Source organism: Enterobacter sp. WCHEn045836, assembly GCF_003965585.1.
In the GTDB taxonomy this organism is placed as follows: domain Bacteria; phylum Pseudomonadota; class Gammaproteobacteria; order Enterobacterales; family Enterobacteriaceae; genus Enterobacter; species Enterobacter dissolvens.
The window spans coordinates 1-57,671 of the sequence record NZ_RXPT01000015.1 but is presented as its reverse complement, the minus strand read 5'-3'; the positions used below and the strand labels follow the sequence as shown (position 1 = coordinate 57,671).

45 protein-coding genes (1 of these 45 running past the window's edge) are annotated in these 57,671 nt (G+C 54.3%); 15 read left to right on the top strand and 30 right to left on the bottom strand.

All coding sequences use genetic code 11. From position 1 onward, the window contains the following. The 3 genes in view from pqiA to rlmKL are tightly spaced (at most 13 nt apart) and all read right to left on the bottom strand, a layout consistent with a single transcriptional unit that may run on beyond the window. A protein-coding gene (pqiA, locus tag EKN38_RS19115; protein ID WP_043951593.1) for a membrane integrity-associated transporter subunit PqiA crosses the window boundary here: on the bottom strand, positions 1–1,100 show its 5' portion. The gene continues 154 nt to the left of window position 1, outside the view; 1,100 of the gene's 1,254 nt are visible here — the first part of the coding sequence; it begins with the start codon at positions 1,098–1,100; the stop codon falls past the left edge of the window. A gap of 13 nt (positions 1,101–1,113) precedes the next feature. Beyond that, entirely contained in the window at positions 1,114–3,021 is a 1,908-nt protein-coding gene (locus EKN38_RS19110) for an ABC transporter ATP-binding protein (protein WP_014831311.1), read from the bottom strand. A 12-nt stretch (positions 3,022–3,033) separates the two neighbouring features. Beyond that, positions 3,034–5,142, bottom strand: a complete 2,109-nt coding sequence (gene rlmKL, locus EKN38_RS19105; protein WP_014831310.1) for a bifunctional 23S rRNA (guanine(2069)-N(7))-methyltransferase RlmK/23S rRNA (guanine(2445)-N(2))-methyltransferase RlmL — start codon at positions 5,140–5,142, stop codon at positions 3,034–3,036. A 100-nt stretch (positions 5,143–5,242) separates the two neighbouring features. On the opposite strand from rlmKL, the gene EKN38_RS19100 reads away from it, so the two are divergent. Further along, positions 5,243–6,352: a YcbX family protein gene (locus tag EKN38_RS19100; RefSeq protein ID WP_014831309.1), complete on the top strand. Its 1,110-nt coding sequence runs from the start codon at positions 5,243–5,245 to the stop codon at positions 6,350–6,352. Here the strand turns inward: EKN38_RS19100 and zapC are convergent. Together zapC and pyrD are read right to left on the bottom strand one after the other, a co-directional pair. Next, positions 6,349–6,891: a cell division protein ZapC gene (gene zapC / locus EKN38_RS19095; protein WP_014831308.1), complete on the bottom strand. Its 543-nt coding sequence runs from the start codon at positions 6,889–6,891 to the stop codon at positions 6,349–6,351. The genes EKN38_RS19100 and zapC overlap by 4 nt on opposite strands. Positions 6,892–7,056: 165 nt before the next feature. After that, the gene (gene pyrD / locus EKN38_RS19090; RefSeq protein ID WP_014831307.1) at positions 7,057–8,067 is read right to left on the bottom strand and encodes a quinone-dependent dihydroorotate dehydrogenase; all 1,011 of its coding nucleotides are present in this window, start codon (positions 8,065–8,067) and stop codon (positions 7,057–7,059) included. A gap of 249 nt (positions 8,068–8,316) precedes the next feature. Between pyrD and ssuE the strand changes: the two genes are divergently transcribed. The 5 genes from ssuE to ssuB are packed head-to-tail and all read left to right on the top strand — an operon-like array spanning position 8,317 to position 12,557. Next, on the top strand, positions 8,317–8,892 hold the full coding sequence (gene ssuE, locus EKN38_RS19080; RefSeq protein WP_014831306.1) for an NADPH-dependent FMN reductase: 576 nt from the start codon (positions 8,317–8,319) through the stop codon (positions 8,890–8,892). Next, positions 8,885–9,847, top strand: coding sequence for a sulfonate ABC transporter substrate-binding protein (locus EKN38_RS19075; RefSeq protein WP_014831305.1), 963 nt, complete (start codon positions 8,885–8,887; stop codon positions 9,845–9,847). Before ssuE ends, EKN38_RS19075 begins: the two co-directional genes overlap by 8 nt. After that, positions 9,844–10,989: an FMNH2-dependent alkanesulfonate monooxygenase gene (gene ssuD, locus EKN38_RS19070; RefSeq protein WP_014831304.1), complete on the top strand. Its 1,146-nt coding sequence runs from the start codon at positions 9,844–9,846 to the stop codon at positions 10,987–10,989. The genes EKN38_RS19075 and ssuD overlap by 4 nt, the downstream gene beginning before the upstream one ends. 9 nt (positions 10,990–10,998) lie before the next feature. Next, a complete protein-coding gene (gene ssuC, locus EKN38_RS19065; protein ID WP_014831303.1) occupies positions 10,999–11,790 on the top strand; it encodes an aliphatic sulfonate ABC transporter permease SsuC in 792 nt (263 codons plus the stop codon). Continuing rightward, positions 11,787–12,557: an aliphatic sulfonates ABC transporter ATP-binding protein gene (gene ssuB, locus EKN38_RS19060; protein WP_014831302.1), complete on the top strand. Its 771-nt coding sequence runs from the start codon at positions 11,787–11,789 to the stop codon at positions 12,555–12,557. The genes ssuC and ssuB overlap by 4 nt, the downstream gene beginning before the upstream one ends. A gap of 51 nt (positions 12,558–12,608) precedes the next feature. On the opposite strand, the gene pepN is transcribed toward ssuB, so the two are convergent. Then, positions 12,609–15,221, bottom strand: coding sequence for an aminopeptidase N (gene pepN, locus EKN38_RS19055; protein ID WP_014831301.1), 2,613 nt, complete (start codon positions 15,219–15,221; stop codon positions 12,609–12,611). Between the two features lie 255 nt (positions 15,222–15,476). Here pepN and pncB point away from each other — a divergent pair, with 255 nt between their 5' ends. The 4 genes from pncB (at position 15,477) to EKN38_RS19035 (ending at position 21,281) form a co-directional block, all read left to right on the top strand. After that, positions 15,477–16,679, top strand: a complete 1,203-nt coding sequence (pncB, locus tag EKN38_RS19050; RefSeq protein ID WP_014831300.1) for a nicotinate phosphoribosyltransferase — start codon at positions 15,477–15,479, stop codon at positions 16,677–16,679. Between the two features lie 165 nt (positions 16,680–16,844). Further along, on the top strand, positions 16,845–18,245 hold the full coding sequence (gene asnS / locus EKN38_RS19045; protein ID WP_014831299.1) for an asparagine--tRNA ligase: 1,401 nt from the start codon (positions 16,845–16,847) through the stop codon (positions 18,243–18,245). A gap of 605 nt (positions 18,246–18,850) precedes the next feature. Next, positions 18,851–19,906 carry a porin OmpF gene (gene ompF, locus EKN38_RS19040; protein WP_014831298.1) on the top strand — a complete coding sequence of 352 codons (1,056 nt, stop codon included), beginning with the start codon at positions 18,851–18,853 and terminating at the stop codon, positions 19,904–19,906. Between the two features lie 184 nt (positions 19,907–20,090). After that, positions 20,091–21,281, top strand: a complete 1,191-nt coding sequence (locus tag EKN38_RS19035) for an amino acid aminotransferase (RefSeq protein ID WP_014831297.1) — start codon at positions 20,091–20,093, stop codon at positions 21,279–21,281. Positions 21,282–21,339: 58 nt separating this feature from the next. Here EKN38_RS19035 and EKN38_RS19030 read toward each other — a convergent pair whose 3' ends face one another. From EKN38_RS19030 to cmoM, 7 genes are all read right to left on the bottom strand, one after another. Beyond that, positions 21,340–21,987: an MBL fold metallo-hydrolase gene (locus tag EKN38_RS19030; RefSeq protein WP_013097289.1), complete on the bottom strand. Its 648-nt coding sequence runs from the start codon at positions 21,985–21,987 to the stop codon at positions 21,340–21,342. Between the two features lie 20 nt (positions 21,988–22,007). Further along, positions 22,008–22,559, bottom strand: coding sequence for a YcbK family protein (locus EKN38_RS19025; RefSeq protein WP_013097290.1), 552 nt, complete (start codon positions 22,557–22,559; stop codon positions 22,008–22,010). 174 nt (positions 22,560–22,733) lie between these two features. Further along, the gene (gene ldtD / locus EKN38_RS19020; RefSeq protein WP_014831296.1) at positions 22,734–24,557 is read right to left on the bottom strand and encodes a L,D-transpeptidase; all 1,824 of its coding nucleotides are present in this window, start codon (positions 24,555–24,557) and stop codon (positions 22,734–22,736) included. Between the two features lie 180 nt (positions 24,558–24,737). Further along, positions 24,738–29,186 carry a chromosome partition protein MukB gene (gene mukB / locus EKN38_RS19015; protein WP_014831295.1) on the bottom strand — a complete coding sequence of 1,483 codons (4,449 nt, stop codon included), beginning with the start codon at positions 29,184–29,186 and terminating at the stop codon, positions 24,738–24,740. Next, entirely contained in the window at positions 29,186–29,890 is a 705-nt protein-coding gene (mukE, locus tag EKN38_RS19010; RefSeq protein ID WP_013097294.1) for a chromosome partition protein MukE, read from the bottom strand. The genes mukB and mukE overlap by 1 nt, the downstream gene beginning before the upstream one ends. Beyond that, entirely contained in the window at positions 29,871–31,193 is a 1,323-nt protein-coding gene (gene mukF, locus EKN38_RS19005; protein ID WP_013097295.1) for a chromosome partition protein MukF, read from the bottom strand. Before mukF ends, mukE begins: the two co-directional genes overlap by 20 nt. Positions 31,194–31,196: 3 nt before the next feature. Next, positions 31,197–31,976, bottom strand: a complete 780-nt coding sequence (gene cmoM / locus EKN38_RS19000) for a tRNA uridine 5-oxyacetic acid(34) methyltransferase CmoM (RefSeq protein ID WP_014831294.1) — start codon at positions 31,974–31,976, stop codon at positions 31,197–31,199. A 124-nt stretch (positions 31,977–32,100) separates the two neighbouring features. On the opposite strand from cmoM, the gene elyC reads away from it, so the two are divergent. Further along, complete coding sequence (elyC, locus tag EKN38_RS18995; protein WP_014831293.1) at positions 32,101–32,880, top strand: envelope biogenesis factor ElyC; 780 nt, start codon at positions 32,101–32,103, stop codon at positions 32,878–32,880. Here the strand turns inward: elyC and EKN38_RS18990 are convergent. The 13 genes from EKN38_RS18990 to EKN38_RS18930 form a co-directional block, all read right to left on the bottom strand. After that, a complete protein-coding gene (locus tag EKN38_RS18990; protein ID WP_126522525.1) occupies positions 32,857–33,750 on the bottom strand; it encodes a YcbJ family phosphotransferase in 894 nt (297 codons plus the stop codon). The two genes, elyC and EKN38_RS18990, sit on opposite strands and share 24 nt — an antisense overlap. Positions 33,751–33,891: 141 nt before the next feature. Then, positions 33,892–34,638 carry a 3-deoxy-manno-octulosonate cytidylyltransferase gene (kdsB, locus tag EKN38_RS18985; RefSeq protein ID WP_014831291.1) on the bottom strand — a complete coding sequence of 249 codons (747 nt, stop codon included), beginning with the start codon at positions 34,636–34,638 and terminating at the stop codon, positions 33,892–33,894. Then, positions 34,635–34,817 carry a protein YcaR gene (gene ycaR / locus EKN38_RS18980; protein WP_013097300.1) on the bottom strand — a complete coding sequence of 61 codons (183 nt, stop codon included), beginning with the start codon at positions 34,815–34,817 and terminating at the stop codon, positions 34,635–34,637. The genes kdsB and ycaR overlap by 4 nt, the downstream gene beginning before the upstream one ends. 45 nt (positions 34,818–34,862) lie before the next feature. Further along, positions 34,863–36,092, bottom strand: a complete 1,230-nt coding sequence (locus EKN38_RS18975) for a winged helix-turn-helix domain-containing protein (RefSeq protein WP_014831290.1) — start codon at positions 36,090–36,092, stop codon at positions 34,863–34,865. Between the two features lie 44 nt (positions 36,093–36,136). After that, positions 36,137–37,114, bottom strand: a complete 978-nt coding sequence (gene lpxK, locus EKN38_RS18970) for a tetraacyldisaccharide 4'-kinase (RefSeq protein ID WP_014831289.1) — start codon at positions 37,112–37,114, stop codon at positions 36,137–36,139. Continuing rightward, entirely contained in the window at positions 37,111–38,859 is a 1,749-nt protein-coding gene (msbA, locus tag EKN38_RS18965) for a lipid A ABC transporter ATP-binding protein/permease MsbA (protein ID WP_014831288.1), read from the bottom strand. Before msbA ends, lpxK begins: the two co-directional genes overlap by 4 nt. 36 nt (positions 38,860–38,895) lie before the next feature. Continuing rightward, entirely contained in the window at positions 38,896–41,160 is a 2,265-nt protein-coding gene (locus EKN38_RS18960; protein ID WP_043951592.1) for a ComEC family protein, read from the bottom strand. 214 nt (positions 41,161–41,374) lie between these two features. Further along, the gene (ihfB, locus tag EKN38_RS18955; RefSeq protein ID WP_003858233.1) at positions 41,375–41,662 is read right to left on the bottom strand and encodes an integration host factor subunit beta; all 288 of its coding nucleotides are present in this window, start codon (positions 41,660–41,662) and stop codon (positions 41,375–41,377) included. 170 nt (positions 41,663–41,832) lie between these two features. After that, positions 41,833–43,506, bottom strand: coding sequence for a 30S ribosomal protein S1 (gene rpsA / locus EKN38_RS18950; protein WP_008499966.1), 1,674 nt, complete (start codon positions 43,504–43,506; stop codon positions 41,833–41,835). Between the two features lie 111 nt (positions 43,507–43,617). Continuing rightward, complete coding sequence (gene cmk, locus EKN38_RS18945; protein WP_013097305.1) at positions 43,618–44,301, bottom strand: (d)CMP kinase; 684 nt, start codon at positions 44,299–44,301, stop codon at positions 43,618–43,620. A 185-nt stretch (positions 44,302–44,486) separates the two neighbouring features. Next, positions 44,487–45,770: a 3-phosphoshikimate 1-carboxyvinyltransferase gene (gene aroA, locus EKN38_RS18940; RefSeq protein ID WP_014831286.1), complete on the bottom strand. Its 1,284-nt coding sequence runs from the start codon at positions 45,768–45,770 to the stop codon at positions 44,487–44,489. A gap of 68 nt (positions 45,771–45,838) precedes the next feature. After that, positions 45,839–46,927 carry a 3-phosphoserine/phosphohydroxythreonine transaminase gene (serC, locus tag EKN38_RS18935; RefSeq protein WP_014831285.1) on the bottom strand — a complete coding sequence of 363 codons (1,089 nt, stop codon included), beginning with the start codon at positions 46,925–46,927 and terminating at the stop codon, positions 45,839–45,841. A gap of 162 nt (positions 46,928–47,089) precedes the next feature. Then, positions 47,090–47,782 (bottom strand): DUF421 domain-containing protein, encoded by a 693-nt coding sequence (locus tag EKN38_RS18930; protein WP_014831284.1) that lies wholly within the window; start codon positions 47,780–47,782, stop codon positions 47,090–47,092. A 127-nt stretch (positions 47,783–47,909) separates the two neighbouring features. Between EKN38_RS18930 and ycaO the strand changes: the two genes are divergently transcribed. From ycaO to pflA, 4 genes are all read left to right on the top strand, one after another. Next, positions 47,910–49,670 (top strand): 30S ribosomal protein S12 methylthiotransferase accessory factor YcaO, encoded by a 1,761-nt coding sequence (ycaO, locus tag EKN38_RS18925; protein ID WP_126522522.1) that lies wholly within the window; start codon positions 47,910–47,912, stop codon positions 49,668–49,670. Positions 49,671–50,076: 406 nt separating this feature from the next. Beyond that, positions 50,077–50,934: a formate transporter FocA gene (gene focA, locus EKN38_RS18920; RefSeq protein WP_013097310.1), complete on the top strand. Its 858-nt coding sequence runs from the start codon at positions 50,077–50,079 to the stop codon at positions 50,932–50,934. Positions 50,935–50,985: 51 nt separating this feature from the next. Beyond that, positions 50,986–53,268, top strand: a complete 2,283-nt coding sequence (pflB, locus tag EKN38_RS18915; protein WP_014831282.1) for a formate C-acetyltransferase — start codon at positions 50,986–50,988, stop codon at positions 53,266–53,268. Positions 53,269–53,466: 198 nt separating this feature from the next. After that, positions 53,467–54,207 (top strand): pyruvate formate lyase 1-activating protein, encoded by a 741-nt coding sequence (gene pflA / locus EKN38_RS18910; RefSeq protein ID WP_014831281.1) that lies wholly within the window; start codon positions 53,467–53,469, stop codon positions 54,205–54,207. A gap of 35 nt (positions 54,208–54,242) precedes the next feature. Here the strand turns inward: pflA and EKN38_RS18905 are convergent, their stop codons facing one another. The 4 genes from EKN38_RS18905 to EKN38_RS18885 form a co-directional block, all read right to left on the bottom strand. Next, positions 54,243–54,770: an anti-virulence regulator CigR family protein gene (locus tag EKN38_RS18905; RefSeq protein WP_043951591.1), complete on the bottom strand. Its 528-nt coding sequence runs from the start codon at positions 54,768–54,770 to the stop codon at positions 54,243–54,245. A gap of 123 nt (positions 54,771–54,893) precedes the next feature. Continuing rightward, entirely contained in the window at positions 54,894–56,042 is a 1,149-nt protein-coding gene (locus tag EKN38_RS18900; RefSeq protein ID WP_014831279.1) for an MFS transporter, read from the bottom strand. Between the two features lie 274 nt (positions 56,043–56,316). Next, positions 56,317–57,180 (bottom strand): dimethyl sulfoxide reductase anchor subunit family protein, encoded by an 864-nt coding sequence (locus tag EKN38_RS18890; RefSeq protein WP_014831278.1) that lies wholly within the window; start codon positions 57,178–57,180, stop codon positions 56,317–56,319. Between the two features lies 1 nt (position 57,181). After that, positions 57,182–57,671: 4Fe-4S dicluster domain-containing protein (locus EKN38_RS18885; protein ID WP_126522520.1), on the bottom strand; the 490-nt coding region annotated here is incomplete at its 5' end.

Sequence of the window (57,671 nt, the reverse complement as noted above, 5' to 3'; positions counted from 1 at the left end):
GCGGAGAGAACGGCAATAACAAACACGTCAATCATTGACCAGCGTCCCACAAACTCGACGACTTCATAAATCAGGTGCATGCGTTCGCTGTCGCGTTTACCGTGCCCTTTTGCATCCCAACAGAGCCAGGCAATCGCGATCATTTTTAAGGTTGGCACCATAATACTGGCGATGAAAATCACGCCAGCCACAGGATAGGAACCTTCCCCCCACAGCAAAATCACCCCGGCGAGGATCGTCGAGGGCATTTTGTCGCCAAGCAAATCGGTGATCATAATTGGCAATATATTTGCCGGGAGATACAGCATGACAGAGGTCACCAGCAGCGCCATCGTCCACTGCAGGCTGTTTTTACGTCGCACATGGCCTTTCGTCCCACAGCGCGGGCAGACGTCCAGATCGGCGGGCAACACCGCAGTACAGCAGGAGCAAGAGCGTAGCCCCTGACGGATCCCCGGTACGCCGACCTTAACCGTCTGCTCAAGCGTGGGGGCCGGAGCGATATCATCCCATGCCCAACGCCTGTCAACGCACTGGAATGCACGCAGTTGCAGTACGCAGTACAGACACCATGGGATAAAGCTGCTGCCAATCCCCACGTCACCGTAGGCCATCAGCTTTACGAAGCTGACCAGAATACCCGCCAGAAAAATCTCGGCCATTCCCCAGCTTTTAAGCTGGAACAGGATACGCGCCAGTTTGATTTTCAGGGCTGCGGGCATTTTTACCCGGTTGACCAGCAAAAGGATGACCACCAGACAAAAGGCCGGGACGATCTGCACAAACAGAAGGAAGAAGGTGCCGAGGCTGGCGTAATCTTCCGAGAACATGACACCCGGGATCTCAAGTAAATCCACCTGGCTTGTGATCCCTCCCACCTTCATATAGATGAAGGGGAAGAGATTGGAGAGCAGCAGCATGAATAACGCTGCCAGTGCATATGCAGTGGGACGCTGTCTTGGCGCATCCCACTCGGTTGTTAACGTTGCGCCACAACGCGGGCACAGGGCTTTATGTCCGTGACCAAGCTCTGGCAACGCCACGAGCATATCGCATTGCGAGCATAATATATGCCTGTCGGCATGGTGCTGGTCACACATATGTTATCCCTGTTTATGCGCCGTTTTTCAGAGACTCAAGGTACTCCCAGCGCTCAAATGCTTCTTCCAGAGCTTTTTCAGCCTCGGACAGTTCAGCCAATACTTTTTGAGTATAGTCGTGCGATTGTGTGAAGAATGACGCATCGGCAACCTGCGTTTGCAATGCCTCCAGTGCGGCCTCCAGCTCTTCAAGACGCTGAGGAAGCCCCTCCAGTTCGCGCTGCAGGTTATAGCTTAGTTTAGCCGAGGTTTTCTTGACAGTTTCTGCTTTTGTTACAGCAGGTTCAGTGCTTGTTTTAGGCTTTGCCTGTTTTTGCGCCAGCGACTGTGCCTGCTGCCCTTTCGCGTCGTGATAGCCACCCACATATTGACCAATCCGCCCTTCGCCTTCGAAGATCCAGCACTCGGTCACGGTGTTGTCAACGAACTGACGGTCGTGGCTCACCAGCATCACGGTGCCCTGATAACCATCGATCAGCTCTTCCAGCAGTTCGAGCGTTTCGACATCCAGGTCGTTGGTTGGTTCATCGAGAATCAACAGGTTGCTTGGTTTCAGGAATAACCGCGCCAGCAGAAGACGGTTTCGCTCACCGCCAGACAGCGCACGCACCGGGGTCATCGCCCGTTTAGGATGGAACAGGAAGTCCTGCAGATAGCCCAGCACATGGCGCGGCTTACCGTTTACCATGACCTCTTGCTTACCTTCGGCCAGGTTATCCATCACCGTTCTGTCCGGATCCAGCTCCGCACGGTGCTGGTCAAAGTAAGCCACTTCCAGTTTGGTGCCGCAGTGAATTCGGCCGCTATCCGCCTGCAACTGACCCAGCATCAGCTTCAGCAGCGTGGTTTTACCGCAGCCATTCGGACCAATCAGGGCAATTTTGTCTCCGCGCTGGACCTGGGCGGAGAAGTCTTTCACCAGCACTTTGCCATCAACCTGATAGTTGACGTTTTCCATCTCGAAGACGATCTTGCCTGAACGGGAAGCCTCTTCCACCTGCATTTTGGCGCTGCCCATCACTTCGCGACGTTCGCTGCGTTCACGACGCATCGCTTTCAGGGCGCGAACGCGGCCTTCGTTGCGGGTACGGCGGGCTTTGATCCCCTGACGGATCCACACCTCTTCCTGGGCCAGTTTGCGGTCGAACTCGGCGTTTTGCAGCTCTTCCACGCGCAGGTTTTCTTCTTTTTCCAGCAGATAGGTATCGTAATCGCCGGGATAGGTGACCAGCTTGCCACGATCGAGATCGACAATCCGCGTCGCCATGTTGCGAATGAAGGAACGGTCGTGAGAGATGAAGATGATGGTGCCGCTGAAGGTTTTCAGGAACCCTTCCAGCCAGTCAATCGCTTCAATATCCAGGTGGTTCGTCGGTTCATCCAGCAGCAGCACCTTCGGCCCGCTGACCAGCGCGCGGCCCAGTGCCGCCTTACGCAACCAGCCCCCTGAAAGCGCAGACAGCTCCATGTCCGGCTCCAGGCCGAGCTGAGCCAGCACCTCGTTAATACGGTTCTCCAGCTGCCACAGGCCGTGGTGATCGAGCATCTCCTGGACTTTTGCCAGTTCGTTAAGGTTCTTGTCGCTCGGGTCCGTCATCACCAGATGAGAGATCTCGTGATAGCGCTTCAGGTATTCAGCCTGCTCCGAGATACCTTCCGCAACGAAATCGTACACGCTGCCGGTGACATGACGCGGCGGATCCTGCTGCAGACGGGAAACAATCAGATCCTGCTCGTAGACAATACGCCCGTCATCCAGACCCTGCTCACGGTTGAGGATTTTCATCAGCGTGGATTTACCCGCACCATTGCGACCCACCAGACAGACGCGTTCGTTGTCTTCGATGTGCAGTTCAGCATTATCGAGAAGCGGTGAGTCGCTGAAGGAGAGCCACGCACCGTGCATACTAATTAAAGACATTTATTTTTCCTTTCAGGCCGCGGTGATAAGCCAGCAGTTATGGATCTGACGGTTACGGGCAAAGTCCTGAGACAGCGTTTTTTGGCTGATTTCTTGTGCTTTCAGTCCCAGCGCGGCCAGGCCGTCGTGATCCATGCGGAAACCGCGTTTGTTGTTCGAGAACATAATCGTGCCGCCTTTACGCAGGAGACGCTTAAGATCGGTCATCAGGCGCAGGTGATCGCGTTGAACATCAAAGCTATCTTCCATACGCTTGGAGTTGGAGAACGTTGGTGGATCGATGAAGATCAGATCAAACTGTTCATCGGTGTCACGCAGCCAGCCCAGGACATCAGCCTGCATCAGACGATGCTGGCGTCCGGTCAGGCCGTTGAGACGCAGGTTGCGCTCCGCCCACTCCAGATAGGTACGCGACATATCCACCGTGGTGGTGCTGCGCGCGCCGCCCAGGCCCGCGTGCACGCTGGCGCTGCCGGTGTAAGAGAACAGGTTAAGGAAGTCCTTACCTTTGCTCATCTGGCCCAGCATACGACGGGCAATGCGGTGGTCGAGGAACAGCCCGGTATCGAGGTAATCCGTCAGGTTAACCCACAGGCGAGCGTTGTATTCGCCCACTTCGATAAAGTCGCCCTTCTCCCCCATCTTCTGATACTGGTTTTTCCCTTTCTGACGCTCGCGGGTTTTCAGCACCAGCTTGTTTGGCGCAATGCCAAGCACGGCAATGGTCGCAGCAATGACGTCCAGCATGCGCTGGCGCGCTTTTTGCGCATCAATGGTTTTTGGTGGAGCATATTCCTGAATCACCACCCAGTCGGCATAGCGGTCAACCGCCACGTTGTACTCCGGCAGATCGGCGTCATACAGGCGATAGCATTCAATACCTTCCTGTTTAGCCCATTTTTCAAATTTCTTCAGGTTCTTGCGCAGACGGTTGGCGTAATCTTCTGCCACACCCGACGGTTTGCTGTCCGCCGCTTTCTCCGCCAGATGGTAGTTTTTCTGCACGCAATCCAGCGGGCCATTCTTCGCTTTAAACTGGCGATCTGCGCGCAGCTGCAGGCAGCTCAGCAGTTCTGGTGAAGCGCTAAACAGGGAGAGATTCCAGCCGCCAAAGTAGTCTTTCATATTACGACCCAGCAGGCTGTGCAGCGCAATCAGCGCCGGTTCGCTGTCCAGACGTTCACCGTATGGCGGGTTGCTAATAACCGTACCGTACGGGCCTTTCGGCAGCGGGTTGGTCAGGTTCGCGACATCTTTCACATCAAAGGTCACCAGCTCACCGATACCCGCGCGACGGGCATTGCTGCGCGCACGTTCAATCACGCGCGGGTCGCTGTCAGAGCCATAGAAATGGGAGGTGTACTCGGCCAGACCTTTACGCGCACGGGCCTGTGCTTCAGCTTTGACTTCTTTCCAGAGGGCTTCATCGTGCTGCGCCCAGCCGCTAAAGCCCCAGTGGCCACGATGCAGGCCGGGAGCGCGGTCAGTAGCCAGCATGGCGGCTTCAATCAGCAGCGTGCCGGAACCACACATGGGGTCGAGCAGTGGCGTTCCCGGCTGCCAGCCGGAGCGCATCACGATGGCGGCGGCCAGGGTTTCTTTAATGGGCGCCATACCGGTGCGATCGCGGTAGCCACGCAGATGCAGACCCGCCCCGCTCAGATCCAGAGAGATACTGGCGGTATCGCCATTGAGCCAGACGTTAATGCGCAGATCCGGGTTTTCACGATCGACGTTTGGTCGTTCTTTATTTTTACGCGTAAAACAGTCCACGATGGCGTCTTTCACACGCAGCGCGCCGTACTGGCTGTTGCGGATCTCATCGTTTACGCCGTTAAAATGCACCGCGAAGGTGGCATCTGGCGTGAAGATCTCTGTCCAGTCGATCATCTGTACGCCGGTATAGAGGTCAAGATCGCTGTAGACCTTGCACTCTTTCATCGGCAGCATGATGCGCGACGCCAGACGGCTCCACATCAGGCTCTGGTAAATAAGCCGTGTGTCGCCCTCAAAATGGACACCACCCTGAACCACCTGGCACTCTTGCGCGCCCAGGGTTTCCAGTTCAGTTTTTAACAGCTCTTCCAGCCCACGGGCCGTACTGGCAAACAGAGAATTCATATCGTCACTTTTACTCTAAGAAAATTGTCGCGCATTATAGCTAATATGACGTGTATGTCATAAAGTTGAAGGCTTATTTTCATTCGAGGGACTGTGCACAGTGGCGACGTTATCCAGGCTTTTTATTCATCCGGTGAAATCCATGCGCGGTATCGGCGTTTCTCACGCGCTGGCTGACATAAGCGGATTTGCCTTCGATCGTATTTTTATGGTCACCGAGCCTGACGGTACATTCATTACCGCACGCCAGTTCCCGCAGATGGTTCGCTTTACGCCTTCACCGCTTCACGACGGTCTGCACCTCACCGCGCCGGATGACTCCAGTGTAGTGATTCGCTTTGCTGATTTTGCGCCTGTCGATGCGCCAACGGAAGTGTGGGGCAATCATTTTACCGCTCGCATTGCCCCGGACGAAATTAACCGCTGGCTGAGCGGCTTCTTCTCCCGCGAGGTACAGCTGCGCTGGGTGGGTCCGGCGCTGACACGACGCGTCAAGCGTCACGAAGCGGTTCCCCTTTCGTTCGCCGATGGCTTTCCGTTCCTGTTAACCAACGAAGCGTCACTGCGTGACCTGCAGCGCCGCTGTAAGGCCAGCGTACAGATGGAGCAATTTCGACCGAATCTGGTGGTGACCGGCACTGAAGCCTGGGAAGAAGACACCTGGAAAGTGATCCGCATCGGCAGCGTGATTTTTGATGTCGTGAAGCCGTGCAGCCGCTGTATCTTCACAACCGTGAGCCCGGAGAAAGGCCAGAAACACCCTTCCGGCGAGCCGCTGAAAACCCTGCAGTCGTTCCGCACTGCGCAGGACAATGGCGATGTGGATTTCGGCCAGAATCTTATTCCACGCTCCAGCGGGGTAATCCGCGTGGGCGACGAGGTGGAAATTCTCGCCCGTGGGCCAGCACGCGTATACGGCGCAGGTCAGGAAGAAGAGTTTGTCGACGTTGAGATGCAAACCAGTTCGGCGGTGGATATTCACTGGCAGGGCCGCGTTATTCGGGGAAACAATCAGCAGGTTTTACTTGAGCAACTGGAGCAAGCCGGGATCCGCATCCCGTATTCCTGTCGGGCGGGTATCTGTGGATGCTGTCGTATCAAGCTGGTCGGGGGTGAAGTGAGTGCGCTGAAGAAATCAGCAATGGGTGATGACGGGACGATCCTGTGCTGCAGCTGTATTCCTAAAACGTCAGTACAGCTGGAAGCTTAAACCGCCTGTTCCAGGCTGAACGAATCTACGCGAAGCTGCGGTTTCAGCCTGTCATTCATCACTTTAATAGCATCCCCGAGCTGCATCGTCCGCCCGGCAATGGTCACACCGGGCTGGGCCAGCAGACAAAGCGCAGCATTTTCGCCAGGTTCCACTACCAGCAAACTCACCTCTTCTGCGGTATCGCTCAGATTGACGCTGGCCGCGTCGCCCGTGGCTGGCGTCCAGTTCATGTCGTGCGGCAGAAAATGCCAGCTTTTTGGCATTTGCGGCTTCAGGAAACGAATCGCCACCAGCGCGTTTAATACCAGTTCGGCACGCTGTTCTTTTGAGAGTTGCAGGTCACGGCATTTCTCTTCAAAAGAGAAATAAAGCGCAGCGTCGTCGACACAAAAACCAGACGGGGAGAAAGCGTCCGGGGTTAACATGCGACGGGCAAAACGAGAGCGGAACAACATACCATTGGCTAAATCGAGCATCATACGGTCATGCTCGTCACAAAAATACCAGCGCCAGTTATCGTCAGGTTTAATTCGCATGTTTCTCTCCCGTCCCCAAACGTCCTGTACTAAAAATGTCCTGATTGTCGCTTCGTTTATAACACCATTAATAAAAGACTATAATGTCTAAATAAGCAACAGTGACGGAATATAAAACAACCAGGGCTGGAAATAAAGCCCTGGTTGTCTGATTAAGAGAAAAGATTAGATATGAGTAACGATTTCTTTAATCAGTGGCGGTCCTTTAAAAATAAAGCCGGAATAGATTTGCACCAGTGAGGCTCCCGCAGCCATCTTCTCGCGCGCAGCAATCACCGAATCGATACCACCGACACCGATAATGGGCAGACGACCTTTTAATTCGGCGGAGAGTGCGCGAATAATTTCCGTACTTTTTAATTGTACCGGACGTCCACTTAACCCACCCGCTTCGTCACAGTTTTTCATTCCCTGAACGAGGGAGCGATCGAGCGTCGTATTGGTTGCAATCACACCATCAATATTATGACGAACTAAACTGTCGGCAACCTGGATCAATTCTTCAGCAGAAAGATCCGGTGCGATCTTAACCGCCACCGGGACATATTTATGGTGGATCGCCTGCAGTGCATTTTGTTTATTTTTAATGGCGCTCAGAAGATCGTCCAGCGCTTCACCATATTGCAGAGAACGTAGCCCCGGGGTATTCGGCGATGAAATATTCACGGCGATATAACCGGCATAGGCGTAGACTTTATCCATACAAATCAGATAGTCATCTTTACCCTGCTCAACCGGCGTGTCTTTATTTTTGCCAATATTGATGCCTAATACGCCATCGAAATGAGCTTTTTTGACGTTCTCTACCAGATGATCCACGCCGAGGTTATTAAAGCCCATGCGGTTGATCAGCCCCTCGGCTTCAACCAGGCGGAACAGACGCGGCTTATCATTACCTGGCTGCGGACGCGGCGTGACGGTACCGATTTCGATGGAACCAAAGCCCATCGCGCCCAGGGCATCAATGCACTCGCCATTTTTATCCAGACCGGCCGCCAGACCCAGCGGGTTTTTAAAGGTCAGACCCATGCACTGCACAGGTTTTTCCGGCACATTCTGACGCACCAGTGCGGCCAGCGGCGTACCCGTAATACGGCGTAACTGCTGGAATGTAAATTCATGAGCGCGCTCAGGGTCGAGCTGGAAAAGGGCTTTACGAACGAAGGGGTAGTACATGAACTCTCCTGGATTCCCGGTGTGCAAACCGGGAGGGGATTATGTGCGATCCTGCCCGGAAAGGGAATTGACCTGTGGCAAAAAAATGGACGTAAAACGCAAACGTTTACCTGTCAGTACACTTGTTATGCACTTTTTCGCATTTTAATTGCAGATAAATCATTTAGTGGAATAACCGCGCAGTGTCACACTCCAGAAAATTGTTATGAATGTTAGATAAAAGCAAACAATTAGTTATAAGGAGCACACATGCGCGTCATCACCCTGGCCGGAAGTCCACGATTCCCTTCTCGTTCCAGCGCCCTGCTGGAATATGCCCGCGAAAAGCTCAATGCGCTGGATGTGGAAGTGTGCCACTGGAACCTGCACAACTTTGAGCCTGAGGATCTGCTCTACGCCCGCTTTGACAGCCCGGCACTGAAAACCCTGACTGAACAACTCAAAAGTGCTGACGGGCTTATCGTGGCGACGCCGATTTATAAAGCCTCATTTTCAGGCGCACTGAAAACGTTGCTCGATCTGCTGCCTGAACGTGCACTTGACGGCAAAGTGGTGTTGCCGCTGGCAACGGGCGGCACGGTTGCTCATTTACTGGCGGTGGATTACGCCCTGAAGCCGGTACTGAACGCGTTGAAGGCGCAGGAGATCCTGCACGGCGTTTTCGCCGATGACTCGCAGGTGATCGATTACCAGCATAAACCTCATTTCACACCGAACCTGCAAACCCGCCTCGACAGCGCACTGGAAACGTTCTGGCATGCCCTGCACCGTCGCGATATTCAGGCCCCTGCGTTTGGACAGCCACAAGGAGTCGCGCATGTTTAAAACACTGAGTCGAATTAGCCTGGCTGGTCTGCTGGCACTCTCGTCACTGGCCCATGCAGCAGAGACGGCACCTGACAGTTTGCGCATTGGTTACCAGAAAGGCAGCGTCAGCATGGTGCTGGCCAAAAGCCACCAGCTTCTGGAAAAACGCTTCCCACAGACCAAATTCTCCTGGGTGGAGTTTCCTGCCGGCCCCCAGATGCTGGAGGCATTGAACGTCGGCAGCATCGATTTAGGCAGTACCGGCGATATTCCACCGATCTTTGCACAGGCGGCCGGGGCGGATCTGGTCTACGTCGGCGTTGAACCCCCGAAACCCAAAGCGGAGGTGATTCTGGTGCCTGAAAACAGCGCCATAAAAAATGTGGCCGAACTTAAGGGTCACAAAGTCGCGTTTCAGAAAGGTTCCAGCTCGCACAACCTGCTGCTCCGCGCCCTGCAGGAGGCCGGGCTAAAGTTCACCGATATTCAGCCCGTCTATCTGACTCCGGCTGATGCACGCGCCGCCTTCCAGCAAGGCAATGTTGACGCGTGGGCCATCTGGGATCCTTACTACTCCGCGGCATTATTGCAGGGTGGCGTGCGGGTGTTAAAAGATGGCACCACACTGAAACAAACCGGTTCGTTCTACCTCGCTGCCCGTCCATATGCCGAGAAAAACGGTGCCTTTGTTCAGGAGGTCCTGAATACCTTTACCGAGGCCGATACCCTGACGCAAAGCCAGCGACCGGAGAGCATCACCCTGCTGGCGAAAACCATGGGCTTACCGGAGGCGGTGATCGCCAGCTATCTCAACCACCGTCCACCCACCACCATCACCCCGGTGGACGCGCATGTCGCAGCCCTGCAGCAACAGACTGCTGACCTCTTTTATCAAAACCGCTTAGTTCCAAAACAGGTGAACATTCGCGAACGCATCTGGCAGCCCACAGCCAAAGAAGGAGCCAAATCATGAGTCTGAATCTTTTCTGGTTTTTACCTACCCACGGTGATGGACACTATCTTGGTACCGAAGAGGGTTCGCGCCCGGTTGATCACGGGTACCTGCAGCAGATTGCGCAGGCGGCAGACCGAATCGGTTTCACCGGCGTGCTGATCCCCACCGGTCGCTCGTGCGAAGACGCCTGGCTGGTCGCCGCGTCGATGATCCCGGTCACCCAGCGCCTGAAATTCCTGGTGGCATTACGCCCGAGCGTGGTTTCCCCGACCGTTGCTGCCCGTCAGGCGGCAACGCTCGACAGACTTTCCAACGGACGCGCGCTGTTTAACCTGGTCACCGGCAGCGATCCGCAGGAGCTGGCCGGTGACGGCGTGTTCCTCGATCATACGGAACGCTATGAGGCCTCCGCCGAGTTCACCCGCGTCTGGCGCCGTCTGCTTGAGGGCGAAACGGTCACCTTTGAAGGCAAACATATTCATGTACGTGACGCGAAACTTTACTTCCCGCCTGTTCAGCAGCCGCGTCCGCCACTTTACTTCGGCGGATCGTCGGATGTGGCGCAGGATCTGGCGGCAGAACAGGTCGATCTCTATCTGACCTGGGGTGAACCTCCTGAGCTGGTGAAAGAGAAAATCGCCCAGGTGCGGGCCAAAGCCGCCGCTCACGGTCGCAAGGTACGCTTTGGCATTCGCCTGCACGTGATTGTGCGTGAAACCAACGAAGAGGCCTGGCAGGCCGCAGACCGGCTGATTTCACATCTGGACGATGAGACCATCGCCAAAGCGCAGGCGGCATTTGCGAAAACCGACTCCGTAGGACAACACCGGATGGCCTCATTACATAACGGCAAACGCGAGAATCTGGAGATCAGTCCGAATCTGTGGGCGGGTGTCGGCCTGGTACGGGGTGGTGCGGGTACCGCGCTGGTGGGTGACGGTCCGACCGTGGCAGCGCGTATCAATGAATATGCTGAGCTGGGTATCGACAGTTTTATCCTGTCGGGCTATCCGCATCTTGAAGAGGCGTACAAAGTGGGTGAACTGCTGTTCCCGCATCTGGATGTCGCCATCCCGGACATTCCGCAGCACCGACAGCTGCAGCTTCAGGGCGAAGCCGTGGCCAACGAGTTTATTCCACGAAAAGTCGCGCAAAGCTAAGGAGTTGCCATGTCCGTCACCTCACACAAATGGCTGCTGCGGGCCGCCCCGTGGTTTTTACCTGTCGGCATAGTCCTTATCTGGCAACTGGCCTCCTCCACCGGCTGGCTTTCGAGCCGCATTTTGCCCTCTCCGGAGGGCGTTATCGAAGCCTTCTGGTCGCTGAGTGCCAGCGGCGAGCTGTGGCAGCACCTGGCCATTAGCTCGTGGCGCGCGTTGATTGGGTTTTCCATCGGCGGCAGCATCGGCCTGGTACTGGGGTTAATCAGTGGCCTTTCCCGTTGGGGTGAGCGTTTACTGGATACCTCTATTCAGATGCTGCGCAACGTACCGCATCTGGCGCTGATCCCACTGGTCATTTTGTGGTTTGGTATTGATGAGAGTGCCAAAATTTTCCTCGTGGCGCTGGGCACGCTGTTCCCGATTTACATCAATACCTGGCATGGGATCCGCAATATCGATCGCGGGCTGGTTGAGATGGCACGCAGCTACGGGTTATCAGGATTTGCCCTGTTTATCCATGTGCTCCTGCCAGGTGCCCTGCCCTCCATTATGGTCGGCGTTCGCTTTGCGCTCGGCCTGATGTGGCTGACGCTGATCGTCGCAGAGACCATCTCAGCCAACTCCGGTATCGGTTATCTGGCGATGAACGCCCGTGAATTCCTGCAAACGGACGTGGTGGTGGTCGCCATTATCCTTTACGCCCTGCTGGGCAAACTCGCTGACGTCAGCGCCCAGTGGCTGGAACGTAGCTGGCTGCGCTGGAACCCGGCCTATTTCTCTCAGGAGGCGAAAGCATGAATACCGCCCGACTCACACAGGGGACACCGCTGTTACTCAACGGCGTCACAAAACGCTACGGCGAAAAAACCATTCTTAACGCCCTGGATCTGCATATCCCCGCCGGGCAATTTGTGGCCGTGGTCGGTCGCAGCGGCGGCGGTAAGAGTACGCTGCTGCGCCTGTTAGCCGGGCTGGAAGCCCCGAACGGCGGGGAAATTCTGGCAGGGACAACGCCGCTTGCCAATATTCAGGATGATACCCGCATGATGTTTCAGGACGCGCGCCTGCTGCCCTGGAAAACGGTAATTGATAACGTCGGGCTGGGTCTGAATGGCCACTGGCGGGAGGAGGCGCGCCAGGCGCTGGCCGCCGTCGGGCTGGAGGATCGCGCCGGTGAATGGCCTGCGGCCCTCTCTGGCGGGCAAAAACAGCGTGTAGCACTGGCGCGGGCGTTGATACATCGTCCAGGCCTGCTGCTGCTCGATGAGCCGCTCGGGGCACTTGATGCCCTGACGAGGATTGAAATGCAGGATCTGATTGCCTCACTCTGGCAGGAGCATGGTTTTACGGTTTTGCTGGTGACGCACGACGTGAGCGAAGCCGTCGCCATGGCCGACCGGGTGTTGCTTATAGAAGAAGGGAAAATAGGTCTGGATCTGACGGTGGATATTCCACGTCCTCGACGTGTCGGTTCGGCAAGACTGGCAGAACTGGAAGCGGAGGTGCTGGAGCGGGTAATGAAGCGTGGTGTGAATGAGCGCGCGTTGATTACGGCTAATGCCTGATGCCTTCACCCGGCCCTCTCCCACGGGGAGAGGGTGGGATTAACGTTTATATTACGCCAGCGCCTTCGAAATCTTCTCGTACAGATCGCCAGAGAGATTTTCCAGCCCTTTAAGCTGCTCAAGCGCAGCTCGCATCTTCTCCTGACGCTTCGCGTCATAGCGTTTCAGGCGGATCAGCGGCTCAATCAGACGTGACGCCACCTGTGGGTTACGGCTGTTTAGCTCGGTCAGCATTTCCACCATGAACTGATAACCGCTACCGTCTTCCGCATGGAACGCTGCCGGGTTGCTGCTGGCAAACGCGCCAATCAGGGAGCGAACGCGGTTCGGGTTGCTCATGGTGAAGGAGCGGTGCTTCAGCAGGCTGCGGACTTTGCTCAGCGCATCGGCCGCCGGGCTGGTCGCCTGCAGAATGAACCACTTGTCCATCACCAGACCATCCTGGTGCCACTTGTCGTCGTACTCCTGCATAAGCGCATCGCGGCACGGCAATTCGGCAGCAACACTTGACGCCAGGGCGGCCAGCGCATCGGTCATGTTATCCGCTTCGTGATACTGTTTGCTCACCAGCGTGTTCGCCAGGTCTGTTTCACCAAAGGCAAGGTAGCGCAGGCAGGTATTGCGCAGCGAACGTTTGCCGATGTCCTCATGTTCCACGCGGTACGCATCCAGCTTGTTGGCGTTATAGATTGCCAGGAACTCGTCCGCCAGTTCGGCCGCCAGCGTGCGGGTCAGCGCTTCACGCACTGCCACGATGGCAATCGGATCGATGATATCGAACAGCTCAGCAATTTCGGTGGCTGACGGCAGTGTCAGAATTTCCGCCGCCAGAGCCGGATCGATATGCTCGTCCAGCAGGACCGCCCGGAACGCGTCAGCCACATGAACCGGCAGCGACAGCGGCTGGCCCTGCTGATGGCGATTCACGTTCAGCTTGATGTACGTCGCCAGCAGGCTTTGCGCGGCATCCCAGCGGGAGAAATCGTTGCGGGCGTGACGCATCAGGAACGTCAGCTGCTGATCGCTCCACTTGTACTCCAGTTTCACTGGCGCAGAGAATTCACACAGCAGCGCAGGCACCGGCTGGAAATAGACGTTATCGAAGATAAAGGTCTGCTCCGCCTGGGTCACGTTCAGCACATGGTGTACCGGGTGGCCGCCCTTCTGCAGCGGGATCACTTTGCCTTCGTTATCATACAGTTCAATGCTGAACGGAATGTGCAGCGGATGTTTCTCTTCCTGCTCAGCCGTTGGCGGCGTGCGCTGGCTGATGGTCAGGGTGTACTGCTCGGTCTCCGGATTGTAATCATCTTTCACGGTGACAACCGGCGTACCGGCCTGGCTGTACCAGAGACGGAAGTGAGAGAGATCCACGTTGGAGGCATCTTCCATCGCCTGCACAAAATCATCGCAGGTGGCGGCGCTGCCGTCGTGACGCTCGAAATAGAGCTGCATCCCTTTCTGGAAGTTCTCCTCACCCAGCAGGGTGTGGATCATCCGGATAATCTCCGCCCCTTTTTCATACACCGTCAGGGTGTAGAAGTTGTTCATCTCGATGACTTTGTCCGGACGAATGGGGTGCGCCATCGGGCTGGCATCTTCCGCAAACTGCAACCCACGCATGGTGCGTACGTTGTTGATGCGGTTAACCGCCCGCGAGCCCAAATCTGAGCTGAACTCCTGGTCACGGAAGACGGTCAGACCTTCTTTCAGGCTCAGCTGGAACCAGTCGCGGCAGGTAACGCGGTTACCGGTCCAGTTATGGAAATACTCGTGGCCAATAACGCGCTCGATATCGAGGTAGTCTTTATCGGTAGCGGTATCGGTACGGGCCAGCACGTATTTGGAGTTAAAGATGTTGAGACCTTTGTTCTCCATCGCCCCCATGTTGAAGAAGTCGACGGCGACGATCATATAGATGTCGAGATCGTATTCCAGACCAAAACGCTCTTCGTCCCACTTCATGGAGTTGATAAGCGAGGTCATCGCCCATGGCGCGCGATCGAGGTTGCCACGGTCAACGAACAGTTCCAACGCCACTTCGCGGCCAGAACGGGTTTTGAAGGTGTCGCGTAAGACGTCGAAATCACCCGCCACCAGCGCAAACAGGTAGCATGGTTTCGGGAACGGATCCTGCCACTGTACCCAGTGACGGCCATTTTCCAGCTCGCCCTCACCCACGCGGTTACCGTTGGAGAGCAGGAAAGGATAAAGCGTTTTGTCCGCGATGATTTTGGTGGTAAAGCGCGCCAGCACGTCCGGACGGTCGAGATACCAGGTGATGTGGCGGAAACCTTCCGCTTCACACTGGGTGCACAGCGCCACGCCAGACTGGTAAAGCCCTTCGAGCGCCGTATTGGCGGCAGGGCTGATTTCATTCACGATGCGCAGCGTAAAGCGTTCCGGCAGGTTGTCGATAACCAGCTGGTTGCCTTCTTCTTTATAGTCAGTCCAGGCGGCATCATTAATATGCAGGGAGACCAGCGTCAGGTCTTCGCCATCCAGACGCAGCGGCACTGCCGTCGCGCTGTGGCGCGTCACCTGGCTTACCGCCGTCACAACGGTTTTAGTGGCATCCAGGTCAAAAGTCAGATCGATATCGCTAATCAGGTAATCCGGCGCACGATAGTCGTGGCGGTATTTGGCTTGTGGCTGTTGTGTCATAGAAAACCTTATGCATCGTTTGTCGAATAACGAATCCAGTCTATTCCTGTTGTGTAGATCGCGCTATGCAGAATGTTCATCTTTTCAGGTACAAACACCCTTTTTGCTACATTTGTATAACACGGGGCACAAAATGCCCTCGACCATAAAGAGCGCTTATGTTGTGATCGGGGTTCAATAAATCACTAAACAAGGTATACTCCGGAGTTGTTTATTGTACTAAACGCTCCTGTGAGAGGATGCTACTGCGCACCTATGACTCGATTCGCTTCTCCTGTTCTGCATACGTTGCTGGATACCGACGCGTATAAACTGCACATGCAGCAAGCCGTTTTCCACCATTACTATGATGTTGATGTTGCGGCGGAATTCCGCTGCCGTGGCGACGACTTGCTTGGTATCTACGCAGACTCCATTCGTGAACAGGTCGATGCTATGCAGCATCTGACGTTGCAGGACGACGAATACCAGTGGCTTTCCGGCCTGCCTTTCTTTAAAGCTGACTATCTCAACTGGCTACGCGACTTCCGCTATAAGCCAGAGCAGGTCACCGTCACCAATGATAACGGCAAGCTGGATATTCGCCTTGAAGGCCCGTGGCGCGAAGTGATCATGTGGGAAGTTCCGCTGCTGGCCGTGATCAGCGAGCTGGCTCACCGCTACCGTTCGCCGGAAACCGGGGTGACTCAGGCACTGGCCGCGCTGGAAAACAAACTCACGGGGTTTGCCACCCTGACGGATGGGCTGGATATGTCCCGCTTCCGCCTGATGGACTTTGGCACGCGTCGCCGTTTCTCTCGCGACGTTCAGCAGGCCATTGTCGAGCGTCTGCAGCAGGAGCCGTGGTTCGTGGGCACCAGTAACTACGATCTGGCGCGTCGTCTGAACCTGACACCGATGGGTACCCAGGCACATGAATGGTTCCAGGCACATCAGCAGATCAGTCCAGATCTGGCCAACAGCCAACGTGCCGCACTGGCCGCGTGGCTTGACGAGTATCCGAATCAACTCGGCATCGCCCTGACCGACTGCATCACGATGGATGCGTTCCTGCGTGATTTCGGCCCTGAGTTCGCTGAGCGTTACCAGGGGTTACGCCATGACTCCGGGGATCCGGTTGAATGGGGTGAGAAGGCGATCGCCCATTATCAAAAACTCGGCATCGACCCGATGAGCAAGGTGCTGGTCTTCTCCGATAACCTCGATCTCGCGAAAGCGGTTGAACTCTATCGCCATTTCAGTACCCGAGTGAACCTGAGCTTCGGGATTGGCACCCGTTTAACCTGCGACATCCCTCAGGTTAAACCGCTAAATATCGTGATAAAACTGGTGGAATGTAACGGCAAGCCGGTGGCGAAGCTCTCCGATAGCCCGGGTAAAACCATCTGTCATGACAAAGCATTTGTCCGCGCGTTACGCAAAGCTTTCGATCTCCCTCAGGTCAAAAAAGCCAGTTAAGCGCTTAAGGGAGCCAAATGGCTCCCTACTTCTTATTTATTTCTTAATTCTTCTCTTTTGACTGCGAAATTTACTTGTCTGATAGCGGATGGCAGGTAACATAGATATCCCCCCATAAGGGTGGACAAGTGTTTATTTTTTCCGACTATTAACAGAGAGAATATTATGAGCGTTGTGCCTGTAGCCGACGTACTCCAGGGCCGTGTCGCTGTTGACCAGGAAGTCACCGTGCGCGGATGGGTGCGTACCCGCCGAGATTCTAAAGCTGGCATCTCCTTCCTTGCCGTCTATGACGGTTCCTGCTTTGATCCTGTACAGGCCGTCATTAATAATTCTCTACCCAATTACAATGATGACGTTCTGCACCTGACAACGGGTTGTTCCGTAATTGTTACCGGCGTGGTTGTTGCATCACCGGGACAGGGTCAGAGTTTTGAAATTCAGGCCACGGCCATTGAAGTGACCGGCTGGGTTGAAGATCCGGACACCTACCCGATGGCAGCAAAACGTCACAGCATCGAATATCTGCGAGAAGTGGCTCACCTGCGTCCGCGCACCAACCTGATTGGTGCGGTTGCCCGTGTCCGCCACACGCTGGCGCAGGCACTGCATCGCTTCTTCGACGAGCAGGGTTATTTCTGGGTGTCTACCCCGTTGATCACCGCCTCCGATACCGAAGGTGCTGGCGAAATGTTCCGCGTCTCGACGCTGGATCTGGAAAACCTGCCGCGCACGCCGGAAGGTAAAGTGGACTTTGACAAAGACTTCTTTGGTAAAGAAGCCTTCCTGACGGTGTCCGGCCAGCTCAACGGCGAAACCTACGCCTGTGCGCTGTCTAAAATCTACACCTTCGGCCCAACCTTCCGTGCGGAAAACTCCAACACCAGCCGTCACCTGGCGGAATTCTGGATGCTGGAGCCTGAAGTGGCTTTCGCAGACCTGAACGATGTCGCTGGCCTGGCAGAAGCCATGCTCAAGTACGTCTTCAAAGCGGTACTGGAAGAACGTGCTGATGACATGAAATTCTTCGCTGAGCGTGTCGATAACGAAGCGATTGCACGTCTGGAGCGCTTTGTTTCCTCCGACTTTGCCCAGGTGGATTACACCGATGCAGTCGCTATTCTCGAGAAATGTGGTGAGACGTTTGAGAACCCGGTTTACTGGGGCGTGGATCTCTCTTCCGAGCATGAGCGGTACCTGGCTGAGAAGCACTTCAAAGCACCGGTTGTTGTGAAAAACTATCCGAAAGACATTAAGGCGTTCTATATGCGCCTTAACGAAGACGGTAAAACCGTTGCCGCAATGGACGTACTGGCACCGGGCATTGGTGAAATTATCGGTGGTTCCCAGCGTGAAGAGCGTCTGGACGTGCTGGATGCGCGCATGCAAGAGATGGGGCTCAATCCAGCGGATTACAGCTGGTATCGCGATCTGCGCCGTTACGGTACTGTGCCACACTCAGGCTTTGGTCTGGGCTTCGAACGTCTGATCGCCTACGTCACAGGTGTTCAGAACGTACGTGACGTTATTCCGTTCCCACGTACGCCGCGTAATGCCAGCTTCTAAGTAACCAAAATCATAATGGCCAGCATTTGCTGGCCATTATTTTATTCTGCTCTGTCAATTTTCGTCAGCGAAAAGTAAGCACCTTTCAACTTTGACCCCGTCACAACCACTAGTTGTTACGTTTTGTTTCCACGAAATATCTACGAACAAAAAATAAACCCTATTCTTATTGCGATTATTTAATCCTCAAGCAATAGCACAAATTTCAACCAAAATCACAGCCATCCAGAAGCCCTTTTTGGGTCATAAGAAAAAATGAGTCGTTGAAGGTGCGCGTATACGAATTGCCTTTATCTAAATTAATTATAAGGAATTCATATATATAGGAATCCACTTGCCGTTTAATTCGCCACGGCTTTCTGAAATTTGAGGTGGTTCACAAAGTTCCGAAAAATACATATTTAGTTACATATAATTTCTTTTTGTTACTCAATCTTGAAAACTGTAGCACTTTCAGGCTAGCGAAACGGTTCTATGAATGGAAAGATGCCTGACAGATACATAAAGACACCAAACTCTCATCAATAGTTCCGGAAATATTTATTGACGGAATTTATTGGCGGCAGTGGCGAGTGTCATAAAAAAACCAATGAGGGTAATAAATAATGATGAAGCGCAATATTCTGGCAGTGGTAGTCCCTGCCCTGCTGGTAGCCGGTGCAGCTAACGCTGCAGAAATCTATAACAAAGACGGCAACAAACTGGATCTGTACGGGAAAGCAGTTGGCCTGCATTACTTCTCTGATAATGACGGCAACGATGGCGACAAAACTTATGCTCGTCTGGGCTTCAAAGGCGAAACCAAAATCAACGACCAGCTGACCGGCTATGGTCAGTGGGAATATAACTTCCAGGGTAACAACTCTGAAGGCGCTGATGCTCAGTCAGGTAACAAAACCCGTCTGGCATTCGCAGGTCTGAAATTCGGTGACGCAGGTTCCTTCGACTACGGTCGTAACTATGGCCTGGTTTATGATGCAATCGGTATCACCGATATGCTGCCTGAGTTCGGTGGTGACACCGGCGTGAGCGATAACTTCTTCTCTGGTCGTACTGGTGGTCTGGCGACTTACCGTAACAGCGGCTTCTTTGGCCTGGTTGATGGTCTGAACTTTGGCGTTCAGTACCTGGGCAAAAATGAGCGTACCGATGCATTGCGTTCCAACGGTGACGGCTGGGCAACCTCTCTGAGCTATGATTTCGATGGCTTCGGTATCGTCGGTGCTTACGGCGCGGCTGACCGCACCAATGCCCAGCAGAATCTGCAATGGGGTAAAGGCGATAAAGCTGAGCAGTGGGCAACCGGTCTGAAATATGACGCGAACAACATCTACCTGGCAGCATTGTACGGTGAAATGCGTAACGCGGCTCGTCTGGACAATGGTTTCGCTAACAAAACTCAGGACTTCTCTGTTGTAGCTCAGTATCAGTTCGACTTCGGTCTGCGTCCATCCATCGCTTACTACAAATCTAAAGCGAAAGACGTAGAAAACATCGGTGACGAAGACTACATCAACTACATCGACATCGGCGCGACTTACTACTTCAACAAAAACATGTCCACCTATGTTGACTACCAGATCAACCAGCTGAAAGACGACAACAAGCTGGGCATCAACAACGATGATACCGTTGCTGTAGGTCTGGTTTACCAGTTCTAATCAGTACACCACTTTGTTATATGCTTAATGAACAGGGCTTCGGCCCTGTTTTTTTATGCCTGACAGAAAATAATGGCGACTTTTGAAAAGCCGCACGCTTTTCGTCGCAAACGGTTGGCATTTTGTAAATCTACCGTTAACCTGATAGCGGATTTCACTTCTGTAATCACAATGGAACTTCGTCATGTTTGAGAACATTACCGCCGCTCCTGCCGACCCTATTCTGGGCCTGGCCGATCTGTTTCGTGCCGACGACCGCCCTGGCAAAATCAACCTGGGTATTGGTGTATATAAAGATGAAACCGGCAAAACCCCGGTACTGACCAGCGTAAAAAAAGCTGAGCAGTATCTGCTGGAAAATGAAACCACCAAGAACTACCTCGGTATTGATGGTATTCCTGAGTTTGGTCGTTGCACGCAGGAGCTGCTGTTCGGTAAAGGTAGTACAATTGTGAGCGACAAACGCGCGCGCACAGCACAAACGCCTGGCGGTACCGGCGCACTGCGCGTGGCGGCGGATTTCCTTGCAAAAAATACCGCTGTTAAGCGTGTCTGGGTGAGCAATCCAAGCTGGCCGAACCATAAGAGCGTCTTTAACTCTGCGGGTCTGGAAGTGCGCGAATATGCGTATTATGACGCCGCACACCACGCTCTGGACTTCGATGGCCTGCTGGCAAGCCTGAGCGAAGCACAGGCAGGTGACGTGGTACTGTTCCACGGTTGCTGCCACAACCCAACCGGTATTGATCCTACGCTTGAGCAGTGGGAACACCTGGCTAAGCTCTCCGTTGAGAAAGGCTGGCTGCCGTTGTTTGACTTCGCCTATCAGGGCTTTGCCCGTGGTCTGGAAGAAGATGCTGAAGGTCTGCGCGCATTCGCAGCTGTCCATCAGGAGCTGATCGTTGCAAGCTCCTACTCCAAGAATTTTGGCCTGTACAATGAGCGCGTAGGCGCCTGTACGCTGGTCGCGGCAAGCGAAGAGACCGCAGAGCGTGCGTTCAGCCAGATGAAATCTGTGATCCGCGCAAACTACTCTAACCCACCGGCACACGGTGCCTCTGTCGTTGCCACCATTCTGAGCAACGATGCGCTGCGTGCGATCTGGGAACAAGAGCTGAACGATATGCGTCAGCGTATTCAGCGCATGCGCCTGCTGTTTGTAAATACTCTGGCTGAGAAAGGGGCTGACCGTGACTTCAGCTTTATTATTAAGCAGAACGGGATGTTCTCTTTCAGCGGCCTGACCAAAGAGCAGGTACTGCGTCTGCGTGAAGAGTTTGGCGTGTACGCCGTGGCCTCTGGCCGCGTGAACGTTGCAGGTATGACCCCTGACAACATGGCGCCACTGTGCGAAGCGATTGTCGCCGTACTGTAATGTAATTAGCGCCCACAAAAAAGCCTGCACTATGCAGGCTTTTTTTTATTATCCGGATTTACCAGACAGGCATTTCATCCTGAAGGAAGGGGTTATGCACCCGCTCGTAGCCCAGCGTCGACATCGGGCCATGTCCAGGGATAAACGTCACGTCATCACCCAGTGGCAATAACTTCTGTTTAATCGACTGGATCAGCTGTCCGTGGTCGCCACGCGGAAAATCGCTGCGTCCTACGCCACCTTTGAAAATCACATCGCCGGAAATCAGCAGACGAGACTGGTCATCAAAGAAGACGATATGGCCTGGCGTATGCCCAGGACAATGCAACACCTGTAAAGTCACATTCCCTACGTTCACACGCTCTCCTTCGTTTAACCAGCGATCGGGCGTCAGCGGCTGACACTCATCGAGGCCAAACATGCGGCTTTGGGCTGGCAAACCCTGCAGCCAGAACTCATCTTCTTTTTCCGGACCGATCACCGGCACACCATAGTGCTGTGCCAGCTCCGCCGCTGCGCCGACATGGTCAAGGTGACCATGCGTCAGTAAAATCTGCATCAGCGTCACACCGCTTTCTGCAACTTCCTGTTTGATCTTCTCAGCGTCACCGCCGGGATCGACAAGCGCGGCCAGTTTGGTTTGCTCACACCAGATCAATGAACAATTCTGGGAGAACGCCGTAACCGGAATAATACGATAGTTCATACTGCTCCTGTGTTTCGTTATTACCAGTGCCGAACTGGACCGGTATCAATATGCACAAAGTTACTACTTGGGTAATATCCTACACCACCTGCGCGCATAGATAACGCAGCTTTGCGAATATTGGCTAACGAAACGCCTTCAATATGGAAGTCCATTGCCTGTCCCCTGGTGTGATAGCTTTTTTTCGCTACCCCACGGCTGCGGGCGCGCAATTCATTATTGGTATCAATGGAACGATAACCCGAAATGAGTTGCACCGGCTTGCTGGTACCCAGCAGGCCCTGAAGGCGGAACAACTGGTCAAATAATCCTGGATCGATGGCTTTTACTTTATTCGCGCGGAAATCACGGAAAAAATGGTTAAGTCTTGCTAATTCATCCTGAATATAGCCTCTGCCATCGAAGAACTCCGCCTTTAGCGACTCACCAGTATGCAGATTGTTGAGCGTTAAAATACGCGGACGAGGTGTCGAGAGGGTGGCAAATGCTGGCGTCGGCAGGATGGCCGCTGCGCCGAGCGCAACGCCACCTAACGCCAGCAGTTTGCGGCGATTAGCGTCAAATTTGTCCATGATAATCAGGTCTACAGGTCAAAGAAATCGTAATATGCTTAGCGCACGAAGGGCACCTTAACTGGCAAAACCGACGACGTCAAGGCACCCAACCCCAGCAAATACGCGGCTTCCAGCCATATCGCCACGTATTTACCCTAACTTACGACAACCTTTTTTCCCGAACTGCTTCATTTACCTGATTAATTGTTCAGCTTTTGGCAAAATTTGTGCGCCGGATCGCGCGGTGAGATCATAATTGTAAATATCTGTACGATACTGAGTACGCCCATCTTCGCCAACAAACGCCGTCAGATAGTAAAGATTGACCGGAATATTGTGTCGAATATTAACGTAACGCGTATCCCCTTGTTTCAGCGCATCAGAAATGCGCGTATCGTTCCAGCCCGCATCCTGCAACAGCATATTCGCCAGTTCCGATGCCTTATTCACACGAACGCAGCCTGAGCTGAGCGCGCGGGCATCTTTCTGGAACAGATTATGGTTCGGCGTATCATGCAAATAGATAGCGTCCGAACTTGGCATGTTGAATTTATAGCGCCCCAGCGAGTTATGCGCACCCGGAGCCTGCTGGAAACGGAATGGCAGGTTCGACGGCGTAATCGTTGACCAGTCAACCATCCACGGATCGATCGTCTCTTTGCTGTTCCAGCCGCGGATCACCGTATAGTTATGACGCTCCAGATAGCCAGGATCGTTCCAGACTTTAGGCAGAATATCCTTACGCGCCAGCGTCGGCGGCACGTTCCACGGCGGGTTTACCACCACGTTATTCAGGGCGCTGCTCATCATCGGCGTTTTTCGGTCAGGCCGCCCCACAATCACCCGGGAGGCCAGCACCTCGCTACCGTTCTGATAATAAACCAGCGAATATGCCGGAATATTCACCATAATCCCGGTCGACAGCGTTCCCGGCAGCAGGCGTAAACGCTGGATATTCAGCGCCAGCACCCCAGCGCGCTGAGCAGGCGAGACGTTCAGCCAGTCGCGGGTGGATGGACCGATCACCCCGTCTGCGCCCAGCCCCTGCGCGGCCTGGAACTGCTTAACCGCCGCGACCAGCTCGCGATCGTAGGCGGCGGGTTTGTTGCTCTGTGCAACGGCCTTTTTCTCTTTTACCGGGGCCGACGGGCTGACGACCGCGCTTTGCGTATCGTCGCCAGGCAGCGCAATCTTAGGGCCGCTTTCGAGAATGCCGGAGCGTTTCATAATTTCGCGGATTGCCGGGACATCGCTGCTCCACTGCCCCGGACGAAGCGTGGTTGTGCCACGCACCTGAGGCCACGGGCGGGAATCGGCAACCAGCTCAAGCAGCGACTGATGCATGGTGGCATATTGCGGATGCGCCGGCGCCAGGCTTGCGATAAAGCGCGGCAGCTCTCCGTTATCCAGCGCCAGTTGCCACTGGTTAATGACCGACAGCGCCGGCGTCGCCAGCTTGTACGGTTTTTCACTGTATAACCAGCGGTTGCCATTGACCGGAATACCCGCCACAAACTGGAGGTAGCCCATCATGGCATCAGACAGCACCACATCGCGCGCCTGACCGGTTACAGTCGGATCGGTCAGGAGCTCAACCCAGGTGGTGAATTGCGGCTGAAAACCTGCAATGGCGACTTCCGCCAGTTGCTGCTGAAAAGCCCGCACGGCGTCCCGGTTTTCCCACATCGGCTTCATATCACGTGCGGCATAAAGCAGCGCAAGCTGGTTAATGTAGGCAGGCGTATATCCGGCAGGAAGTCCGGTAAGAAGCTGCTGGCGGAGCGCGCCGGCGTCGATACCTTCGGGTAGCGGCCTGATACCCGCCATAATGGCCGTCGCCGGAGATTGATCCAGCGGTTGTGACAGCGACGTCGGCTGCGCACCCATCGTCGCGGAACTGTCTGACGGTACAACTTCAGGCTCATCGGCCTGAGCGCTTAACAGTGGAGCAAACATCACCGCCAGACACAAACTCAACGCTGACAGCTGATGACCACGATTTTTCTTTAGCAACATCCCTTGCCCCCTGTTTTCTCACGACATGCCCATCACACTGGGGCTTTTATTCATTATAGGAAGGCACAAACGCAGTTGCCTTACCTTATGTAAAGAAGTTTAAAGATAACGCAGCCGTAAGCATAAGTTAAGCGTAAAAAAAAAGCGGCGCTAGTGCGCCGCGCTTTGTAACAACACACCTCAGGAGGCGTCTGCCGTTCCCGGTAATGACTCCGGCGGCTGCGGAGCAAAGCCACGCAGGCCTACAACGTGAACGTGCTCGCTGTTCTGGAACACTTTACGCACCAGTTTGTAGGTGGTGCCTTTTTCCGGACTGATGTTTTCCGGTGCCGCAATGATGAGCTGCATATCCAGACGTTCGCAGAGCTCAAACAGCGTGGCGATGGAACGGGCGTCCAGACGCGCAGCTTCATCAAGGAACAGCAGACGGCATGGGGAAATATCCTTGCCGCGCAGACGACGCGCTTCATCTTCCCAGCTCTGCACGACCATCACCAGAATCGACATCCCGGTACCGATAGCTTCACCGGTAGACAGCGCACCCGATTCAGCACGCAACCAGCCATCTGAGCCACGGTTAACCTCAACTTCCATTTCCAGGTAGTTACGGTAATCCAGCAGCTCTTCACCGATGGTTTGCGGCGTACGTTGCCCCATATCAATCTGCGGATTCAGACGCTGATACAGTTTCGCCAGCGCTTCGGAGAAGGTCAGACGGTTGCTGTTAAACAGATCCTGATGCTGTTCATGCTGCTCAGACAACACATCCAGCAGCGTAGCGTGCGCTTCACGCACGTTTACATTCAGACGTACGCTGTTCACCTGACCAAACGATACGCTCTGCAGACCCTGGTTCAACTGGCGAATACGGTTCTGCTCGCGCTGAATGGTCTTGCGGATGATGTTCGCCACGCTGCGGGAACTGATAGCCAGCTTCTGCTCACGAGAGGTCAGCTCTTCCGTCAGGCGACCCAGTTCAATTTCCATCTGTTCAATGGCTTCAACCGGATCGTCGGTACGAATGATGTCCTGACGAATACGCTCGCGCAAGTGCTGATAAACCGCCACGAAGAACTGAATTTTACGCTCTGGACGTTTCGGATCTTCAGACATGCGCAGCACATCGCGCAGATGTTCGTTATCCGCCACCGCCAGGCGCAGCGCGCCCAGCGCCTTATCCGACATGGAGCGCAGCTCATCGGCAGAGAGGTAGGCCAGTTCACGACGATGCAGGCGGCGTTCAACATTATTGTCTTTCACCATGCGCATTACTGCGCACCAGCCTGCCTTCGCGGTCACTACCTGCTCACGCATTTCATGATAGTCGCGCTCAAGCTTGCGCAGGCGACGCGTCAGGTTATCCATCTCCGCTTCACAGAAGGTCAGCGCTTTTTCCAGCTGATTACGACGCGCACGGTTGTTGCTGAGCTGGCTATGCAGTTCATCACGACGAACACGCGCCCGCTCTTCTGCCCCACTGTCGGCACGAACGCCGATATCCTGCAGCTCTTTCTGCAGATCGTTTAACAGCTCTTTCTTGGTATCAAAGGAGCTTTTTAGCGAGGCCAGAACCTGGTTGTACTGGTTCAACTGGGCCGCGTGGCTACGCATCGCTTCACGGGCACGCGTACGTTCCACTTCAGCCTGCTCAAGGCGCTGGCGTAATTTCTCGTTCAGATCGCTGTTACCGCTCAGCATTTCCGCCGAGTCTGAATAACCGAAGTGAGCGCGACGCTGCACCACTTCCGTCAGGGCAAACGCCTGCTGGCGTGCTTCACGCTGCACCTGCTGGGACCAGGCATAATCTTCTTTTAGCTGCTCAAACTGCTCTGGATCGCTTTGAAGCACCGAAACGACCGGCTCCAGCTTCGCCAGCTGATTACCATGCTGCTGCACAAAGCGCGCGGCTTCCTGCGCTTCATCCAGACGTTCCTGGATTTCATCCACGCGGTCAGCCAGCGTATCATCCGCCAGCAGATTCAGACGCGGCAGAATACGGTTAAGGGCAGCAACGCCCTCTTTTGCCTGTTCAAACTGAACGCGACTCTGTTGATTATCACTTTCATGGCTGGCAATCGCGCGCTCGAGTTCACCACGACGGGTGGTAAGCTTGCGAATTTCCGCTTCCGGGTCAGCCTCAAAAGCCACTCCCAGATGACTACCGATAAAGCGGCTAAACGACTGATGCAGACGCTGGGTTTTCTGCACGTCAAACGACAGGGTCGCAAAACGTTCAGACAGCGTTTCACGCTCAGCGTGCAGGCTTTCAATACGGCTTTCACGCGCAGCGCGGCCAAACAGAGGAAGTTCCGGGAAGCGCGAGTAACGCCACTGACGGTCAGCGATTTTCACCACCACCGCTTTTTCCAGCTCATCAACGCTGAACACGCTGTCATCAAATGACTGCGGATCCCCTTCAATCAGATAGAGATCTTCCGGGCAATCTTCCAGCCCTTCAAGCTGATCGGCAATCAATGACAGATCCGGCACCACAATCGCGTTACGCGACGGGCCGTACAGTGCGGAGAAGTACGGCGCATCGTCCAGACCAACATCGTCATAAATTTCAGACAGCAGCACACCGCCAAAACGCTCCGCCAGCGTATTCAGGCGTGCATCTTCCGCACCGCCCGGCTGGCTTAAGCGTTCAATCTCTTCGTCAACCTCACGCTTGCGCGCGCCAACTTCATCACGCTCAACAATGGCCTCTCGCTCACGCTCCAGCAGCTGTTGCAGGTATTCCGTCACTTCCTGGCTGGATTCGAAGGTTTCGCCACACTGTTCGCTGAGCTGGTTCAGGCTGCTTTGTGCCGCCAGCCAGACGGGTGCGCGTTGCAACAGCGTCTGCGAGCGGGACTGAAGCTGCTCCAGCTCCTGACGCAGCGTCATACGCTGTTCACTGGCGCTGGATACCGTATCGGACAGTGCGGCGATACGGGCTTCCAGCTCCTGATGCAGGGCCTCAAGCTCGTCGATGTCGTAATGTTTACCCTGACGCTTGCAGAACTCAGCCAGCAGACGCTCGGCCTCCTGCTGCTCGCGCAGACGCTGTTCCAGCTCGTTCAGACGCATACGCAGCGGCTGGACCTGCTCGGCCAGATGACGCTGGTTTACACCATCGCGCAGCAACTCACGGGCAACATCCCACGCTTCATTTCGCGTCAGCGGGCCGTTAATCGCCACCACCAGCTGATAAGCTTGTTCAAACTGGCTGTGCGCGGTCTGCGCGACGCTCATTTTCTGTTCGAGAGAGAGCAGTTTTTCCGTGGCTTCCTGTTCTTTCGCCTGGAAAGTATCCAGCCACTCGTCAGCGCTGTCCGGCGTCAGGTCAGGCAGATGGCACAACTCTTTCGCACGCTGCAAAGCCTGCAGGGCCTGGTTGTACTGAATCGCTCGCGTCTGCTGCACGTCCAGCGCCTGCTGGTAATCGGCGAGCTGGCTTTTCAGCTCATCCACTTCCAGCTCGGCGGCTTCGGCACGCGCTTCGTTCTCTTCCTGCATGTCGGCGGCTTCGGCCACCACTTCATTTTGCTCTTCGAGACGAATTTGCAGCTCATCGAGATCGGCTTCGTAGCGCTCGATTTTTTCCTGCTGGCGCAGCGCGGTCTGAACCAGGTTCAGGTGATCGCTGGCGGCCTGATAATCGGCTTCCAGATCGCCCTCAGCCCCGTTGTGTTCACCCAATTCACGGGCCATTTCAACGTGCTTATACTGCTCGGCCACCAGCTGTTTACGGGAGGTGAACAGCTCGCGGCGGTACTCTAATGCCTGATCGAGATGCACGCGACGCTCGTTGGCGTGGCGCATATAGTCCGCTGCCACATAGTTAGTGGCTTCACTGATCAGGTGTTTAAACAGATCGCGGTCAGACTGGGTAACGCGAATTGCTTCCAGCGTCATGCGGTTTTCACGCAGCGCGGCTTCCATGTCCTGGAAGGCCTTACGCACGCCGCTGTTTTCCGGCAACAGGTAGTCACGCAGGGAGCGGGTAATGGCGCTGGAGATCCCGCCGTACAGGGAGGCCTCAATCAGACGGTAGTATTTGCTGCGGTCGGATGCGGTGCGCAGACGACGCGCCACCACGCCCAGATCGAACATCAGGGAGTGGTAATCGGTTATCGAGTTAAACTGCTTGAACTGCACGCCTTCGATGGCTTCGAGCTTATCTTTTAGCTCCTGCAGCGTCAGTACCCGCGCCTGACGCTCATTGAGCGTTTCCGTCAGCAGCGCCGTTGGCTGCATAGACGTTGGCAGCCCCTGGATCGCGAACGGTTTGATATCTACCTTTCGGTCGCGACCGGCGACCTGCTGCAGACGCACGCCCACCACCACACGCTGGTGACGGGAGTTGATCACATCCAGCACCGAATAACAGACGCCAGCTTTGAGCTTACCGTGCAGGCCTTTATCGCGGGAGCCGCTTGTTGCACCCGCTTCGGTGGTGTTACGGAAGTGCAGCAGCGTCAAATCAGGGATCAGCGCCGTCACAAAGGCCGCCATGGTGGTGGATTTACCCGCACCGTTACCGCCGGAGAGCGTTGTCACCAGCTCATCGAGATCAAAGGTTCGGGCAAAGAAGCCGTTCCAGTTAATCAGCGTTAGTGAGCGAAATTTACCGCGTTCAATCATTACTCTTCCTCCCCGCTATCCGGCTGATTGTCTTCAGGCTCGTCATTGAGCTGCAAATGGTTTTCCACCGGCATCGCCTCACCGTCGCGGATCATGCGAAGCTGCGCTTCACGCGCGTCGTCGCCCGCACGCACGTCGGCACCGAAGCGGAAAACAGATTCCGTAATGCGGAATTTGCTGCTGTCGTGGCCCATAAACCAGACCATACCCAGACGACGCAGACGGTTCAGGGAAGAGCGAACTTTTTCCTGTAATTTCTGACGATCGAGATCCGACCCCGTAGAACGGTTGTTCACAAGCTTCAGCAGCTTGCTTTCGTCTGCCAGCGTCAATAGCTCATCGTAAAGCTCTTGCTGGGTGAAAATCCCTTCATTTGCCAGACGTTCCGGGCTGAGGTAGAGGTAGCACAGAATTTTGCCGACCATCATATCCAGCTCGGAGAGCACGGAGCGCGGAATAAGCGTAGTGGAACGCGGGCGCAGGTAGAAGAAACCTTCCGGCGCGCGGATAAGCTCAACGTTATAGCGAGCGTAAAACTCTTCCAGATACTCCTGGAAGTCCATCAAAAAGGCGTGATTATCCAGCTCGTCGAGGCCAATATGACGACCGGCACGCAGCTGGCTGTCCAGCGCCGGAAATAACGGATTCGCCAGCGCCTGTGCCAGCTTTAATGGCATCACTTGTTCAATATTTGTCAATGACATGCGCCTGTACCTTGGCTCCGTAATCGTTAATCGGCTGCCACTTCGGCGGCAGTCCGGTGAAATCTGCTTGCGCGATACCCAGGCGAACCGCCTGGTCTACCACAATGCGGGCAACGTCGAAGTGGCGCGCGCGAGGATATTGCGCCAGATAGTCGCGCACCACGAGACCAAGATCCAGCGGTACCTGTCTGGTTTTGTAGACAGCGAGCTGTTCTTCGATCATGGCCGCAAGTTGCTCACGAATTTCGTTGAATTCTTCGTATTCCAGATCCGGTGGCAGTTCACCGGTGACCTCTTCATCACGCAACGCCATCTCTTCGTCACGCATATCGAGCAGACGATCGGCATTGGCGTAGGTTAGCGCCCACGGCGCATCGAAGTAGGTTTGAACAGACTGACGCAGACGCTGAGCAAAGACGCGGTTTTTATCCATATCGATGGCGGTACGGATAAATTTATGTACATGACGATCGTAACCGATCCACAGGTCAATCGATTGTTGGCCCCAGCTAATGATGCGATCGAGCTTGCTCTGCAAATCAAAGACCAGACGGTCGATAAAATGCAGATCGTCATGTGCCATGGTCGCATCCTGAATGCGCAGCAGGTTGGCCTGCAGCTTATCCCCTGCGGCCTCCAGCGTATCCTGCAGTTCGCGCAGCGTGCCGGAGGTTTCCGACAGCAGCAGTTCACAGCTGGAGATGGCCGCGCGCCAGTCTTTATTCAGCAGTTGTGCGATATCGTCCTTCACCTGCTGCTGCTGTTCGTCCATCAGACGCTGGGTCAGATCGATACTGTCGAAAATCTCCGCCACCGAGTATTTCAGCGGTGCGTAGACATTGCGGTGCCAGTGGAACTCATCACCGTTTTCATCCGCGGCATCGGCCGCACGCTTAAGCTCACCCGCCACAATCGAGAGCTGCATGGAAAGACGCAGCGTGGAAAATTCACGCTGGCGGATGTAGTAATCGGTAATGCCGATGCCTAGGGGTGTCAGTCGATAGATGGCATTTCCTTCGGCCTGCTCGCTGGTAAAGCGGTTCAGCAGACGTTGACGCACCATATCGTTGATTGCGTTGTTGGCACGCACGCTAATGGTTTCGCTGGTTTGCTCAAACGCATCACTCACATGGCGGAACGCATCCACCAGTTCACCCTCGCTCATTTCACCATCCAGCCGTTCGCCGTTCAGCGTGGCAACCGCCAGCAGGAAAGAGAGTCTGTCTACCGGCAGCGAGATGGAGAAATCGTTTTTCCTGGCCCAGGCAACCAGTTCGGGGACTGTCTGGGAAAATTCACTCATAGGTTATCCTTGCATCTGCGGCTTGTGCGCGGTGACGTGAATATAGCGGCCAAGACTGATAAAAGGCTCCTGACGGCAATACCGCGTTTCTAATTCTGTTAAGGTGTCAAAACAGTCACGCTGTTTGTGTTTTTCACGCAGATAATCATGAAACACCCTGACGCCTGTCTTTCCGGTGATCTGCCAGCCGATCTCTTCCAGCCAGCCGTAAACCTGCTGGGGATCGCGCGGATAGTCCGGGGAAAGCGTGCGCTTTTTCTTTTTCGGCATCCCGACCTGAACATAGTCAAAGTTACCCGCCACCATGTTGTGCATCAGGAAGCCGTTAGCATTGTAGAACATCAGCGACAGCGTACCGCCCGGGCGTAGCATCGACCACAGGGTCTTTAACACGCTTTGCGGATCGGCTACCCATTCCAGCACCGCATGAAACAATATCAGATCAACCTGGGTTTCCAAATGCTGTGCGATGTCCTGAGCGGCGCATTGTACAAAATGCATGTTGTCGCTCACACCTTTCTCCTCTGCTGCACGCGTGGCACGCGCAACCATCTCAGCAGAAAGATCGCAAAGTGTGACGTGATGACCGCGCTCTGCCATTTTTATGGCCGTCTGCCCTTCACCGCCTCCGGCGTCAAGCACGCGCAACGTTTGACCGCCATACGTGGCCAGAATGGCGTCCAGATCCTGCCAGAGGATCGTCTGACGTAACTGCCCTTTTGTCGTGCCGTAAATGTTGCGCGAAAACTTTTCCGCGATGTCATCAAAATTGCGATCCCGCATTGGGAGAGTTCCACTCGCTAACTGCAAAACCGCTATTTTGTCACACCCGCGCGGAGAATGAACCTCTCTGGTGTAATATCACGGGTATTCGCCTGCTATATGGTTAAAAAAGGAACCAAAAAGGATGCTTTTTACCCTGAAGAAATACATTGGAGGCATGATGCTTCCCCTTCCGCTACTGCTGCTCATCATCGCGCTCGGGCTGGTGCTGGTGTGGTTTAGTCGCTTTCAGAAAAGTGGCAAAACGCTTATTACATTCGGCTGGCTGGTACTGCTGCTGCTGAGCCTGCAACCCGTCGCGGACAGACTGTTACGTCCCATCGAAAACACCTACCCAACCTGGCAGGGAAAGCAGAAGGTGGAGTACATCGTGGTGCTGGGGGGCGGGTATACCTGGGATCCAAACTGGGCCCCCAGTTCCAACCTGATCAATAACAGTCTGCCGCGCCTGAACGAAGGTATTCGCCTGTGGCTGGCTAATCCGGGATCGAAAATGATCTTCACCGGCGCGCCAGCCAAAACCAACCCGGTCAGCACGGCTGAAGCGGGAGCCAGGGTCGCGGAGTCACTCGGTGTGCCGCGTTCCGCGATTATCACGCTGGACAGTCCGAAAGATACCGAAGAAGAAGCCGCCGCGGTGAAACAGGCTATTGGCGATGTGCCGTTCTTACTGGTGACGTCTGCTTCGCATCTGCCAAGGGCAATGATTTTCTTTGAAAAACAGGGTCTGCACCCGCTTCCTGCCCCGGCGAACCAGATGGCCATTGACGCCCCGCTCAACCCGTGGGAACGGGTGATCCCGTCCCCGATGTGGTTGATGCATAGCGATCGCGTCGGCTATGAGACGCTGGGACGCGTCTGGCAGTGGCTGAAAGGTTCGTCAGGCGAGCCAGGGCAGGAGTGATTTTATCGCAAGGTCGAAGTTGGCGCGGTTGAAACGTCCGGTATTCACCAGTTGCGCCACTTCATCCCATAGCAGATAGAGCCAGCGCCGCCAGAGAAACGCCTCGGCTACGGGTGCGCGCTGCAGATAGTGCCACAGTAAACCTTCAGCGGCCGCGCTGTCGCTGAGCCTGAACAACTCGTACTCGCGCGGAGCCCAGAGCATGACCCCCGGCCCCAGCATTGCCAGGAGCTGATCGCTGCGTGAATCTTTTAGCATGCTGCGCAGCGTAAAATTACCGTGTATCAACACGCAGTTGTCGTTAAAGCCGTCAAACAGCGCCGGTAAACACTCGCGGGTGCGGAAAAGAATCCGTTTGTCCTGCATGGTTAAGCCGGTGTTGTTGAACTGATTAAGCGTCCCCCACAGCACCTCTACACGCTGGCGATACCACAGCGGCCAGAGGTTTTCCTGCGTGCTGTCGACGGGGCCAACCAGACCACGGCTATCCTGCCGGTGCCACGCCAGCAGCGCCTCAACGATCTGGTCTTTCAGCTGTTCCCAGCGCTCTGGCGTACGCGCCGGGGCTTCAACGGATACCCCGCGTAAACGCTCAATCAGCAGAACATCCGGGCCGGGGTGTTCTTCATGCGTCATCACGCCGTACACCGTCGGCATACGCACGGTTCCTTGCCGCGCGAGCATAGAAATTTTCCAGGCGAGCTGTCTGGCAACGCCCGGTGAGGTAAAACTTCGGGCCATGAGCGGCATTGGGTTTCCCTGACTGTCGTACAACGACCAGAGCGCGGTATCTGCCTTTTCACTCACACATTCAACCCGGCTTAATTTCTCGCCAAGCAGGTGACTCAGTTCGGCACGCAGCTGTTCCATATGAGATTACCCCTATTAAGACTACTGCTTTTATAATGAGCGTGCAGGACGCAGATGTCACCCTGCGGAGATCAATTATGGAAAAGAAAGGGAAAATAAACCGGAGAGAGCATCCCTCCGAAAAGAGGGATGCCGCAAGGATTAACGCAATTCAGCGCGCACGCGCTCAAGATCTTCTGGGGTGTCTACACCCGTTCCAGGCACTTCCTCGGCCACGGCAACATGGATTTTTTCGCCGTACCAGAGCACGCGAAGCTGCTCCAGCATTTCGATATGTTCCAGCGGGCTCGGTGCCCAGCTCACATACCGACGAATAAAGCCCGCGCGATAGCCGTAGATGCCAATATGGCGCAGGAAGGTATCGCCAATAGCCTCTCTGGAGACCGCAAAGCGATCGCGATCCCACGGGATAGTGGCGCGGGAGAAATAGAGCGCATAGCCCTCTGCATCCGTCACTACCTTCACCGCGTTCGGGTTGAATGCCTCGTCCGCGTGGTGAATGGGCACCGCCAGCGTGGCCATACCGACCTGTCGCTGCGCCAGGTTGTCTGCCACCTGACGAACAATGACCGCCGGGATCATAGGCTCGTCGCCCTGTACGTTGACGATCACGGTATCGTCGCTGAACGCACATTTCTCAACCACTTCAGCCAGACGCTCGGTGCCAGACTGGTGATCGGCGCGGGTCATGCACACTTCCCCGCCTGCTGCTTCAACCGCACGCGCAACATCCGGATGATCGGTGGCAATGATAATACGGTCAGCACCGGACTCACGGGCGCGTTCAAGGACATGCACAATCATCGGCTTGCCGTTGATATCCACCAGCGGCTTACCCGGCAGGCGCGTTGAGGCGTAACGGGCAGGAATAATGACGACAAAGCTCATGGTTTGCTCTCTTCGGCCACCAGGGAACGGGCTTCGTTTTCCAGCAGTACCGGAATACCGTCACGCAGCGGGAAAGCCAGGCTGTCCGGTTTGCAAATCAGCTCTTGTTTATCCTGGCTATAGTAGAGTTTGCCGTTGCACACCGGGCAGGCAATAATTTCAAGTAAACGGTGATCCATAGTTCCTCCGTATGGGTAATCGCTAAAGCTTAACACATTCCCTTTTCAGGACGTGCCTGTTTCCCAGCCACTTCGACAGGATGTAAAGAGTCCGTCAGGGACCCGGCCCAGCGTCACTATGCTGGCCCCTTGCCAGCACCCGAACTCATTGATGGCAGACGTTAAGCCTTTTTCCAGGGTCGCGGTTATCCTGATGCCCTCTTCCAGATACAGCGCGATGACTTCTAGCGTGCCGGTTTTACGGTGCATTTTGGCATCCATGCGTCCCACCAGCTGTCCCTTGTGCAGCAGAGGCAAAACAAAGTAGCCGTACTGACGTTTTGGCGCGGGAGTATAGCACTCCAGCCGGTAGCTGAAATCAAACAGCTGCTCGGCCCGTTTTCTGTCCCAGACCACCGGATCAAAAGGTGACAACACTGCGGTATGGGTTGCCTGAAGTTTACCTGCTTCAGCTTGTGGCAGCAGTGGGAGTAAATCCGCATGCAGCCACATATCGCCCAAGCGTTCCACAGAGACCGGGATAACCCGCTGCTCGCGCTGCCAGTTATCCAGCAACGGTTTCAGCACGGGCTGTCGGAGACGATAATAATCGGCCAGCCATTGCGGACGGAAAATCCCCAGACTGCGGGCGCTGTTCTCCAGCATGACGGCTTCGGCGGCTTCCTGAGTGAGCAGGTCGCGCTCGTCGTCCCAGTGAGGCATCACCCGGTGCGTCAGGTCGTACACTCGCTGAAAATTACGCCGTTCGATAACCATCACTTTGCCTGATGTAAACAACCCTTCGAGATGACGCTTATGTGGCTTCCATTCCCACCAGCCGCTTGCCCCTTTCCGTGGGTGCTCGAAATCGGCGGAACGTACTGGCCCCTTTTCCGCAATATGAGCAATAAGCTGCTCAATCTCAGCCGCATGCTCGTGCATCCACGCCTGCCGGTACTTCCAGCCCATTTTTTCCGGGGCAAGCATACGGTGACGAACCAGGGCAAAATCACTGCGGGGCAGAAAACAGGCTTCATGCGCCCAGTATTCCATCAGCTCTCCCTTGCTGAGCGCATCATCAAGCCACTGAGACGGATAATGGCCCAGCCGGCTGAACAGCACCAGGTAGGGGCTACGAGCCACAATATTTATGGTGTCGATTTGCAACAACGACATGCGTTGCACGGTAGTGAGGATATCGGCAGGCTGCGCGCGGCGACGGGGCTTTTTAAGGAGTCCCTGCGCGGCAAGGTGTAAATTACGTGCGGCTGAAAGCGAGAGTTGCGGTAAAGACATGCGTTTTCCTGTCAGTCAAAGCGCCACCAGAACCGCGTAAGCTGTTAATGCACCAACGCAATCAGTTCCTGGAGCAAGTGTTCCGGTTGCTCACCGCTGAGTTCAGCGTCAACCGGCAGATACCACCAGTTTTCTTTCGCAAAGGCACGGCATTTCACCGCATCTTTTTCAGTCATGATTAACGTCTGACCGGACGTCGTCAAGGCGTCTACCTGTTCCGCCACCAGCGCCTGGTGATCGGCCAGTGGAACACGTTTTTCAATCCGGGCACCACACTGTTCCAGCGTCGCGAAGAAACGCGGAGGATGACCAATGCCCGCCATCGCGACCAGCGCGGGTAGCCGGGAAACGGCCTGTCGTTCACCGGTCAACAGGTTAACCGCCATGCCTGGCTGGAGGTGCATCGGGATCTCATCCGGCCTTGCAGCACCGCCATTAACAATCACCGCATCCACGGACTTCAGGCGCGAAGCGCGTTCACGCATGGGGCCTGCAGGCAGCCACCAGCCATTGCCAAAACGGCGGACGCCATCAATGACCACAATCTCTTTATCACGCGCCAGCGCGTAATGTTGCAGGCCATCATCGGTAATGATTATTTGTACGTCGTGTTCAGCAAGCAGCGCCTGAACGGCGTCACTGCGTACCGGAGACACTGCGACAGGCGCGCCAGTACGCTGATAAATCAATACTGGCTCATCACCTGCCTCGGCGGTCGTCGTGTCCGGCGACAGGAGCAGTGGATAGTGCGCCGCTTTGCCGCCGTAACCTCGCGACACCACGCCGGGGCGGATGCCGCGCTTTTGCAGTTGCTCAACCAGCCAGATGACCACCGGGGTTTTACCGTTCCCCCCTGCCGTGAGGTTACCCACCACAACAACCGGTACCGGCGCGCGCCACGCACGCTTTAGCCCCAGACGGTAAAACAGACGAATAACGCCGCTCACCAGGCCATACAGCCAGGAGAGCGGCAGAAGCAGCAGCCACAGCGGGGACTCACCGGACCAGATGCGGGCAATCATTCGCCGAACTGCATCTTATGGAGCTGAGCGTAAACACCACGGTGCGCCAGTAAATCCGTATGGCTACCGCGCTCTACAATGACCCCATCCTCCACAACGACGATTTCGTCAGCCTGTTCGATAGTGGACAGACGGTGCGCAATCACCAGTGACGTACGGTTCTTTTGCAGTTCATCCAGCGCGGACTGGATTGCGCGTTCAGACTCTGTATCCAGCGCAGAGGTTGCTTCGTCGAGGATCAGAATAGGGCTGTTACGCAGCAACGCACGGGCAATGGCGATACGCTGACGCTGTCCACCGGAGAGCAGAACGCCATTCTCACCGATGATCGTATCCAGACCGTTGTCCATCTTGTTGATAAAGTCCATGGCATAGGCCATGCGAGCGGCTTCTTCAATTTGCTCGCGGCTATACTCTTCAGTGCGCGCATAGGCAATGTTGTTCGCAACAGTATCGTTGAACAGATGCACGTTCTGAGAGACCAGCGCAACCTGGTTACGCAGCGACTGCAGGGTGTATTCCCGCAGGTCGTGACCGTCTAACAGAATTTCACCTTCGTCAATGTCGTAGAAACGGGTGATCAGGCTGGCAATAGTGGATTTACCCGAGCCGGAACGGCCGACCAGCGCCACGGTTTTACCGGCCGGAATGGTCAGGTTGATGTTACGTAATGCTGGAACTTCACGACCAGGATAGGTGAAGGTCACGTTGCGGAATTCGACATCGCCCTTTGCGCGCTCGATGACGCGGGTACCTTCGTCTTTCTCTTGCTCGGAATCCAGGATGCTGAACAGCGTCTGGCATGCAGCCATCCCGCGCTGGAACTGGGCGTTAACGTTGGTCAGCGACTTCAGCGGACGCATCAGCGCAATCATGGAAGAGAACACAACGGTGATGGTCCCCGCCGTCAGCGTTTCCATTACGCTCGGGAAGCTTGCCGCATACAGGACGAATGCCAGAGCCAGAGAGGCAATCAGCTGAATAATGGGGTCAGAGATTGAAGAGGCCGAGACCATTTTCATCCCCTGCAGACGCATTTTGTTGCTGACCTTATCGAAGCGTTTTGTTTCGACATCCTGTCCGCCGAAAATTAACACCTCTTTATGCCCTTTCAGCATCTGCTCTGCGCTGGTGGTCACCTGCCCCATGGTATTCTGCATGTTCTTACTGATATTGCGAAAACGCTTTGAGACGACGCGGATCGCGACAGAAACCACCGGAGCCAGCACGATAAGGATCAGCGACAGTTGCCAGCTGTAATAAAACATCATCACGAACAGGCCGATAATCGACGCCCCCTCACGCACAACGGTGATCAGGGCGCTCGAAGACGATGAGGCCACCTGCTCGGAGTCGTAGGTAATACGTGACAGTAAGGTACCCGTCGATTGCTTATCAAAGAAGGCCACCGGCATGCCCATCATGTGGCTGAACAGCCGACGGCGCATGGTCATGACCACTTTTCCTGACACCCAGGAGATGCAGTAGCTGGAAATATAGCTGGTGATACCGCGTAAGATCATCAGTCCGATCACCACCAGTGGCATCCATAGCAGCACTGAGCGATCCGTTTTACCAAAACCGTCGTCCAGTAACGGTTTGAGGAGCGATAACATAAAAGTATCGCTGGCTGCGTTGAGGACTAACGCTATACCCGCCACGATCAAGCCTGCTTTAAAAGGTGCAATCATCGGCCAGAGTCGGCGGAAGGTTTGCCACGTGGAGAGATCTTTGTCGTTATGCATTCAAAAAACCAGCATCTGTTGAAATAGCCGCATATTCTACCCGTTATCGACGGGCGCGCCAAACCACTGATGATACCAACGCGGTAAATATTGTTCCCGCAACCGCCGGATTTGCCATGAATGTTGCGAAAACGTCACCGATATTTGTCCGGAATGAGGGGTATCCTGCCAGATATAGCCCTCCTTTCGATAACGTCTGACTACTCTCGTGGACGGGAATCGCCACGCATTGTAACGGGCCGCAGAATCCAGCGCGATTTGTCCCTCCACCCGTTGTACCAGCGGCAACGATGACGAAGTATTACTGCCATGGTGCGGCACCTGTATCACCGTTGACGTCAGATAACGCCAGTAATGGCTAAGCATAGCCTGTTCCGCTTGCGCTTCAATGTCCCCTGTCAGCAAAACACTCTGCTCACCGTCATCGATTTTAACTACGCAGGAGCGATTGTTACCCTGGGTAGAGGATCCCGCCGGTGGCCAGTGAACGGTCAATGTCAGCCCCTGCCATTTCCACTGCTGTCCACGAAAGCAGGGAAGATGCTGTGCCCACCCCAGCGGGCTTCTTACCCACAAGCCGGGCCATGCAGCCTGCAGCGATGCAAGACCACCTGCATGGTCCAGGTGCTCATGACTGAGAATAACGCCCTCTGGTTGCAGGTGATGCCAGCGTAACCACGGAATAATCAGCTGCTGCGCACTGTCTCCCCCAGGCCAGCCGGGACCGGTGTCGTATAGAAGCGCTTTACCCTGCCGCTCAATAACCATTGATAGCCCCTGCCCCACATCCAGCATATGCAACGTCCAGCTATCGGTTTTCTCCGTTCGCATGAATGGAGATGCCAGCACGACAGTTCCGGTCAGACACACCGCCGGCATGCTTTTCCAGGAGCGAAAGCGCCAGCCGATAATGGCCAGCCAGGGCAGCAATGTCAGGTACTGCCAGCGCTCATCGACATCCTGCCAGCCATCAGGCAGGCGCTGCAGCAGCCAGAACAATCCGGCCAGGGACTTATCTGCTGCAAACCATACGCCAGTCTCCAGGGAGGCCAGCGGGAGCATGTGCAGTAGCATACCGAGCAGGATCAGCGGAACCGAGATAAAGGTCACCAGCGGAACGGCAAAGAGATTGGCCACCAGCGAAGAGACGCTGAAGCCATGGAACATCAACACCTGCAAAGGCAGGAGCAGCAGCAACATTCCGACCTGCAGATAAATGAGATTCACCAGGGGGCGCACCCGACGAGTCCAGCGCCAGCTGGGGGCTGGCAACCACTGATACCAGAAAATCAATGCGGCGACGGCAAATGCTGACAGAGCCAGACTCTGAGAAAGCACCGCCAGCGGATCAACGATGAGTATCGCTGCAATACAGCTACACCAGATCTGCCATGCAGACCACTGACGCGCGCCGATCCGCAGAGCGGCCAGCACCGCAAGCGTAATGACCGTGCGTAATGCTGGCGGCTGTAGACCCGTTAGCCATGCGTAGAAAGCCGCAAAAAACAGTCCCGCAAGCTGAGGCATTTGCCAGCGGATCCACTGACACGGCAATAAAAACTGAAAACCCCTGGCAAGCAACCAGACAATGGAAGCCGCCAGTGCGATATGCAAACCCGAGATCGCCATCAGATGCGACGTGCCGGTTTCACGCATCAGGTTTTTTATTTCCCGGGGGACATCCAGGCGTTCACCCATCCCCAGCCCCAGGATCACGGCTCCCCAGCGATAAGGTGAAAGCGTGTCGTGCAGTGATGACAGATAGCGGGCACGAAGACTGCAGCGTTCATCGACGATTGCCGCCTGCGTAAAACGTCCGCTCAGCGTTTGATGTCGGGCAAAAGCATTTCGCTGAGGATCATACCCACCATCATTCAGTTCCCCATGTACAGGCCTGAGCCGGAGCGTCATGGCCCAGCGCTGACCCGCGCACGCCTTTTGTGGCAGGTAATTGCCATAAAGTACGATCCCCGTCGATGCCCACCAGCGTTTGCCATCAAGCGTGACAATCTTTCCCTGATGCATCGTTGCCCCATCGGTGGCCGTGATCTCTACCTCTGCCTTTACCGCACCGGTGGTTAAATGCTGCATCGGCCAGACGCTTTCCTGCGCGGCCAGAATACCCCAGACGCAAAATAGCAAACCGATACCGACAAACTTCAGGCTGACGTTCCGCTGAATGCCCAGCGCTATCCCGCCAGCGAACATGATCCACACGGTTTCGCACGCAGGTAGTTCAGGTAACCAGAGTAGCGGCACTATCGCCAGAATGGCGCACAGACTTAGTGTGGGAATTCCCATTACGACCTCCCTGTTTCAGGGCGGCAGTATGTAAGAAGAGGGAGAGAGGCGTCAGTTGAATAAAATGCAGGTTACAGCGCGCGCTGCACTGTTTTTGTCGGTTTGCAGAAAACGACACGGAGATTGCGGCGCAGCTTCAGAATAAAAACGATAAGTACAAAAAAAGCACCCGAAGGTGCTTTCTTTCGAACCCAGTTTAACCTGATGGCTAAACTCAGTTGCCGTAAATATTGGCGCGATCGCGCAGTTCTTTACCCGGCTTAAAGTGTGGAACGTACTTACCTTCCAGCTCGACTTTATCACCAGTCTTCGGGTTACGCCCGGTACGTGGAGCACGATAGTGCAGAGAAAAACTACCGAAACCGCGGATTTCAATGCGCTCGCCCTGGGCAAGAGTGGTGGCCATATGCTCCAGCATCTCTTTTACGGCATCTTCCACTGCTTTGGCTGGGATATGCGGTTGCTGACTGGCAAGTCTCTCAATCAATTCTGACTTGGTCATGATTCCTCCGGTTCCTTTCAAACCAATTAGCTGAACAGCTCATTAAACAAGGGCGGCCGTAGCCGCCCTTTGTTATTGATTACAGGACGAATCCTGCAATCTGTCAAGTTTGCTCCTCATCCTTCGCGCGATAAATGCGTTACCGCTCAAATGATGCTGAGGACTTGATATTACTCGCCTTTAGCTGCTTTGAAAGCTTCAGCCATTGCGTTGTTAGAGAAGTTTGCATCTTCCTGTTTGTTAACAGTTGCGATTGCATCTTTCTCATCAGCTTCGTCTTTAGCACGAACAGACAGGCTGATTGCACGGTTCTTACGGTCAACACCGGTGAACTTAGCTTCAACATCGTCGCCAACGTTCAGAACCAGAGTGGCATCTTCAACGCGGTCACGTGAAGCTTCAGAAGCGCGCAGGTAACCTTCAACGCCGTCAGCCAGTTCTACGGTTGCGCCTTTAGCGTCAACTGCAGTCACTTTACCGTTTACGATTGCGCCTTTCTTGTTCAGTGCAACCCAGTTGTTGAACGGATCTTCTGCGAGCTGTTTAACGCCCAGAGAGATACGCTCACGCTCTGCGTCAACCTGCAGAACAACTGCTGCGATTTCGTCGCCTTTTTTGTATTCACGAACTGCTTCTTCGCCTGCAACGTTCCAGGAGATGTCAGACAGGTGAACCAGGCCGTCGATGCCGCCGTCCAGGCCGATGAAGATACCGAAGTCAGTGATAGACTTGATTTTACCTTCAACACGGTCGCCCTTGTTGTGGGTTTCCGCGAACTGCTGCCATGGGTTGTTTTTGCACTGCTTCAGGCCCAGGGAGATACGACGACGTTCTTCGTCGATATCCAGAACCATAACTTCCACTACGTCACCAACGTTAACAACTTTGGATGGGTGGATGTTTTTGTTGGTCCAGTCCATTTCGGAAACGTGTACCAGACCTTCAACGCCTTCTTCGATTTCAACGAAGCAGCCGTAGTCAGTCAGGTTGGTCACGCGGCCAGTCAGTTTGGTACCTTCTGGGTAACGCTTAGCGATAGCTACCCATGGATCTTCGCCCAGCTGTTTCAGGCCGAGGGATACACGAGTACGCTCGCGGTCGAACTTCAGCACTTTAACAGTGATTTCGTCGCCCACGTTCACGATTTCGCTTGGGTGCTTAACGCGTTTCCACGCCATGTCGGTGATGTGCAGCAGGCCATCAACGCCGCCCAGGTCAACGAATGCGCCGTAGTCAGTGAGGTTCTTAACGATACCTTTGACTTCCATGCCTTCCTGCAGGTTTTCCAGCAGCTGATCGCGTTCTGCGCTGTTTTCGGATTCGATAACGGCACGACGGGAAACAACAACGTTGTTACGCTTCTGGTCCAGCTTGATTACTTTGAACTCAAGCTCTTTGCCTTCCAGGTGCAGGGTGTCACGGACTGGACGAACGTCTACCAGTGAACCTGGCAGGAACGCACGAATACCATTCAGCTCAACAGTGAAGCCACCTTTAACTTTGCCGTTGATAACACCGACCACAGTTTCAGCTTCTTCGTAAGCTTTCTCCAGCGTGATCCATGCTTCGTGACGTTTAGCTTTTTCACGAGACAGCAGGGTTTCGCCGAAGCCGTCTTCTACTGCGTCCAGAGCAACGTCAACTTCGTCACCTACCTGGATTTCCAGCTCGCCCTGGGCGTTTTTGAACTGCTCTGCCGGAATGGCGGACTCAGATTTCAGACCGGCGTCAACCAGTACTACGTCTTTGTCGATAGCAACAACAACACCGCGAACGATGGAACCCGGACGGGTTTCGATTTCTTTTAAGGATTCTTCAAACAGTTGAGCAAAAGATTCAGTCATGTTTAATCTTCAGGTTAATATTAACGTCCACCTGGCTCCGTGCCGGATGGGGTTGTTTCACATACCCGCCGTCAATCCATTGCAGCGGGGGTACTGCTAAATCGGTCGCGATTACGCGAGTGCCAGTTTCTGGCGCGCATATTGTAGCGCTTTTTCAATCACTTGCTCAATAGTTAAACTGGTGGAATCCAGAACTAGTGCATCTTCTGCAGGAACAAGTGGGGCGACGGCGCGGTTACGATCGCGGTCATCGCGCTCTTTTATCTCGGATAAAAGGCGATCAAAGTTAACACTAAACCCCTTCTCCTGCAACTGAAGCATGCGGCGTTGAGCCCGTTCTTCCGAGGAGGCGTCGAGGAAAATTTTCACTGGCGCATCAGGGAAAACCACCGTCCCCATATCTCGCCCGTCAGCAATCAGACCCGGCGCTTCGCGGAAAGCGCGTTGACGGCGTAACAGAGCTTCACGAACGCGCGGGAAAGCCGCCACCTGAGAGGCCGCATTAGCAACCTCTTGCGTACGAATTTCGCCGCTTACATCTTCCCCTTCCAGGATCACTTCGAGGTTGCCATCGGTCGAGACAAAACGCACATCCAGATGCGCAGCCAGCGGAACCAGCGCCTCTTCAGACGCAACATCCACATGGTGATGCAGCGCTGCCAGCGCCAGCACGCGATAGATAGCTCCCGAATCTAAAAGATGCCATTGCAATGCTTCCGCCATCGCCTTGCACAGAGTTCCTTTCCCTGCGCCACTAGGCCCATCAATGGTGATTACCGGGGCAACTGCCGTCATCTTTTTCTCCTTAATAAAGGCATACCGTTAACATGAACGCCGCGCATTATACGCGCCAACGTGCGCAACTGTTACCTTTGCGTGCAAATTACGGAATTAATGAAGCAGAGTGTAGAAGAAATGGGCGGGAACAAACGTCAGAAAACGTAAGGAAATGCCGCATCGGGTGATGCGGCATCATGTCATCAGGCCAGTGTACTGATGCGGGCCAGCTGTTCGAAATAGTCCGGGAAAGTTTTCGCCGTACATTTCGGATCGAGGATCGTGACAGGTGTATCGGACAACGCCACCAGCGAGAAGCACATCGCCATACGGTGATCGTTGTAAGTGCCAATTTCCGCGAACTGCAGTTTTGCCGGAGGCGTTACGCGAATGTAGTCTTCGCCCTCTTCCACTTCGGCGCCTACTTTACGCAACTCGGTGGCCATCGCGAACAGACGGTCAGTCTCTTTTACGCGCCAGTTGTAGATGTTGCGCAGCGTCGTGGTGCCTTTGGCAAACAGCGCAGCGGTGGCAATGGTCATTGCCGCGTCAGGAATGTGGTTCATGTCCATATCGATGGCATTGAGCTCACCATGTGTACAGGCGATGAAATCATCCCCCCAGGTCACCACCGCCCCCATTTTTTCCAGCACATCAGCAAAACGAATATCGCCCTGCACGCTGTTACGGCCAATACCGGTCACTTTCACGGTACCGCCTTTAATCGCCCCTGCTGCCAGGAAGTAGGAAGCAGATGAGGCGTCACCTTCAACCAGGTAGTTGCCCGGAGACTGATACTGCTGCGCCCCCCGCACCACGAAACGCTGATAAGACTGGTTTTCCACCTCAACGCCGAAGGTTTTCATCAGGTGCAGGGTGATATCAATGTACGGCTTAGACACCAGGTCGCCCTTGATGGTGATAACCGTATCCTGCGGTGCCAGCGGAGCGGTCATCAGCAGTGCCGTCAGGAACTGGCTGGAGACGCTGCCGTCCACCTCAACGTTGCCGCCAGTAAAACCACCGCGAAGGCGCAGTGGTGGGTAATTCTCTTGCTCCAGATACTCAATCTGCGCACCGCCCTGACGAAGGGCATCCACCAGATGGCCGATCGGACGCTCTTTCATGCGCGGCTCGCCGGTCAGAACAATGTTGTTGCTGCCCAGACACAAGGCGGCAGCCAGTGGACGCATGGCGGTTCCCGCGTTACCCAGAAACAGCTCCAGTTCCTCGGCTGAACGTAGCGCACCGCCATTCCCCGTTACTTCACAGCGGGTACGGTCGTCAGACAGCGTGTAATGAACTCCCAACGCTTTCAGCGCATTGAGCATATGGCGCACGTCATCGCTGTCCAGCAGGTTAGTGAGGACGGTGGTGCCGTTTGCCAGAGCTGCCAGCAGCAGAGCGCGGTTCGAGACACTTTTTGAACCAGGCAGATTAATGGTGCCATCTACCCGCGCGATAGGTTGTAACGTCAGGGATTCCATGAAACTTAACTCTCAACTCAACATAATAAAAACCCCGTAGCAGGGCTACGGGGGTGAAAACAGCGCAATTAACCGTGGCGACGTTCGAAGTCAATCATGAAATCGGTCAGGGCCTTAACGCCTTCCAGCGGCATGGCGTTATAGATAGAGGCGCGCATGCCGCCCACCACACGGTGGCCTTTCAGCGCATGCAGACCTGCGGCGAAGGACTCTTCCAGGAAAACTTTATCCAGGTTGCTGTCCGCCAGCTGGAACGGCACGTTCATGCGGGAACGGTTGGCTTTCGCCACATCGTTACGATAGAAATCACTCTTATCAATCACGCCGTACAGCAGCTCAGCTTTCTGCTGATTGATCTTATCCATCTGCGCCACGCCACCGTTTTGCTTCAGCCATTTGAAGACCAGGCCGGAGAGATACCAGGCAAAGGTCGGCGGGGTGTTGAACATGGAGTCGTTATCGTTCAGCACGGTGTAATCGAGAATCGACGGGCAGGATTTATGCGCTTTACCCAGCAGATCGTCACGCACGATGACGATAGTCAGTCCTGCAGGGCCGATATTTTTCTGCGCACCCGCATAGATGACACCGTAGCGGCTGACGTCAATCGGCGCAGAGAGAATGGTAGAGGAGAAGTCAGCGGCAACCACCACGTCTTTACCGAAGTTCGGCGTCTCGTCGATGGCAATCCCGTCGATGGTTTCGTTCGGGCAGTAGTGCAGATACGCGGCGTTGTCAGAGAGCTGCCACTCGTTCATCGGCTTCACGGCACGAAGGCCATCAACGGTTACTTTGGCGTCAATGACGTTTGGCGTGCAATATTTATGCGCCTCTTTCACCGCGCTGGCAGCCCAGTAGCCAGCGTCAACATAGTCTGCCGTGGTTTTGTCACCCAGAATATTCAGCGGTACGCCAGCAAACTGGCCGCGTCCACCACCGTGGCAGAACAATACTTTGTAGTTCGAGGGAATGTTCAGCAGATCGCGAAAATCCTTTTCTGCCTCTTCCGCCACCTGAATAAACTCTTTACCACGGTGGCTGATTTCCATCACCGACGTACCCAGACCGTTCCAGTCACAAAGTTCCTGTTGAGCCTGTTTAAGCACGTCTGCCGGTAACATTGCCGGACCTGAACTGAAATTAAAGACTTGAGCCATTTCCCCTCACCACGCTAAAAGCCATAAGTTATAACTGTGGATATCGGTTTTATCATTCAGTGACACGCGCCGCAATGTCTAAAACTTATGACCGGTGAAATGTGCCCGTCGTCACACAATACAATCTGCCGCCTCGCTGTCACAAAACCGACAAAATGGCTGTCAGATAAGGCGTTTGGCCCGGCTAACCTTCGTCCATTCCGGATTTGTACAGCGGGGGCATAATTGATGATCGCCCACCTGCATGGAGACGACATGGCTGCATCTTACACAGGCATACTCGCCGGACTCCGGCACTGTCTTAAACCGTTCGACCAACATATCCGGCAGAATACACAATCCCGGCTTCACCTCGTCGTCGGGATAGTAATACACGCTGATTTGCCCATTGGTTTCCATTATCGCCAGACGCACCTGCCCAAGCTGTTCCACGCTATTCAGACGCAGCTCCATGAAGAACTCAAATTCGGTCATATTGGCGCTTTGGACATTTTCCCAGGCCAACTGTCCATCCTCAACGATAACGACAGGCTTCCCTTCAAGCATGTCTTCCAGCTTTTCGCTTTTCGACATCAGCCACATGACCAGCCGGTAAAGCAGCGCCAGCGTGACGAAGACAATAAACACCGGCACCATTGGTACATCATCATAAAAAGCGACATCCCCCGCCGCTGAGCCCAGCGTCAGAATGATCAACACTTCAAACAGCGACATCTGCCGCACACCGCGCCGACCAGTGATTTTAAGAAACAGGAAGACCAGAACGAAGGTATACAGGCTACGCAGCGCCACTTCGCCTAAAAATTCGGGTGGGACTTTATCAAACGCCATCCTCTGGAGATCGAATGCTTTCATTTTTCTATGCCTTAACAGTCAGTTACTGACAGTAAGCATAGCCCAGTCTTTTATTTTCGCCGGAGATAGCACCTGTCACGCAAAACCCGTATCATTGCGCGCTTTACGTACGATAAAAGTGAACGCCATGACTCAAACGTTTATCCCCGGCAAAGACGCCGCTCTGGAAGATTCCATCGCTCGCTTCCAGCAGAAACTGACCGACCTGGGCTTTAATATCGAAGAAGCCTCCTGGCTCAATCCAGTGCCTTACGTCTGGTCCGTGCATATTCGCGATAAAGACTGTGCACTGTGCTTTACCAACGGTAAAGGCGCGACGAAAAAAGCGGCGCTGGCTTCTGCGCTGGGTGAGTATTTTGAACGTCTGTCGACCAACTACTTCTTCGCCGATTTCTGGCTGGGTGAAACCATCGCTAACGGCCCGTTCGTTCACTATCCCAATGAAAAATGGTTCCCGCTGACCGAAGACGATGAACTGCCGGAAGGTATTCTCGATGCGCGCCTGCGTGCGTTCTACGATCCGGAAAATGAACTGACCGCCAGCATGCTGATCGATCTGCAGTCGGGCAATGAAGAGCGTGGGATCTGCGCCCTGCCGTTCACCCGTCAGTCTGATGAGCAGACCGTTTACATCCCAATGAACATTGTCGGTAACCTGTATGTGTCTAACGGCATGTCCGCCGGTAACACCCGCAATGAAGCGCGTGTGCAGGGGCTGTCAGAAGTGTTTGAGCGCCACATTAAAAACCGCATCATTGCTGAATCCATCAGTCTGCCTGAAATTCCGGCCGACGTGCTGGCGCGCTATCCGGGCGTGGTGGAATCCATTGCTAAGCTGGAGGCAGAAGGCTTCCCTATCTTTGCGTATGATGGCTCGCTGGGCGGCAAATATCCGGTTATCTGCGTTGTGCTGTTTAACCCAACGAACGGCACCTGCTTCGCCTCCTTCGGCGCGCATCCTGACTTTGGCGTGGCGCTGGAGCGTACCGTCACCGAGTTGCTGCAGGGCCGTAGCCTGAAAGATCTCGATGTATTTACTCCACCAACCTTTGACGACGAAGAAGTGGCCGAGCATACCAACCTCGAAACCCACTTCATCGACTCCAGCGGTTTGATCTCCTGGGACATGTTCAAGCAGGACGCAGACTATCCATTCGTCGACTGGAGCTTTGCCGGTACGACCGAAGAAGAGTTCGCTACCCTGATGGCCATCTTCAACGCGGAAGATAAAGAAGTCTACATTGCTGACTACGAACACCTGGATGTTTACGCCTGCCGTATTCTGGTGCCGGGCATGTCCGATATCTATCCGGCTGAAGATCTGTGGCTGGCGAACAACAGCATGGGTGCGCACCTGCGTGAAACGCTGCTGGCCCTGCCGGGCAGCGAGTGGGAAAAAGAGGATTATCTGAACCTGATCGCCCAGCTGGACGACGAAGGCCATGATGACTTCACGCGCGTACGTGAGCTGCTGGGTCTGGCTACCGGCAAAGACAACGGCTGGTATACCCTGCGCATCGGCGAGCTGAAAGCGATGCTGGCGCTGGCTGGCGGCGATCTGGATCAGGCCCTGGCCTGGACCGAGTGGACCATGGAATTCAACCAGTCAGTGTTCTCTGCCGAGCGCACCAACTACTACCGCTGCCTGCAAACCCTCCTGCTTCTTGCGCAGGAAGAGGATCGTGAGCCACTGCAGTACCTGAACGCCTTCGTGCGCATGTACGGTGCCGAGGCGGTAGAAGCCGCCAGCGCGGCCCTGAGCGGCGAAGCGCCATTCTACGGACTGCAGGCGGTAGACAGCGATCTGAAAGCCTTCCCTGCGCATCAGTCGCTGTTGAAGGCCTATGAAAAACTGCAGAAAGCAAAAGCCGCTTACTGGTCAAAATAAGCGCATATAACATTATCAGCAGTAGGCGTATTTAATCGTCTGGGCTATATTACGGGGCAATTTCATTGCCCCGTTTTTTATTTTTTTCGGCAATGAACGTTGAATGTAATAATAAAGTTAAATATGGGTAAATATAATAATATTTGCCTGGGCTTTACTGTTACTTTTTATGGCAAATACTCCATATTAATTAACTGTTCCAGAGGTGGCCGACCGAAAAAATTCAACTCTTTTCATAACTTTTAAAATTTATTTTTATACGGATAATCAAAAACTTACACCGCATTTGTCGTAAAACCATACACACTGCGGGCCTATAAGCCAGGCGAGATATGATCTATATCAATTTCTCTTCTATAATGCTTTGTTAGTATCTCGTCGCCGACTTAATAAAGAGAGAGTTAGTGTGAAAGCTGACAACCCTTTTGATCTTTTACTCCCTGCTGCGATGGCCAAAGTTGCCGAAGAAGCGGGTGTCTATAAAGCAACGAAACACCCGATGAAGACGTTCTATCTGGCGATCACGGCCGGTGTGTTCATCTCAATCGCGTTCGTCTTCTACATCACTGCCACCACCGGTACTGCCGCGATGCCTTACGGCATGGCCAAACTGATTGGCGGCATTTGCTTCTCACTGGGTCTGATTCTGTGCGTTATCTGCGGCGCCGACCTCTTCACCTCAACGGTGCTGATTGTCGTAGCAAAAGCCAGCGGAAGAATTACCTGGGGTCAACTGGCGCGCAACTGGCTTAACGTCTATGTTGGTAACCTGATTGGCTGTCTGCTCTTTGTTTTGTTGATGTGGCTCTCTGGCGAGTATATGACCGCCAACGGCGGCTGGGGACTGAACGTCCTGCAGACCGCGGACCACAAAATGCACCACACATTTATCGAAGCGGTTGCACTTGGCATCCTCGCGAACCTGATGGTCTGTCTGGCGGTATGGATGAGCTACTCTGGTCGTAGCCTGATGGACAAAGCCATGATTATGGTTCTGCCGGTTGCGATGTTTGTTGCCAGCGGCTTCGAGCACAGTATTGCGAACATGTTTATGATCCCAATGGGTATTGTAATCCGCAACTTTGCGAGCCCGGAGTTCTGGACTGCAGTTGGTTCAACCCCGGAAAGTTTCTCTCACCTGACTATTATGAATTTCATTACTGATAACCTGATCCCTGTCACTATCGGGAACATTATCGGTGGGGGTCTGTTAGTTGGGTTGACATACTGGGTCATTTACCTGCGTGGCGACGATCATCATTGATGGTTATCTCAGGCAGTAAATAAAAAATCCACTTAAGAAGGTAGGTGTTACATGTCCGAGCTTAATGAAAAGTTAGCCACAGCCTGGGAAGGTTTTGCGAAAGGTGACTGGCAGAATGAAGTAAACGTACGTGACTTCATTCAGAAAAACTATACCCCGTATGAAGGTGACGAATCCTTCCTGGCTGGCGCAACTGACGCGACAACCAAGCTGTGGGACAGCGTAATGGAAGGCGTAAAACTGGAAAACCGCACTCACGCGCCAGTTGATTTTGACACCTCCGTTGCTTCCACCATCACTTCTCACGATGCTGGCTACATCAACAAAGCCCTTGAGAAAATCGTTGGTCTGCAGACTGAAGCACCACTGAAACGTGCGATCATCCCGTTCGGTGGTATCAAAATGGTTGAAGGTTCCTGCAAAGCGTACAACCGCGAGCTGGACCCAATGCTGAAAAAAATCTTCACCGAATACCGCAAAACCCACAACCAGGGTGTATTCGATGTTTACACCAAAGACATTCTGAACTGCCGTAAATCTGGCGTTCTGACTGGCCTGCCAGATGCCTACGGCCGTGGTCGTATCATCGGTGACTACCGTCGCGTTGCGCTGTACGGTATCGACTTCCTGATGAAAGACAAATACGCGCAGTTCGTTTCCCTGCAATCCGATCTGGAAAACGGCGTAAACCTGGAAGCGACTATCCGTCTGCGTGAAGAGATCGCTGAACAGCACCGTGCGCTGGGTCAGATCAAAGAGATGGCTGCTAAATATGGCTGCGATATCTCTGGTCCTGCAACTAACGCTCAGGAAGCTATCCAGTGGACCTACTTCGGCTACCTGGCCGCAGTTAAGTCTCAGAACGGTGCAGCAATGTCCTTCGGTCGCGTATCCACCTTCCTGGATGCGTACATCGAACGTGACCTGAAAGCAGGTAAAATCACCGAGCAAGACGCTCAGGAAATGATTGACCACCTGGTCATGAAACTGCGTATGGTTCGCTTCCTGCGTACTCCTGAGTATGATGAACTGTTCTCTGGTGACCCAATCTGGGCAACCGAATCTATCGGTGGTATGGGCGTAGATGGCCGTACTCTGGTTACCAAAAACAGCTTCCGCTTCCTGAACACCCTGTACACCATGGGTCCTTCTCCGGAGCCAAACATCACCGTTCTGTGGTCTGAAAAACTGCCTCTGAACTTCAAGAAATTCGCCGCTAAAGTGTCCATCGACACCTCTTCTCTGCAGTATGAGAACGATGACCTGATGCGTCCGGACTTCAACAACGACGACTACGCTATCGCATGCTGCGTAAGCCCAATGGTTGTTGGTAAACAAATGCAGTTCTTCGGTGCGCGTGCAAACCTGGCGAAAACCATGCTGTACGCTATCAACGGCGGCGTTGATGAAAAACTGAAAATGCAGGTTGGTCCTAAGTCTGAACCAATCAAAGGCGATGTGCTGAACTATGACGAAGTCATGGAACGCATGGATCACTTCATGGACTGGCTGGCGAAACAGTACGTGACTGCACTGAACGTTATCCACTACATGCACGACAAATACAGCTATGAAGCTTCGCTGATGGCGCTGCATGACCGTGACGTTATCCGTACCATGGCGTGTGGTATCGCAGGTCTGTCCGTTGCTGCTGACTCCCTGTCTGCAATCAAATATGCGAAAGTTAAACCAATTCGTGACGAAGACGGTCTGGCTATCGACTTCGAAATCGAAGGCGAATACCCGCAGTTTGGTAACAACGACGCTCGCGTTGATGACATGGCGGTTGACCTGGTTGAACGTTTCATGAAGAAAATTCAGAAACTGACCACCTACCGTAACGCTATCCCGACTCAGTCTGTTCTGACCATCACCTCTAACGTTGTGTATGGTAAGAAAACCGGTAACACCCCAGACGGTCGTCGTGCTGGCGCGCCATTTGGCCCAGGTGCTAACCCAATGCACGGTCGTGACCAGAAAGGTGCTGTTGCCTCTCTGACCTCCGTTGCTAAACTGCCGTTTGCTTACGCGAAAGATGGTATCTCTTACACCTTCTCTATCGTGCCAAACGCGCTGGGTAAAGACGACGAAGTGCGTAAAACCAACCTCGCGGGTCTGATGGATGGTTACTTCCACCACGAAGCGTCCATCGAAGGTGGTCAGCACCTGAACGTGAACGTCATGAACCGTGAAATGCTGCTCGACGCGATGGAACACCCTGAGAAATATCCTCAGCTGACCATCCGTGTATCTGGATACGCAGTACGTTTTAACTCCCTGACGAAAGAACAGCAGCAGGACGTTATCACCCGTACTTTCACTCAGTCCATGTAACTGGAATTGACTGAAATCACGCGTTAAAAAGCGTACAATAAAGGCTCCACGTCAGTGGGGCCTTTTTCTTCCCCACCCCAGTCTCTTTTGGCCGCTATCTATACTGAATGGATAACAGCCAAAACAGACTCGACATAGCCTTTGAGCTGTGCATCTACACAGGCCCCTGGATGGGCCAAATTCGGAGATATCACCGCAATGTCAATTATTGGTCGCATTCACTCCTTTGAATCCTGTGGCACTGTTGATGGCCCGGGCATCCGTTTTATCACCTTTTTCCAGGGCTGCCTGATGCGCTGCCTGTACTGCCACAACCGTGACACATGGGATACGCACGGCGGCAAAGAAGTGACCGTTGAAGATCTGATGAAAGAGGTGGTGACTTACCGCCACTTTATGAACGCGTCCGGCGGGGGCGTCACCGCATCCGGTGGTGAAGCCATTCTTCAGGCGGAATTTGTGCGCGACTGGTTCCGTGCCTGCCACAAAGAAGGCATACACACCTGCCTCGACACGAACGGGTTTGTGCGCCGCTACGATCCGGTCATCGATGAATTGCTTGAAGTCACCGATCTGGTCATGCTCGATCTCAAACAGATGAATGATGAGATCCACCAGAACCTGGTTGGCGTGTCCAACCACCGTACGCTGGAGTTCGCCAAATATATTTCAGCCAAGGGTATCAAAACCTGGATCCGCTATGTCGTCGTTCCTGGCTGGTCTGATGATGATGATTCTGCACATCGCCTGGGCGAATTTACCCGCGATATGGGCAACGTTGAGAAAATTGAGCTTCTGCCCTATCACGAACTGGGTAAACACAAATGGGTGGCGATGGGCGAAGAATATAAGCTTGATGGCGTTAAGCCGCCGAAGAAAGAGACGATGGAGCGCGTGAAAGGTATTCTGGAACAATACGGACACAAGGTCATGTATTAAAAAAGAGGCCCGGTGATAACCGGGCCTCTTTGTATTTATTTAAAGACGCCGTTAATTACGGAAGTCACAATCGCAGTACTCAGCGCGACCAGAACCAGATCGTCACCGACCACACGCCATTCATAGCCAGGATAGGAAGGAAGCTGGCCCAGCATGGAGGCTGGCACGGTTTTCTTCGCAATACCTGGAGGCAGTGGTTTACCACGTGCGAGGTTTTTAGCAATGCCCGGAGGCAGTGATTCATACCCCGTTAATCCATAGTTCAATGCCAGATGACGAGCATGATCGAAGCTCACGCGGGCGTCGACATCATCACTGACGCTTTTATTCGATTTACCCGGGTTATCCTGACCACTTTTTTTATTGCCATGGGTATCGGACTTACCGTTGCCATGATTGCCGGAATTCCCGTTGCCGTGATTACCGCCATTACCTTGTCCGCCACTGTTACCGTGACCACCACCGCCATTCCCGTTTCCAGGGTTAGCCATGACAGGCGCTGTAGCAAACGTTAAAGACAACACTACTGCCAGTGCGGTAGTGGTTAAACGACGTGTAGCCATGATTGCTGCCTTTTAGTGTTAGAACTCACCTGAATTATCGCCTGGCGCGATAAACAAACAATGCGTAAAATTCCTATATGTGATGGGGATAAAAAAGCCAGTCAATGACTGGCTTTTAATTCATCAGGCATGCGCCACTGGCGTGGGATGTTCGCCCGCTTTTCGCAGTAACATTAAGAGATAAATAAACGACACGCTGGCAATCATGATAAACAACAAATTGTCGGAATAATTCTGCATCAGCATCGCGGTAAATGTCGGCCCCACCAAACTGCCAATGGTATAGCTTAAAAGCAACGCCTGGTTCATCGCCACCAGCTGGTGATGTTCAACTTTTTCACAGGCCCACGCCATCGCGACCGGATAAAGAGTGAAACCTGCCGCCCCCAGAATAAACAGCGCAGGCGCCATCGCGGCATTACTGAGCATGGCAAGGCAGCCCATAATCACCACGAAGACCTGGACGCGCAACACCAGCAGGCGCCCAAAACGGTCTGCCAGACGGCCAATCGGCCACTGTCCGACGATGCCCGCGCTGACCATTACCGCCATCCAGAAGCCGATCCCGGAATCACTGACGCCCTGGTGGTTCAGATAGAGCGGCATCAAGCCATAAAGTGAACCCAGTACAATCCCGGAGATGATGCAGCCGTTCACGCCCAAACGCGCCTGACGCAGTCTCAGCATCGGCCAGACGTGGGTCGCTTCCTGATGTTCACTGTTCTGATTCACAATGCGTGTAAAGAGCAGCGGCAGGATCGCCGCCAGCACCATGCCCGTGACCCACGGCAGAACGCTCATCAGGTCGGTCGGCAGTTTGCTGACCATCAATTGCCCAAGCACGGTTCCGACGTAATAGACCATCATATACGCTGCCAGCAGACGTCCCCGGTTGCGTGAGGTACCGCTGCACATCAACGCACTTTCGACCACAACCCAAATCATCGCGCAGCCTACGCCAGCAATAAAGCGCCATGCCATCCAGCTCCAGAAGCCGACCATCAGGCCCAGCCCGGCACATCCGGCAGCGAAAATCAGCGAGGCCAGATAATAGCTGCGGTTAAAGCCAACGCGCTTAATCAGACTTCCCGTCATCAGGGTGCCCAGCAGGTTCCCCGTGAAAAAGGACGAGCTGACCATACCCACCTGCCAGGTCGGTAAGTTTTCATGGGCGAGCCATAGCGGGACGAGCGTATTTAACACTGCGATCGCCAGGGTCAGCAGAAGCAGGCCACAGAGCAACAGAAGCACTGGCCGGGTATAGGTGGTCATGGATTAAAAACCGTGAGGAAGTTCAGATTTCGTGCGCATCATGCCACTGGCAAAAACAAAGTCAATCCACCGATTCAGGCGTCACGCACGATATGTGCCATGTCGATTCAAAAAACTCATCCTGCTAATGCAAAGCCTGCTACAGATATTAATTATCTATTTGTTTTTATTTATTTCAGGGAATTTTTATTACGAAACATCAGTCGAAAAATTTCATGAATGAAAAAAGAAAAGCCGGGCGCTATGTCCCGGCTTTTTATAACAAAAAATAAAATCAGCTGGCGATAGCCATACCAACGGTCATATGCAGGCCGTAAAACACACCGCGCCCAATCAACTCCCCTGCCAGCACCAGCACAAAGGCCAGCGACAACAGCGGTAGCGCAGGCTGATAACCTTTAAGCTGAGGAGCAATCCAGAATACCAACGCCGCTACCAGCAGGACGACACGCCAGGCCATCAGAGAACCGTAATCTGGCACCAGGGCTGAGGCCTGCTGAATGGAGCTGTGAATGGTTGCCAGCTCAGCGCCCTGCATCAGGGCAACCATTGCGCTGACTACCAGCGCCAGCAGCGAAACGGCTGGCAGAAGGCGCATCGCCCAGCCGTCCACACCCGCCACGCGCAGCAGCAGGTAGCCCAGCAGCGGCCCACCGATAAACATCGTCAGGAAGAAACTCAGTGGCGTCCAGACGCTATACCAGGTGGGAACGGTATCAATAGTGTTGTAAACCCGCACCATCATCCACACGAAGACCACACCCAGCACCATCGTGACCACCAGCCACACGTTGCGCAGCCCCGCAGGAAGCTTTTTCAGGGCTGTCAGCAGCCAACCTAGCCCGCCGACAGCAAAGAAGATCGCCCCGCTGGCAATTTCGTTACTGAGCGAAGACGCCCCCACGCGATTGAGCGAGTTGAACGCGCGCATTGGCGAGCCGAGGTGCAGCGTAGAGGCAATAAAACCGATCCCCATCAGCACCCACAGTCCAAACATACTCAGCACCATACGCTGCTGCTGTTCAGACTTCAGATCGCCTTTCATTAACGCCAGGGCGAGCACAATAAAGCCGCCCACCACACACTGCCCAAAGACCGTGAAGATCATCAGCGGCCATTCATGCCATCCACTTCCCATCTCACACCTCCTTCGGGTTTGCCAGATAGCCGGTGGTATCTCCCGTGGGGCGGCTGTTGGCGTTAGGTTTAATCACAATGCTCGGCTTCGTGAAGTGCGCGGACGGCAGCGGCGCGACGGCCGCAAGCTGGCCGTGTTTTTTACGCAGCTCGTCAATCGGACCGAAGTCCAGCGCGCGCAGCGGACAGGACTCCACGCAAATCGGCTTTTTGCCGTCGGCGACGCGGTCGTGGCAGCCGTCGCACTTGGTCATGTGGCCTTTCGCGGCGTTGTACTGCGGCGCACCGTACGGACAGGCCATATGGCAGTAGCGGCAGCCAATGCAGACATCCTCATCCACCACCACAAACCCGTCGTCACGCTTGTGCATCGCCCCGCTCGGACACACTTTGGTGCAGGCCGGATCTTCACAGTGGTTACAGGCAATCGACAGGTAATAGGCAAAGACGTTCTGATGCCAGACGCCGTTATCCTCCTGCCAGTCGCCGCCT

What these genes read in the sequence shown, in the direction of transcription:
- mukB (WP_014831295.1), bottom strand. Translation starts at nt 29,186, where the DNA reads ATGATTGAACGCGGTAAATTTCGCTCACTAACGCTGATTAACTGGAAC.
- EKN38_RS18960 (WP_043951592.1), bottom strand. Translation starts at nt 41,160, where the DNA reads ATGGGAATTCCCACACTAAGTCTGTGCGCCATTCTGGCGATAGTGCCG.
- EKN38_RS18975 (WP_014831290.1), bottom strand. Translation starts at nt 36,092, where the DNA reads ATGTCTTTACCGCAACTCTCGCTTTCAGCCGCACGTAATTTACACCTT.
- EKN38_RS18905 (WP_043951591.1), bottom strand. Translation starts at nt 54,770, where the DNA reads ATGGCTACACGTCGTTTAACCACTACCGCACTGGCAGTAGTGTTGTCT.
- ssuE (WP_014831306.1), top strand. Translation starts at nt 8,317, where the DNA reads ATGCGCGTCATCACCCTGGCCGGAAGTCCACGATTCCCTTCTCGTTCC.
- cmk (WP_013097305.1), bottom strand. Translation starts at nt 44,301, where the DNA reads ATGACGGCAGTTGCCCCGGTAATCACCATTGATGGGCCTAGTGGCGCA.
- ssuC (WP_014831303.1), top strand. Translation starts at nt 10,999, where the DNA reads ATGTCCGTCACCTCACACAAATGGCTGCTGCGGGCCGCCCCGTGGTTT.
- EKN38_RS19025 (WP_013097290.1), bottom strand. Translation starts at nt 22,559, where the DNA reads ATGGACAAATTTGACGCTAATCGCCGCAAACTGCTGGCGTTAGGTGGC.
- pncB (WP_014831300.1), top strand. Translation starts at nt 15,477, where the DNA reads ATGACTCGATTCGCTTCTCCTGTTCTGCATACGTTGCTGGATACCGAC.
- kdsB (WP_014831291.1), bottom strand. Translation starts at nt 34,638, where the DNA reads ATGAGCTTTGTCGTCATTATTCCTGCCCGTTACGCCTCAACGCGCCTG.
- lpxK (WP_014831289.1), bottom strand. Translation starts at nt 37,114, where the DNA reads ATGATTGCCCGCATCTGGTCCGGTGAGTCCCCGCTGTGGCTGCTGCTT.
- ssuD (WP_014831304.1), top strand. Translation starts at nt 9,844, where the DNA reads ATGAGTCTGAATCTTTTCTGGTTTTTACCTACCCACGGTGATGGACAC.
- msbA (WP_014831288.1), bottom strand. Translation starts at nt 38,859, where the DNA reads ATGCATAACGACAAAGATCTCTCCACGTGGCAAACCTTCCGCCGACTC.
- EKN38_RS19035 (WP_014831297.1), top strand. Translation starts at nt 20,091, where the DNA reads ATGTTTGAGAACATTACCGCCGCTCCTGCCGACCCTATTCTGGGCCTG.
- ihfB (WP_003858233.1), bottom strand. Translation starts at nt 41,662, where the DNA reads ATGACCAAGTCAGAATTGATTGAGAGACTTGCCAGTCAGCAACCGCAT.
- zapC (WP_014831308.1), bottom strand. Translation starts at nt 6,891, where the DNA reads ATGCGAATTAAACCTGACGATAACTGGCGCTGGTATTTTTGTGACGAG.
- pyrD (WP_014831307.1), bottom strand. Translation starts at nt 8,067, where the DNA reads ATGTACTACCCCTTCGTTCGTAAAGCCCTTTTCCAGCTCGACCCTGAG.
- ycaO (WP_126522522.1), top strand. Translation starts at nt 47,910, where the DNA reads ATGACTCAAACGTTTATCCCCGGCAAAGACGCCGCTCTGGAAGATTCC.
- EKN38_RS19030 (WP_013097289.1), bottom strand. Translation starts at nt 21,987, where the DNA reads ATGAACTATCGTATTATTCCGGTTACGGCGTTCTCCCAGAATTGTTCA.
- elyC (WP_014831293.1), top strand. Translation starts at nt 32,101, where the DNA reads ATGCTTTTTACCCTGAAGAAATACATTGGAGGCATGATGCTTCCCCTT.
- EKN38_RS19110 (WP_014831311.1), bottom strand. Translation starts at nt 3,021, where the DNA reads ATGTCTTTAATTAGTATGCACGGTGCGTGGCTCTCCTTCAGCGACTCA.
- rlmKL (WP_014831310.1), bottom strand. Translation starts at nt 5,142, where the DNA reads ATGAATTCTCTGTTTGCCAGTACGGCCCGTGGGCTGGAAGAGCTGTTA.
- aroA (WP_014831286.1), bottom strand. Translation starts at nt 45,770, where the DNA reads ATGGAATCCCTGACGTTACAACCTATCGCGCGGGTAGATGGCACCATT.
- pepN (WP_014831301.1), bottom strand. Translation starts at nt 15,221, where the DNA reads ATGACACAACAGCCACAAGCCAAATACCGCCACGACTATCGTGCGCCG.
- ompF (WP_014831298.1), top strand. Translation starts at nt 18,851, where the DNA reads ATGATGAAGCGCAATATTCTGGCAGTGGTAGTCCCTGCCCTGCTGGTA.
- EKN38_RS18930 (WP_014831284.1), bottom strand. Translation starts at nt 47,782, where the DNA reads ATGAAAGCATTCGATCTCCAGAGGATGGCGTTTGATAAAGTCCCACCC.
- ssuB (WP_014831302.1), top strand. Translation starts at nt 11,787, where the DNA reads ATGAATACCGCCCGACTCACACAGGGGACACCGCTGTTACTCAACGGC.
- ycaR (WP_013097300.1), bottom strand. Translation starts at nt 34,817, where the DNA reads ATGGATCACCGTTTACTTGAAATTATTGCCTGCCCGGTGTGCAACGGC.
- EKN38_RS18890 (WP_014831278.1), bottom strand. Translation starts at nt 57,180, where the DNA reads ATGGGAAGTGGATGGCATGAATGGCCGCTGATGATCTTCACGGTCTTT.
- pflB (WP_014831282.1), top strand. Translation starts at nt 50,986, where the DNA reads ATGTCCGAGCTTAATGAAAAGTTAGCCACAGCCTGGGAAGGTTTTGCG.
- EKN38_RS18990 (WP_126522525.1), bottom strand. Translation starts at nt 33,750, where the DNA reads ATGGAACAGCTGCGTGCCGAACTGAGTCACCTGCTTGGCGAGAAATTA.
- cmoM (WP_014831294.1), bottom strand. Translation starts at nt 31,976, where the DNA reads ATGCGGGATCGCAATTTTGATGACATCGCGGAAAAGTTTTCGCGCAAC.
- mukF (WP_013097295.1), bottom strand. Translation starts at nt 31,193, where the DNA reads ATGAGTGAATTTTCCCAGACAGTCCCCGAACTGGTTGCCTGGGCCAGG.
- EKN38_RS19075 (WP_014831305.1), top strand. Translation starts at nt 8,885, where the DNA reads ATGTTTAAAACACTGAGTCGAATTAGCCTGGCTGGTCTGCTGGCACTC.
- EKN38_RS18900 (WP_014831279.1), bottom strand. Translation starts at nt 56,042, where the DNA reads ATGACCACCTATACCCGGCCAGTGCTTCTGTTGCTCTGTGGCCTGCTT.
- asnS (WP_014831299.1), top strand. Translation starts at nt 16,845, where the DNA reads ATGAGCGTTGTGCCTGTAGCCGACGTACTCCAGGGCCGTGTCGCTGTT.
- serC (WP_014831285.1), bottom strand. Translation starts at nt 46,927, where the DNA reads ATGGCTCAAGTCTTTAATTTCAGTTCAGGTCCGGCAATGTTACCGGCA.
- mukE (WP_013097294.1), bottom strand. Translation starts at nt 29,890, where the DNA reads ATGTCATTGACAAATATTGAACAAGTGATGCCATTAAAGCTGGCACAG.
- pflA (WP_014831281.1), top strand. Translation starts at nt 53,467, where the DNA reads ATGTCAATTATTGGTCGCATTCACTCCTTTGAATCCTGTGGCACTGTT.
- rpsA (WP_008499966.1), bottom strand. Translation starts at nt 43,506, where the DNA reads ATGACTGAATCTTTTGCTCAACTGTTTGAAGAATCCTTAAAAGAAATC.
- ldtD (WP_014831296.1), bottom strand. Translation starts at nt 24,557, where the DNA reads ATGTTGCTAAAGAAAAATCGTGGTCATCAGCTGTCAGCGTTGAGTTTG.